Source organism: Streptomyces sp. NPDC002181 (assembly GCF_042890485.1).
Classification (GTDB): Bacteria; Actinomycetota; Actinomycetes; order Streptomycetales; family Streptomycetaceae; genus Streptomyces.
Genome location: NZ_JBIASC010000002.1, coordinates 566409 through 621961, shown reverse-complemented (window position 1 = coordinate 621961; position 55553 = coordinate 566409). Strand labels below are relative to the sequence as shown.

The following is a 55553-nucleotide window of genomic DNA, read 5'->3' as shown; positions in this document are numbered from 1 at the left end:
TCCCACATGGCGGAGGGCTACACCCGCACCAACCCGGGCAACATCGGCGTCTGCATCGGCACCTCCGGCCCCGCCGGCACCGACATGATCACCGGTCTGTACTCGGCCATCGCGGACTCCATCCCGATCCTGTGCATCACCGGTCAGGCTCCGGTCGCGAAGCTCCACAAGGAGGACTTCCAGGCCGTCGACATCGCCTCGATCGCCAAGCCGGTCACCAAGGCCGCGACCACCGTCCTGGAGGCCGCGCAGGTCCCCGGCGTCTTCCAGCAGGCCTTCCACCTCATGCGCTCCGGCCGCCCCGGCCCGGTCCTCATCGACCTGCCGATCGACGTCCAGCTGACCGAGATCGAGTTCGACCCGGAGACCTACGAGCCGCTGCCGGTCTACAAGCCGCGCGCGACCCGCGCCCAGGCCGAGAAGGCGATCCGGTTCCTGCTGGACTCCGAGCGCCCGCTGATCGTGGCCGGCGGCGGCATCATCAACGCCGACGCCTCCGACCTGCTGGTCGAGTTCGCCGAGCTGACCGGCGTCCCGGTCATCTCCACCCTCATGGGCTGGGGCGTCATCCCGGACGACCACGAGCTCGCCGCCGGCATGGTCGGCGTCCAGACCTCGCACCGCTACGGCAACGCGACGTTCCTGGAGTCGGACTTCGTCCTCGGCATCGGCAACCGCTGGGCCAACCGCCACACCGGTTACAACCTGGACGCCTACCTGGGCGACCGCAAGTTCGTCCACGTCGACATCGAGCCCACCCAGATCGGCAAGATCTTCGCCCCGGACTTCGGCATCGCCTCCGACGCCAAGGCCGCACTGGAGCTGTTCATCGAGGTCGCCAAGGAGCTCAAGGCCGAGGGCAAGCTGCCCGACTACAGCGCCTGGGTCGCCTCGCACCTGGAGCGCAAGGGCTCGCTGCAGCGCCGTACGCACTTCGACAACGTCCCGATGAAGCCGCAGCGGGTCTACGAGGAGATGAACAAGGCCTTCGGCCCGGAGACGCGCTACGTCACCACCATCGGCCTCTCCCAGATCGCCGGCGCGCAGATGCTGCACGTCTACAAGCCGCGCCACTGGATCAACTGCGGCCAGGCCGGCCCGCTCGGCTGGACCATCCCGGCCGCGCTGGGTGTCGCCACCGCCGACCCGCAGACCCCCGTCGTCGCCCTCTCCGGCGACTACGACTTCCAGTTCATGCTGGAGGAGCTGGCGGTCGGCGCGCAGCACAAGATCCCGTACGTCCACGTCCTCGTGAACAACGCCTACCTGGGCCTGATCCGCCAGGCGCAGGGCGGCCTCGGCATCAACTTCGAGGTCAACCTGGAGTTCGAGAACATCAACGCTCCGGAGCTGGGCGTCTACGGCGTCGACCACGTCAAGGTCGTCGAGGGCCTGGGCTGCAAGGCGATCCGCGTCACCGACCCGAACGAGCTGGGCGCCGCCTTCGAGGAGGCCAAGAAGCTGGCCGCCGAGTACAGCGTCCCGGTCGTCGTCGAGGCCATCCTGGAGCGCGTCACCAACATCTCGATGAGCAAGACGGTCGACATGAGCGACGTCACCGAGTTCGAGGAGCTGGCGACCGAGCCGGGCCACGCCCCGACCGCGATCCGCCCGCTGTCCGTCTGACATCGGTTCGCACTGCGCACTCCGCACTCCGCACCCCGTAGTCCGTAGTCCGTAGTTCGCAGCGCAAGAGCGGCCCCCGCCCCTCCGTGAGGAGGAACGGGGGCCGCTTCCGTGCGTCCTGCGCCTGCGCTTGCACCTGCGCCTGTCCCTGTACCGGCGCAGGACCCGCACCTGACGGGCGGCGGAAGCGGGTCGGCATACTGCTCCGATGGACAGAGCAACGGCCTCCTGGCGCAACACGACGCACGACTGGACACGATCCGTGGACGCCGAACACCTCGCCGGCATCCGCCGCGACCGGGCCGTGTTCGCTCCCGGCGGCCTGCGCCACCTGATCCTCGAAGTCCTCGCCTACGCGGCCGACGAGGCGGAGTGCTCCGGCGGCGAGGGGCGTTGCACGGTCACGCTCCACCCCGACGGCTCGGTGTCCGTGGCGGACGAGGGGCGGGGTACGGACACCCGCCTCGACGATCAGGGCCGGCCGGTGAGGAAGCCGGTCATGGCGACGAAGGACCTCCGGTTCTTCGACGACCCGGGCGCGCAGGTCCTTCCCGACGGCCACCCGCGCCGCGGCATGTCCGTCGTGGCGGCGCTGAGCGACTGGCTCGTCCACACCAACCGCAGGGCGGGCGGGGCCTGGGTCCAGCGCTACGAACACGGCGTACCCACCACCGACCTGACGCCGGTCGCCGATGACGGTACGACCGGTACGACGGTCCACTTCAGCCCTGGCGAGCCCGTACGCGCGGCGGGCGCGGGCGGCGCGGGCGGCGCACCCGCACCGGGACCGGCACTGGTGCTCGCCGATCCGGCCGCACTCGCGAGCGCGTGGCCGTACCTGTCGGTGGAGATCGACGACCGCCGGACATGACAAAGCGCCGAGTCACGGGACCGTCCGTGACTCGGCGCTTTGGGTGTGACCGCCCGACGGTGCGAGGCTGGCGCGACAGGACGTTCGCGCCGCCGGGCGGAGTAGGGAGACCTCCGTGCGGGGGGCTCTGTGCGTAGCCCCCGTACAGAGGGGATTGGCTGGGACCGCGACGGGCGGTGACGAGAGCTCCGGCGTCGTCTCCCTCAGGTCAAGAGACGGGCCTCGGCCCCCATTACCACCGCACTGGCTCACACGCCCGTCGCGGTCCTCGTCCTGCCCTCACCGCGTACCACCCCTCATCCGGGTCCGCGGCTCGGGCTCGGCACCCGGGACCTGACCTCCCGCCAGGTCCCCGGTGCAGCTCAGCGGCTCAGGCGTCGCGCAGGGCGCGGACGGCCTCCTCGACGCGCTTGCCGTAGTCGGCGTCGGCGGCGTGGAAGTGAGCCAGGTTCTTCTCGATGACGTCTTCGAGGGTGACCTGAGACAGGCCGCCGGCGATGTTCGCCACCAGACGCTGCTTCTCGGCCTCCGACATCAGGCGGTAGAGCTCACCGGCCTGGAAGAAGTCGTCGTCCTTGGTGTGGGCCGGAGCCTCGTGGGTGCCCGTGTAGCCGGAGACGGCCTTCGGGGCGCCGAGCGCCAGACCGGTCTCGGCCGGGCCCTGGTACGAGTTGGGCTCGTAGTTCTTGTCGTGGCGCGAGCCGTTGCGCAGCGCCATGACGCCGTCGCGGCCGTAGTTGTCGGCCTTCGTCGCCTTCGGGGCGTTGACCGGCAGCACGGTGTGGTTCACACCGAGGCGGTAGCGCTGGGCGTCGGCGTACGCGAACAGGCGGCCCTGGAGCATCTTGTCCGGCGAGGCGGTGATGCCCGGGACGAAGTTGTTCGGGGAGAAGGCGGACTGCTCGACCTCGGCGAAGACGTTGTCCGGGTTGCGGTCGAGGACCAGGCGGCCCACGCGCTGCAGCGGGTAGTCGCTGTGCGGCCACACCTTGGTGAGGTCGAACGGGTTGAAGCGGTAGTCCGCGGCCTCGGCGGCCGGCATGATCTGGACGTAGAGGGTCCAGCTCGGGTTCACGCCGCGCTCGATCGCCTGGAGCAGGTCGGTCTGGTGCGAGTTGGCGTCCTTGCCGACGAGCTCGGCCGCCTGCTCGCCCGACAGGCAGCGTATGCCCTGGTTCGTCTTGAAGTGGTACTTGACGAAGAAGGCCTCGCCCTGCGCGTTCGTCCACTGGTAGGTGTGCGAGCCGTAGCCGTTCATGTGACGGTACGAGGCCGGGATGCCGCGGTCACCCATGAGCCAGGTGATCTGGTGCGTCGCCTCGGGGGCGTGCGCCCAGAAGTCCCAGACGTTGTCCGGCTCCTGCTTGCCCGTGAAGGGGTCGCGCTTCTGGGAGTGGATGAAGTCGGGGAACTTGATCGGGTCCTTGATGAAGAACACCGGGGTGTTGTTGCCGACGAGGTCGTAGTTGCCCTCTTCGGTGTAGAACTTCAGAGCGAAGCCGCGCGGGTCGCGGACCGCGTCCGCGCCGCCGAGCGAGTCGGCGACGGTGGAGAAGCGCAGGAAGGTCTCGGTCTTCTTGCCGACCGTGTTCAGGAACGCGGCGCTGGTGTACGCGGTGACGTCGTCGGTCACCTCGAAGTGGCCGTAGGCGGCCGAGCCGCGGGCGTGCACCACGCGCTCCGGGATGCGCTCCCGGTTGAAGCGGGCCAGCTTCTCCAGGAGCTGCTGGTCCTGGATCAGGAGCGGGCCACCGACGCCGGCGGTGGCGGAGTTCTGGTTGTCGGCGACCGGGGCGCCGGACTCGGTCGTCAGCGTGCGCTTCGACATGGTGACCTTCCGTACGGGAAACCTGCTGACGGAAAGCGTCTTCCGTCATGCGGAACAGCCTAATTTCAGGCCGAACGCAGCGTCAACAGTTTGTTGAACAAAGATGGAGAGAGGAAATCCGGACGGTGCCGGCGCTTGGGCGCGACAGGACAGGTGTCAGCACCGGCACCATCCGGAAACTCAGGGCCCCTTCGAGAGGGGAGGCGCTCAGATCTGGGCGCCGGAGAGGCGCTCGACCGCGCGGAGCAGGGCGGAGTGGTCCAGGCCGCCGTCGCCCTGGGCGCGCAGCGAGGCGACCAGCTGGGCGACGACCGCGCCGACCGGGAGGGCCGCACCGACGTTGCGGGCGGCGTCCGTGACGATGCCCATGTCCTTGTGGTGCAGGTCGATCCGGAAGCCGGGCTTGAAGTCGCGGTTCAGGAAGTTGTCCTTCTTGCGGGTCAGGACCGTGGAGCCGGCCAGACCGCCGTTGAGGACGTCCAGGGCGGCGTTCAGGTCCACGCCGGACTTCTCCAGGAAGACCACGGCCTCGGCGCACGCCTGGATGTTGACGGCGACGATGAGCTGGTTGGCGGCCTTCACCGTCTGGCCGGAGCCGTGCGGACCGCAGAGCACGATGGTCTTGCCGAGGGCTTCGAGGATCGGCAGGGCCGCGTCGAAGTCGGCCTTCTCGCCACCCACCATGATCGACAGGACGGCCTCGATGGCGCCGGCCTCGCCGCCGGACACCGGGGCGTCGATGACGCGGATGCCCTTCTCGGCGGCGTTCTTGGCGAGGTCGATCGAGGTCTGCGGGGTGATCGACGACATGTCGATGATCAGCGCGCCGGACTTCGCGTTCTCCAGGATGCCGTTCTCGCCGTACGAGATGGCCTCGACCTGCGGGGAGGCGGGCACCATCGTGATGATGACGTCGGCGTCCTTGACGGCCTCGGCGATCGAGCCGGCGGCGCTGCCGCCGGCGGCGGCCAGGCGGTCCAGCTTGTCCTGCTCCAGCGTGAAGCCGGTGACCGGGTAGCCGGCCTTCAGGAGGTTCTCGGCCATGGGGGAGCCCATGATGCCGAGGCCGATCCAGGCGATGTTGGGGAGGGTGCTCATGATGAGGGTCCTTCTCTTAATGCTTCGTACGAAAAGTGCGAGGGGTGCCCGGCTGATCGCCCGGACTTTGTCCGCCTACTGGGCGGCGCGGGCCTCGTCCGGCAGCCACGCGAAGGAGGCGGCGGCGTCGGCGGCCTTGTACTCCAGGCCTACGTAGCCCGCGTATCCGGCCTTCTTCAGCTGGTCGAGCAGCTCCTCCAGGGGCAGCTCGCCGGTGCCGGGGGCACCGCGTCCGGGCTTGTCCGCGATCTGGACGTGGCCGGTCTTGGCGGCGTACTTTTCGATGACCTCGGAGAGGTCCTCATCGTTCATCGCCAGGTGGTACAGGTCGAGGAGGAACTTGGCGTTCCCGAGGCCGGTGGCCTCGTTCACCTTGTCCACCACCTCGATGCCGGCCGGGGCGCTCACCAGCGGGTAGAGCGGCGACTCGGGCTTGTTGAGGGTCTCGATCAGCAGGATCGCGCCGACGCGGTCGGCGGCCCGGGCCGCCGTGACCAGGTTCTCCAGGGCGAGCTCGTCCTGGACGGCCGGGTCCACGCCTTCGACGCGGTTGCCGTACAGGGCGTTCAGCGCCTTGCAGCCCACCGAGGCGGCGAAGTCCGCCGCCACGTTGATGTTGGCGTTGAAGCGGTCCGACTCCTCACCGGGTACCGAGACCGCGCCGCGGTCCGGGCCCGGCAGCCGGCCGGCGTAGAAGTTCAGGCCCACCAGCTGCGTGCCGGCGTCCTCGAGAGCCTTCTTGAGGGCGTCCAGCTCCGCCTGAGCGGGGGTGGGGGTCTCGATCCAGGGCCACCACAGCTCGACCGCGGTGAAGCCCGCCGCGGCGGCAGCCGCGGGACGCTCCAGGAGCGGGAGTTCCGTGAAGAGGATCGAAAGGTTCACATCGAAGCGCTGGTCCGTGTATCCCATGAGGGGTGTGCGCTCCTTCCGTATTGCGGAAGTTAGTTTCTGCTTGATGGAAGACTGCATGGGCGTCCGCGTGGATGTCAAGCCCGCACTGCCGAAAAATCGTGACCGGGAGGTAGCTTGACCAGCGTGCGATTGAGAGTGGAGTTCACGACCGAGCCCTTCGATCTCGAAGAGGCGCCCGCCCATGCCGTGGCCGCTCGCGAGGTCATCCAGAAGGCCCAGCTGGACGCCGTCGACGTGGGGCCGTTCGGCAATACCGCCGAGGGCGACGCCGACGCGGTGCTGACGGCGGTGGCCGCGCTGCTGCGCGATTCGCTGGAGTCCGGGGCCACCCGCGTCTCGCTCCAGGTCAACGTGATCGGGGAGGACACCCCATGACCGAGCCCCGCGACCACCCGTTCGTCACCGCGGTCAAGCCCCTGGTCGACGCGATGGGCGGCGAGCTGATGGATCCGGCCCTGGCTCAGCCCGACGACGTCGTGCTCACCTGGGAGGGCGAGGACCTGCTGGCCGTACGGCTGCCCCAGCTGTCCGACTCGCTGGAGCGGATCCTGGCGGCGCTGGAGCGCCGCCACGGCGTACCGTTGTCACAGCTGGACCGGAAGACCAAGCAGGACGTCGTACGGATACTGGAGGCGCGCGGCGCCTTCTCCGTGCGGCACGGTGTGGAAACGGTCGCGGGAGCCCTGGGCGTAAGCCGTTTCACGGTCTACAACTACTTGAACAGGGAAAACGCCAACAAAGACAACCAAGCGTGAAAGCCGCTTGACCCATGGTGACGAGCCGCCGCCCAATTCATCCGGGCGGCGGCTTTTGTGTACGGGAAGTTTCAACAAAGTGTTGACGCCGTGTTGTCGAGGGCGTTAGCTATGCGCAGCCCGTCAAGCAACAACAGGCCACGGAGGCCTACCGTGACTTCGAGTCCGACCCCGGGTCTCACCCGGTTCAACGCCTTGGACGACAGTGCGGCCGAGGCCGAGCTGCACGAGGTGTGCGCCAGTTCGGCATGGGGGAGCAAGCTGCTCGCCCAGCGCCCCTTCGCCGGCTCCGAAGCCCTGTTCTCGGCCAACGAGTCCGCCATGGCGGAGCTCACCGCCGAGGACCTGGCCGAGGCGATGGCAGGCCACGCGCCGATCGGCCGGCCGAAGCCGGGAGACCCGACCTCCGCCCGCGAGCAGCGCGGCATGGCCGGCGCCTCGGAGGAGCTCAAGACCGAGCTCCTCGAACTGAACCTGGCGTACCAGGAGAAGTTCGGCCACGTCTTCCTCATCTGTGCCACCGGTGCGACCGGTGAGTTCATGCGGGACGCGGTCAGGGTCCGGATCGAGAACTCGCCGGAGCAGGAGCGGGAAATCGCCCGCGGCGAGCTCGTCAAGATCAACAGGATCCGTCTGACCCGCCTCGTCGAACTCGCAGAAGAAGGAGCGTGAGCATGAGCACCGCGACCACCGCTTCGGTGTCCACGCACATCCTGGACACCAGCATCGGACGCCCCGCCGAGGGCGTCGCCATCTCCCTGTCCGCCCGTACGGGCCTGGACGGCGAGTGGGCGGCCCTGGGCGGCTCCGCCACCGATGCGGACGGGCGATGCAAGGACCTGCCGGCGCTGCCGGAGGGCACCACCCACGTGCGTCTCGACTTCGAGACCGAGACGTACTTCGAGAAGAAGCAAGCCGAGGCGCAGCAGGACGCCCCCCGCGTAAGGGACAGCGGTGCGTTCTTCCCCGAGGTCACCATCACCTTCGCGGTGAACCCGGGCGAGCACTACCACGTACCGCTGCTGCTCAACCCGTTCGGCTACTCCGTTTACCGAGGGAGCTAGCATGGCCACGATTCTGGGCCAGAACCAGTACGGCAAAGCAGAGAACCGCGTCGTCAAGATCACGCGGGACGGCGACACCCACCACATCAAGGACCTCAACGTCTCGGTCGCCCTCTCCGGCGACATGGACGACGTCCACTACTCCGGCTCGAACGCCAACGTCCTGCCGACGGACACCACCAAGAACACGGTGTACGCGTTCGCCAAGGAGTACGGCATCGAGTCCGCCGAGCAGTTCGGCATCCACCTGGCGCGCTGGTTCGTGAACAGCCAGGAGCCGATCCAGAAGGCGCGCATCCGGATCGAGGAGTACGCCTGGGACCGGATCGCCACCTCGGACGCCAACTCCAAGTTCATCGGCTCCGACGAGGTGAACCACTCCTTCGTCCGCAAGGGCATGGAGACCCGCGTCACCCAGATCACGTACGACGGCCAGAACTGGGAGGTCATCTCCGGCCTCAAGGACCTGATCGTCATGAACTCCACCAACTCGGAGTTCTGGGGTTACGTGAAGGACAAGTACACGACCCTGCAGGAGGCGTACGACCGCATCCTGGCCACCCAGGTGTCGGGTCGCTGGCGCTTCAACTGGACCGACGACGAGCAGCGGATGCCCAACTGGGAGAAGTCCTACGCCGAGACCAAGAAGCACATGCTTCAGGCCTTCGCCGAGACCTACTCCCTCTCGCTGCAGCAGACCCTGTACCAGATGGGCTCGCGCATCATCAACCACCGTTCGGAGATCGACGAGGTCCGCTTCTCGCTCCCGAACAAGCACCACTTCCTGGTCGACCTGGAGCCCTTCGGCCTCAAGAACGACAACGAGGTCTACTTCGCCGCGGACCGTCCCTACGGTCTGATCGAGGCCACGATCCTGCGGGACGGCGTGGACGCCCGCATCCCCGTGGACATGACCAACCTCTAAGCGCGGTACGCGTGGCGTCCCGGGGCTCCGCAGTGGCCCCGGGACGGCGCGCGACACGCCCCCCACTTCCTGAATCGGCACCCGGACGCAACCAACGGGGCGACAGTACTGTCAGCTGTCAGGCCCCCGGCTCCGGCACTCAAATCCCCTGGGTTTTGCCGTGCCCGCACCGCCACTGAAAGCACGAGGAAGTCCCATGGCAGCATCGGCAGCCCAGGACGGCGCAGTAGAGCGCATCGTCATCGAGAACTGTGCGATCGCAACCGTCGACGCGAACGACACCGAGTACGCCTCGGGTCACATCGTCATCGCCGGCAACAAGATCGAGTCCATCGGTGCGGGCAAGGCCCCCGAGAACCTCGACAACGTCGTCCGCCGCATCGACGGCACCGGGCACCTCGTGACTCCCGGTCTGGTCAACACGCACCACCACTTCTACCAGTGGATCACGCGTGGCCTGGCCACCGACCACAACCTCTTCAACTGGCTCGTCGCGCTGTACCCGACGTGGGCGCGCATCGACGAGCAGATGGCCTACTCGGCCGCCCAGGGCTCCCTCGCCGCGATGGCCCGCGGTGGTGTCACCACCGCGATGGACCACCACTACGTGTACCCCAAGGGTGCCGGCGACCTCTCCGGCGCGATCATCCGCGCCGCGTCCGAGATGGGCGTCCGCTTCACCCTCGCCCGCGGCTCCATGGACCGCAGCGAGAAGGACGGCGGCCTGCCGCCGGACCACGCGGTCGAGACCCTGGAAGGCGCGCTCGCCGACACCGAGGCGACCGTGAAGAAGTACCACGACGCCTCCTTCGACGCGATGACCCAGGTCGCCGTCGCCCCCTGCTCCCCCTTCTCGGTCTCCACCGAGCTGCTGAAGCAGGGAGCCGAGCTGGCCCGCCGCCTCGGTGTGCGCATGCACACGCACGGCAGCGAGACCGTCGAGGAAGAGAAGTTCTGCCACGAGCTCTTCGGCATGGGCCCGACCGACTACTTCGAGTCGACCGGCTGGCTCGGCGAGGACGTGTGGATGGCGCACAGCGTCCACATGAACGACTCCGACATCGCCGCGTTCGCCCGCACCAAGACCGGTGTCGCGCACTGCCCGTCCTCCAACGCCCGTCTGGCCGCCGGCATCGCCCGCGTCCCGGACATGCTGGCCGCCGGCGTACCGGTCGGCCTCGGCGTGGACGGCACCGCCTCCAACGAGTCCGGCGAACTGCACACCGAGCTGCGCAACGCGCTGCTGATCAACCGGCTGAACCCGGTCCACCGCGAGGCCGCGCTCAACGCCCGCCAGGCCCTGCGCCTCGGTACGTACGGCGGCGCCCAGGTCCTCGGCCGCGCCGGCAACATCGGCTCGCTGGAGGCCGGCAAGTGCGCCGACCTGGTGCTCTGGAACATCAGCACCTTCCTGCACTCCTCGATCGCCGACCCGGTGACCGCGCTGGTCTTCGGTGCGGCCGCCCCGGTGACGGCCTCGTTCGTCAACGGCAAGCAGATCGTCGAGAACAACCGGCTCCTCTTCGCCGACGAGGACGCCATCGCGGTGTCCACCCGCGAAGAGGCCCAGCGCCTGGCGCGCATCACCGCGCAGGGCTGATCCTCCCCCTGGCTCTGCCGGGGGGACCCCCAGAGTCCGGCCGGGGGGGACGGCCCCCGGCCGGTCGCCGCGGACCCGAGCGGGGTCCGCGGCAGCCGTTCCCGGGAAGCGCCCGAGGTTTTTCCTCGGGCGTTCCCGGGGCGGTGACTCGTGCCACTGCTTGGCCGGAACGGTTTGGGCGAATCGTTTCCGTGCCTCCTGAGCATGAAGTACCCCCCCCACACACACCACGCACCATCCACAACTCCATACCGGCTCGACTCGCACAGCGTTCGCACCACCTCCAAGACACCCACGTCCCTGCCGACGTGTTACCCGACCGGAGGAAGCCGTGGCCCACACGCCCAGGTTTCGCAAAGATGCAGTCGCAGTACCGGAGGAGAAGCACCCGGTCGACGAGACCCTGCCTCCTCTGAAGATGTTCACGAGCGGCCTCCAGCACGTGGCCGCCATGTACGCGGGTGTCGTGGCCCCGCCCATGATCGTCGGCCCCGCCGTCGGACTCTCCGCGACCGAGACGGCGTTCCTGATGGGCGCCTCGCTCTTCACCGCCGGCCTCGCCACCCTCCTCCAGACCCTCGGTTTCTGGAAGATCGGCGCCAAACTCCCCTTCGTCAACGGCGTTTCGTTCGCCGGAGTGACCCCGATGATCGCCATAGGCAAGGGTGAGGGCGCGGACGCCATCCCCGTCATCTTCGGCGCGATCATCGTTGCCGGGATCGTCGGCTTCCTCGCCGCCCCGTACTTCGGGAAGCTGGTCCGCTTCTTCCCGCCGGTCGTCACCGGTACGGTCATCACCCTGATCGGCGTGTCCCTGCTGCCGGTGGCCTTCAACTGGTCGCAGGGCGGCAACCGCACCGCCACCGACTACGGCTCGATGAAGAACATCGGCATGGCCGCCGTCACCCTCGTCATCGTCCTGCTGATGCGCAAGTTCCTGCGCGGCTTCCTCCAGCAGATCTCGATCCTGCTCGGCCTCGTGGCGGGAACGCTGATCGCGCTCCCGCTCGGGATGACCAACTTCGACGCCGTCAAGAACGCCTCGCTGGTGGGGTTCCCGACCCCGTTCCACTTCGGTGCCCCGCAGTTCCAGGTCGCCGCCATCATCTCGATGTGCATCGTGATGCTGGTGTGCATGACCGAGTCCACCGCCGACATCCTTGCGCTCGGCAAGATCGTCGGCCGTCCGGCGGACGCGAAGACCATCGAGGGCGGACTGCGCGCCGATACGCTCGGCAGCGCGCTCAGCCCGCTGTTCAACGGCTTCATGTGCAGCGCCTTCGCGCAGAACATCGGACTCGTGGCGATGACCAAGGTGCGCAGCCGGTTCGTCGTCGCCGCGGGCGGCGGCATCCTGATCCTGCTGGGGCTGTGCCCGGTGGCGGCCTCCGTCATCGGAGTGGTCCCGCTGCCGGTGCTCGGCGGCGCCGGCATCGTGCTCTTCGGCTCTGTCGCGGCGAGCGGAATCCAGACCCTGGCGGGCGCGGCCATGGAGAAGGGCGAGAACGCCCTGATCGTCGCCGCCTCGGTGGGCATCGGCCTGATCCCGATCGCGGCGCCGGAGTTCTACCACGCGTTCCCGAAGGACCTGCTGGTCGTCCTGGACTCGGGCATCAGCACGGGCTGCGTGGTGGCCATCGCGCTCAACCTGGCCTTCAACCACTTCGGCGCCCAGCGCGCCGGGGCCACCGCTCCGGAACCGGTCCCGGTGCACTGACCGGTGGCCCCCGGCCCGTACCGGGCCGACCGGCGACGGCCGACGGCCGGTGCGTACGCCACCCACTGCGGGTGTGGCGTACGCACCGGCCGTCTTCCCGTACCCGCCCGCGTCCGGGGTGTCAGCCGGCGCCGCCGGCGGCCGGAGGGGTCCAGCGCATCAGATTGCTCATCAGTTCCGCCTGCTCTACGGCGTCGTCGAGGGCGTGGTGGGTGTGGCGGGCTGGGCATCGGCCTCCGCGCCGACCTCGCGTACCCACGCGCGGAACTCGGCCGTGGCCACCGCCGGTTCGGCGCCCTCGCGGAGCAGCCGGTCGCGGTCGAGCCCGCTGACGGATTCCGGACGGGCGGCGGCCCTTGCGCGGCACCCCTGGCGCGGCGGCTCCCGCGCGGCGGTTCCTACGCGGGGGCCTCGGTGCGCGCGGGGGTCCGCGGTGAGGTCATCCGGCCCACGATCCGTACGACCGTGCGGCGGCTCGCGAACCGCCCGCTGTAGGCCATGATCCGGTTCATCGCCCCGGACACCACGCTCGGCGCCGGGTTGCGCCGGTCCAGCGCCTTCAGCGCGGTGCGCACGACCTCCTCGGAGGTCTGCATCCTGGTGCCGCCGGCGGCGTCCTGCGTGCCGACGACGTCGAAGAACTCCGTCTTCGTCGCGCCGGGGGACAGCGCCATCACGCGCAGCCCGGTGCCCCGGGACTCCTGCCAGAGGGCCTCGGTGAAGCTCAGCACGAAGGCCTTGCTCGCGCCGTAGACGGCCATGTTCGGAACGGGCTGGTAGGCGGCCGCGCTGGCGACGTTGACCAGGACGCCCTCGCCGCGGCTGCGCAGCGGGCCGATGAAGGCCCGGCTGATGTCGACGACGGCCGCCACGTCGAGGGCCACTTCCTGGCGCAGCCGCTGCGGGTCCTCCTCGTGGAAGAGCCCGTACGTGCCGAAGCCGGCGTTGTTGACGAGGCTGGAGACCGTGATCCCGCGCCGCTCGACCTCGGCGGCCAGCAGATCGCCGCACCCCTCGACGGACAGGTCCATGGCGACCGCCTCCACCTTGACGCCGTGCGCCGTCGACAGCTGCGCCGCGAGCGCCTTGAGGCGGTCCTCCCGGCGGGCCACGAGGACGAGGTCGGATCCTCGCGCGGCGAGCCGGCGCGCGAACTCGGCGCCCAGGCCCGAGCTCGCACCGGTGATCAGGGTGGTCCGGCCTCGGTAATCGACCGCGTTCACAGTGGCTCCTGCCCTTGGATGACAACGTCTGCTCATCACTGTATGCCCGCTTGGCAGTGACTGCCAAGCGGGCAGTAGGGGCAAGGTTGGCGGTTCGCCTATATGCTGGCCCGATGGGGACAACCGCAACGCAGCCGAGCCTGTGGGACCGCTCCCGGCAGGCCGTGGTGGCGAGCATCTTCGACACGGCCATGAGGCTCTTCGCCGAGCAGGGGTACGAGGCCACGACCATCGCGCAGATCGCCAAGGAGGCGGGGATCTCCCAGAGGTCGCTGTTCCGGTACTTCGGTACCAAGGAGGACATCGTCTGCGGGGAGCAGGAGGAGCTCGGGGAGCTGCTGCGCTCGACGGTGGAGGCCCAGCCCGCCGGAGCCACCGCGTGGGAGGCCCTGCGCGCCGGCTTCGAGGTGCTCATGGAGGCGCACGGCGACCCGGGGCAGCTGCTGGAGATCACGACGCTGATCTTCGACACCCCGCCGCTGCGCGCCCGCTACACGCAGAAGAGGCTGCGCTGGCAGGAGCTGGTCCAGCCCGCGGTCACGGCCAGGATGCCCGCCGGGGAGGGCCCGGTCCCGCAGGTGCGCGCCGCGGCCGTGACCGCCACCGTCTTCGCCTGCGTGGACGCCGCCACCGAGGCCTGGGTGCGCAGCGGCGGCAGCGCCGACCTGGCGACCCTGTACGACGAGGCGCTGGCCGCCGTACGCGGCTGACGACCCCCGGGGACGCCGCCGTACACAGCACGCCCCCCGGGGACGTGCTGTACGAGCGCCCCCCCGGGGCGGCCGTACGGGAAAGGGCGCCCGCGGAGGTCACCGCGGGCGCCCTGGATCCGGAGCGTACGGCTAGGGGGCGGAGGTCAGGAACATGCCCGATTGGTCCGCTCCGGCGGTGTTCTTGCAGCTGGAGGCGGAGTTCGCGGGCTGGGCGACGGCGAGGTTCAGGCAGCGCCCGGCCGCCAGCTGGCCGAAGTGGTTCGGGTGCATGGACTCCTGGACCAGCCCCTGCGTCTCGCTGCTGTCGATCCAGCGCGCCCACTCGCTCGTCTTCGCCGACGCGGGCGCCGAACTGCTCACGAGCTTGCTGGACTTCGCGCACACCTCGCGGCCCTGCATCATGTCCCGCAGGTCCAGGAACTGCACGCCCTTGGCTGCGGCGACCGCCTTGAGGCGCCCCGCGATCTGCGGCACGAGCGAATCGCGCGCCCAGTCCGAGTCCCGGTTCCAGAACGGGCAGCCGCCGGTGTTCAGCCGGCTCCAGTCGCTCTGGGTGTACCGGTTCTCGGCGCCGCGCGGGATCGGTGACGGGTAGGACTGGAGCACGATCCGGTACGAGGAGTCGCCGTACCCGGCGGTCCGCATCACGGCGCGGACCTCGTCCACGGACTTGCCGACGTTCGCCATCACCCCGTCCATCTTCTCGTCCACGCCGTACTGCTGGTCGTCGTAGCAGTACGAGCCCCACAGGACGAAGTCGAGGGCGCAGTCCTTGATGATGTCGGCGAAGCCGAGGTCGTTGCCGCCGATGGACAGGGCGATGACCTTGACGTTGTTGGCACGGGCCACGGCGGCGAGCTGATCGGCCTGCGGGGCCTCGCCCTTGAAGGCGACACCGCCGTTGGAGGCGCGGAAGACGTTCTCGGAAGTCGCCCCGGAGCAGGCCAGGTTCACGGCCACGTCGGCGATGGCCCCCGCGCTCTTGACCTCGGCGGAGTCGGAGCGGTGGCACCCCCCGGCGGTGCTGCCGTACACCTTGGAGGGGTCGTAGGTGTTCCCGGAGACCCATGCGCGGTCCGTGCCGGTCCGGTTCCCGCTGTTGGTCAGGCTGTTGCCCTTCCAGCGGCCGGCTTCGCCGGAGATGTAGCTGTCGCCCATGGACACCACGGCGGTGGGCCCGGTCCCGGGACTGGCCGCGGAGGTCCCGGCGGATCCGGCGACCAGAGCGCCGACGGCGAGCGGCAGAACCATCCCGGCCCCGGCGAGTCGTCGCGCTCGACTGCGGGCCCGGTCCTTGCTGGCGGTGCGGAATCCGATCACGGCGGAACTCCTGCGGTCGGCCATGGCAATGCCGAAGAGAACTCCGGTGCATGGCTGGGAAAGTGGGGGTACCGCCGGCCGGTGGCATCGGAAAGGTGACATGCAGCACGTTGTTACCGCTAGGTAGCCGCAGATTACGATGGGGTAACGACCGACCGGTCGTTCGGTGCCTCGGCATTCCGTTTCCGCGGCCGAGTTCGGCCGACGGCGCGTGCGCACGCTGCGCGAAGGCCCGCGGCCGTCCGTACGCGAAAACACCTCCGCCCCCGGGCCTGGGGCCTGGGGGCGGAGGTGGGAGGTCCGGCCGCTGTGCGGGCCGGTCGGACTCGGGTCAGCCGACGAGCTGTTCGTAGGCCGGGAGGGTGAGGAAGTCCGCGTAGTCCGCGTCCAGGGAGACCTGGAGGAGGAGGTCGTGGGCCTGCTGCCACTTTCCGGCTGCGAAGGCCTCCTCGCCGATCTCGGCGCGGATCGCGGCCAGTTCCCCGGCGGCGATCTCGCGGGTGAGGTCGGCGGTGGCCGTCACGGGTTCGCCGTCGTGCTCGAACACGACGCCGGCGTTGATCCACTGCCAGATCTGCGAGCGGGAGATCTCGGCCGTGGCCGCGTCCTCCATCAGGCCGAAGATGCCGACCGCGCCCAGGCCGCGCAGCCAGGCCTCGATGTAGCGGATGCCGACCTGGACGGCGTTGCGCAGCCCCTCGTACGTCGGCTTCGCGTCGAGCGAGTCGATCGCGATGAGCTCGCCGGGCGCCACCGAGACGTCCTCGCGCAGCCGGTCCTTCTGGTTCGGCTTCTCGCCGAGGACCGCGTCGAAGGAGGCCATCGCGATCGGGACCAGGTCGGGGTGGGCGACCCAGGAGCCGTCGAAGCCGTCGCCCGCCTCGCGGTCCTTGTCGGCCTTGACCTTCTCGAACGCGACCCGGTTGGCCTCGGCGTCCTTGCGGGACGGGATGAAGGCCGCCATGCCGCCGATGGCGTGCGCGCCGCGCTTGTGGCAGGTGCGGACCAGGAGTTCGGTGTACGCCCGCATGAACGGGGCCGTCATCGTCACCGCGTTGCGGTCCGGGAGGACGAACTTCTCGCCGCCGTCGCGGAAGTTCTTCACGATCGAGAACAGGTAGTCCCAGCGGCCCGCGTTCAGGCCGGCCGCGTGGTCGCGCAGCTCGTAGAGGATCTCCTCCATCTCGTACGCGGCCGTGATGGTCTCGATCAGGACGGTCGCGCGGACCGTGCCCTGCGGGATGCCGACGTAGTCCTGCGAGAAGACGAAGATCTCGTTCCAGAGGCGCGCCTCCAGGTGGGACTCCGTCTTCGGCAGGTAGAAGTACGGGCCCTTGCCGAGCTCGATGAGCCGCTTGGCGTTGTGGAAGAAGTACAGGCCGAAGTCGACCAGCGCGCCGGGGACCGGGCGGCCCTCGACCTGGAGGTGGCGCTCCTCCAGGTGCCAGCCGCGGGGGCGCATCACGACGGTCGCCAGCTGCTCGGCCGGCTTCAGGGCGTACGACTTGCCCGTGCGCGGGTCCGTGAAGTCGATGCGGCGCTCGTAGGCGTCGATGAGGTTGAGCTGGCCGAGGACGACGTTCTCCCAGGTGGGGGCGGAGGCGTCCTCGAAGTCGGCGAGCCAGACCCTGGCGCCCGAGTTCAGGGCGTTGACGGTCATCTTGCGGTCGGTCGGACCGGTGATCTCCACACGGCGGTCGTTCAGCGCGGCCGGCGCCGGCGCGACCTTCCAGTCGCCCTCGCGGACCTGTGCGGTGTCCGGGAGGAAGTCGAGGTGGGAGGTACGGGCGATTTCGGCGCGGCGCTCGCCGCGGCGCGCGAGCAGCTCGTCGCGGCGGGGCGTGAACCGCCGGTGGAGCTCGGCCACGAACGCGAGGGCCGCCTCGGTCAGGACTTCGTCCTGCCGGGGCAGGGGCTCGGCGTCGACGATGGCCAGCGATGACGGCGCTGGTGCGGACATATCTGTCACTCCTTCAGCGGCGGTGCCTGGCGGCCGCGGGGGAATGCTCGCGCAGGGCGGCACGCAGTGCCGCCGGGTGTGGAGAGTTCCGGGATACGGTCGCGGGCGCCGTCTGGGGGTTCAGGGCGCTTCTGACCAGTGGATAGTAATTTCCTTATGGTGGAAGTTCAATGGTTTGTTGATGTCGAGATTCTCTGAGTCGACAGAGTCCTGCGCCTGGTGGCCCTCAGTGCCACCTTCGTCACTGCCCGCTCAACTGCCCCGCGGCCGCCGCTCAAGCGAGTCGTGCCAGGTCGGGCGGGGTGTCGATGTCGAAGGCCTCGGCGATGTCCCCGCACTCCACCAGCGTGAGCTCGTCCGCGTGATCTGTCAGGTGCACCCGCGCGCCCTTGTCCCCCTTCGCCGTCGCCGCGATGTCGGCCCAGCGGTCCGCGCCGAAGAGCACCGGATGCCCGCGCTCCCCGCCGTACGCCGCCGCCACCAGGCTCGCGGGGGAGCGGTACGCCTCCCGGACCCGGGCCACGGCCGCCGGGCCGATGCCCGGCTGGTCCACCAGCGAGACGAGGGCCGCGTCCGCGCCCGTACCGGCGAGCGAGGCGAGGCCGACGCGCAGGGACGAGCCCATGCCCTCCGCCCAGTCGGGGTTGTCCACGACCGCGCAGCCGCTCAGGTCCGCCCGCTCGCGGACCTCGGCCGCGGAGGCGCCGAGCACCACGTGGACCGGCCCGCAGCCCGCCTCGCGCAGTACCCGTACGGCGTTCTCGACCAGCGGGCGGCCGCGGTACGGGAGCAGGGCCTTGGGGCGGCCCCCCAGACGGCGCCCGCCGCCGGCCGCGAGGAGGAGGCCCGCGATCACCGGGCTCGGGGCTGAATGTGTGGTGGGTGGCATGTCAGTGATTCTCGCCCCTGCCGTGCGGTGCGCGGGCGGCGCTCCAGAAGGCGTCGCACGGTGGCCAGGGCGGGCCCGAGCCGCAGCGGCCGGGAGATCCGGTTCTCGGCGGCCGCCGCCAGGGCGCGCTCGTCACGGTCGGTCAGCGGGGCGGACATGGTCGTCTCCTTGCCAATCGGGGGCCAATACCGCGAGTCTGGTCCTCGATTGGCCTGGCCGGCAGAGCCAATCAGGGGAGGTTGGCATGGCAAACGGGCGAGTCGTCCAAACGGCGGACAGGACCATCGGCAGTCGCCAGCTCGCCGCACTGCTGCCCTCCGCGGTGCTGGCCCGCCCCGGCTACCGCTCCCTCGCCGAGGCCGTGCGGACGCTGATCCTCGACGGCCGGATCGCCCTGCACGTACGGCTGCCCGCCGAGCGCGAGCTCGCCGAGGCGCTCGGCGCCAGCAGGGCCACCGTCACCGGGGCGTACGACCTGCTGCGCGAGAGCGGCTACGTCCGCAGCCGGCGCGGCTCCGGCACCTGGACGGAGCTCCCCGAGGGCCACGGCCCGGTCGGCGCGCACCTGCTGGCCGGCACCGGCGGGTACCTCACCGACGGCGATCCCGGGATCGACCTGGCCATCGCCGCCCTCGGCGCACCCGAGGACAGCCTCACCGAGGCCCTCGCCTGGGCCGCACCCCGGCTGCCCGGACTCGCCCGGAGCCCCGGCTACCGCCCCTTCGGCCTGCCCGACCTGCGCAGCGCCGTCGCCGAGCGGTTCACCCGGCGGGGCCTGGCGACCCGCCCCGAGCAGATCCTGGTCACCTCCGGGGCCCAGCAGGCGTTCTCCCTGGTCGTGAGCCTGCTGTGCGCGCCGGGGGACCGGGTGGTGACCGAGAGTCCCACCTACGCGAACGCCCTCGACGCCCTGCGGCACGCACGGCTGCGCACCGGCTCGATCGCGGTCTCCGACGCGGGCTGGGACATGGAGATCGCCGAGTCCACGCTGCGCCAGACGGTGCCCAGGCTGGCGTACGTGATCCCGGACTTCCACAATCCGACCGGCCTGCTGATGCCGCGGGAGCAGCGGCTGCGGCTGCTGGCCGCGACGCGGCGGACCGGGACGTGGCTGGTGGTCGACGAGACCATCGCCGACATCGCCCTGGACGTCCCCCCGCCGGCGCCGCTGGCCTCACTGGCGCCGCGGGGCGGGGCCGATCACGTGGTGACGATCGGCTCGCTCAGCAAGACGCACTGGGGCGGGCTGCGCGTGGGCTGGGTGCGGGCCACCGCGAAGATGATCACGGAGCTGGCGGCCGTGAAGGTGGCCGCGGACATGACCGGATCCGTGCTGGACCAGCTGGTGGCGCAGCCGCTGCTGGAAGGGCTGGAGCGGACGCTGCCGGCCCGGCTCGCGCAGTTGCGGGAGCAGCGGGAGGCACTGGTCGCCGCGCTGGAGCGGCACGTTCCGGAGTGGTCGTGGGTGCGGGGGCCGGGTGGGCTGTCGCTGTGGGTGGATCTGGGGGAACCGGTGAGCTCGGCGCTGGCGGAGCGGGCCGGGGCCTGCGGCGTGCACATCGGGCGCGGGGCGCGGTTCGGGGTCGACCCCGGGACGTTCGAGCACCGGCTGCGGATTCCGTACACGCTGTCCGCGGACCGCCTGGACGAGGCCGTACGCCGCCTCGCGGCCGCCCTCCACGACGGGGTCCCGCTGGCTCCGGCGGTGGACCGGCCGCACTGGGTGGCGTAGTGCACCGCCCGGCCGGCCGCGCGCGCGGGCCCGGGGGTGCCTACGGGGTGCGGATCAGACGGCGGGAGGTGGCCGCGGCCACCGCCGAGGTGCGGGAGTCGACGCCCAGCTTCGCGTAGACGTGCACCAGGTGGGATTTGACCGTGGCCTGGCTCAGGAAGAGCTTCTTCGAGATCTGCTGGTTCGACAGTCCGTCCGCGACCAGCTGGAGCACCTCCAGCTCCCGCTTCGTCAGCGCCTCCGCCGGTGTGCGCATGCGGTCCATGAGGCGCAGGGCGACGGCCGGGGCCAGTGCCGACTGGCCCGCCGCCGCCGTGCGGACCGCCGCCGCCAGTTCCTCCGGCGGGGCGTCCTTGAGCAGGTAGCCCGATGCGCCCGCCTCGACCGCCGCCAGGATGTCCGCGTCCGTGTCGTACGTGGTCAGGACCAGGACCCGGGGCGCCCCGGACCGGGCCGTGATCGCCGCCGTCGCCGCCGAGCCGTGCATGCCCGTACCGAACTGGAGGTCCATCAGGACCACGTCCACCGGCTCGGAGGCGGCCAGTTCCACCGCCCGCTCGGCGGTGGCGGCCTCCGCGACCACCGCGAAGTCCGGCTCGGTGTCCAGCACCGCGCGCAGTCCGGCGCGGACCACCGGGTGGTCGTCGGCCAGCAGCAGGCGGATCGTCATCAGGAGACCTCCAGGGGCAGGGGCAGGGTGACGGCCACGGCGGTGCCCTGGCCGGGGGAGGACTCGACCGTGAACAGGCCGCCGAGGGTCTCGGCCCGCGAGCGCATGGCGGGCAGCCCGAACCCGCCCTCGGCGGAAGGGGCCGAGGAGGGGTCGAAGCCGGTTCCGTCGTCCACCACGTCCAGCGTCACCGAGGCGTCCATGAAGGTCAGGGTGATCTCGGCGCGCCCCGCGCGGGCGTGGCGCACCACGTTGGCCAGCGCCGACTGCGCGATGCGCAGGAGGGCGACCTCGTACGGGGTGGGCAGGACCCGGGGTGCGCCGCTCAGACAGAACCGGACCCGCGGCCCGGGCGCGGCCGCGCACAGCCGCTCCAGCGCGGCGGCGAGGGATCCGTGCTCCAGGTCGGGCGGGGTGAGGGCCCGCACGAAGCGACGCGCCTCGGCGAGGTTCTCCTGCGCCGCCTCCCGGGCGCGCCCGATGTGGTCCAGGGCCGGAGCATCCTGCGGAAGTGATCGCTCCGCTGCGCGCAGCAGGAGCTGGATCGAGGAGAGCCCCTGGGCCAGGGTGTCGTGGATCTCGCGGGCGAGGCGTTCCCGTTCCGCCAGGACCCCGGCGTCGCGCTCGGCCGCGGCCAGCTCGGCGCGGGTGGCGATGAGCTCCTCGATCAGCTCCCGGCGGCGTTCGCTCTCGCGGTACAGCGCCTGGTAGCCCAGTACGGTCGCCACCGCCACGGCCCCGCCGAGCAGCGGCCCGAGGAACGCCCCCGGTGAGAGCGCGCCGCTCTGCGCGTGCGCCACGAAGCCGCCGATCGCCGCGCACGCGGTCACCGCGACAGCCGTGATCCCCCAGCGCAGCCGCAGCAGGTGGAGCTCCAGGAAGTACAGCGGGAACGCGATCCACAGCCCGTCGGGGGAGACCACCAGCAGCGCCGCCCAGGCCGCGCCCAGCCCGGCCAGCCACACCGCCGCGGCCCGCGGCGAGCGGTGCACCGCGGGGGTCAGCACCCCCGCCACGTACACGGCGGCCAGCACCGCGCAGGCGGCGACCACCCCGCCGGCGCGCGGCGCGGAATCGGTGACGGCCCGCCCGGCGGCCAGCGCGAGCAGCCCGAACAGCAGCGCGTGCAGGCACAGGCGCAGGACGCGCGTCACGGGAGTGAGGGGGCGCGGAGCAGGGGATTCCGGATCAGCCATGGCCCGACCAGCGTAAAGGCGGGGCGGCGGCCGCCCGTCAATCGAAAGTTTGATGTCCGGATGCGTCCTTCGATACCAGGATCGCCACCGTGGCGCGATGTGGTGTGCCCACGCCGAAGACCAGGGTGGGGTTCATGTTCGTCGCATGGAGAGATCTACGGTTCGCCAAGGGCCGCTTCGCCCTCATGGGCTCGGTCGTACTGCTGATCACGCTGCTGGTCGGCCTGTTGTCCGGGCTCACCGCCGGCCTGGCCCGGGAGAACGTCTCGGCCGTCACCGGACTGCCCGCCGACCACCTCGCCTTCGCCGCGCCCGCCGGGGACCAGGAGGTGTCCTTCACCAACTCCCAGGTGCCCCGGCAGGCCTGGCTGGCCTGGCGCGCCCAGCCCGGCGTGCAGTCGGCGGAGCCGCTCGGCATCCGTACCACCAACGCGTCGGCCGGCGCCCGCACCGCCGCGGTCTCCGTCTTCGGCGTCGACCCGGCGGGCCCCCTCCCGCCGCGCGGCACCGGCCTCGCCCAGGGGCGGGTGGTCCTCACCGAGAAGGCGGCGAAGGAGCTCGGCGGACAGGGCGCCGGCGCCCGGCTGAAGATCGGCCCGCTGGAGCTGACCGTGGCCGCCGTCTCCGGCACCGCCGCCTACAGCCACACCCCGGTCGTCTGGATGGACCTGAACGACTGGCAGCGCATCGGCAACCCCGGCACCTCCGCCGACACCCTCGCCACCGTGATCGCGCTCGACACCACCGCCTCCGCCGACCTCGCCGCCGGGGACGCGGCCGCCGCCACCCGGGCGCGGACCGTCGACGAGGCGCTCGGCGCCATAGGGTCCTACCAGGCCGAGAACGGCTCGCTCCAGCTCATGCGCGGCTTCCTCTTCGCCATCTCCGCCCTGGTCATAGGGGCCTTCTTCACCGTCTGGACGATCCAGCGCAGCGGCGACATCGCCGTGCTGAAGGCGCTCGGAGCTTCCACCCCGTACCTCCTCAAGGACGCCCTCGGGCAGGCCGTGGTCATGCTCGCCATCGGCACCGGGCTCGGTACGGCGATCGCCGCCGGGTTCGGCGCGCTGATCAGCGGGGGCGACGTGCCCTTCGTCCTCGGCACCGCGACCGTGCTGGCGCCCGCCGCGATCATGATCGCGCTCGGCGCGCTGGGCGCGGCCCTGTCCATCCGGCGGATCACCGCCGTCGACCCCCTGACCGCCCTCGGGAGCGCCCGATGACCCTGCTCGTGCACGATGTCACGCTCACCTACCCGGACGGCGAGAGCCGGCTCACCGCCCTCGACCGGGTCCGCCTGGAGGTGCCCGCGGGCACGCTGACCGCGGTCATCGGACCCTCCGGTTCCGGCAAGTCCAGCCTGCTGGCCGTCGCCGCCACCCTGGTCACCCCCGACTCCGGGCAGGTGGTGGTGGCCGGCCGGGACACCGCTCGGCTGAGCGCGGCCGAGAAGTCGGCCCTGCGCCGGGAGAAGATCGGCATCGTCTTCCAGCAGCCGAACCTGCTGGCCTCCCTCACCGCCGCCGAGCAGCTCCAGGTGATGGCCCACCTGTCGGGCCGCCCCTCGCGGACGCTGCGCCGCCGGGCGCTGGAGCTGCTGGACGCGGTCGGGCTCGCCGACAAGGCCGGCAAGCGGCCCCACCAGCTCTCGGGAGGCCAGCGCCAGCGCGTCAACATCGCCCGCGCCCTGATGAACGAGCCGGCCGTGCTCCTGGTCGACGAGCCCACGAGCGCCCTGGACCACGAGCGGGGGGCGGCCGTCCTCGACCTGCTGGTCACCCTGACCCGCGAGCGTTCCACGGCGACCGTGCTGGTCACGCACGACCACGCCCACCTGGAGCGGATGGACCGGACGGCCACGATGACCGACGGCCGCCTGACGGAGCGGGCCAGGGAGGAGTCCGGGTCCCCGGCGGTCCCGGCCGCCTGAGCGCCCGTACGCACGGCGAAGGCCCCGGTCCCGCGCGTCGGCGGGGGCCGGGGCCTTCGTACGTCCGGGCTCGCGGCCGGAACCCGCGCCCTACGCGGGGTTCTGGCTCTGCAGCGCCACCGACAGCTCGGCCGCGACGTTCTGGAGGATCGGCACGAAGGACTCGGCCACGGCCTCGGTCACCCGGCCCGCCGGTCCCGAGATGGAGATCGCGGCGGCGGTCGGCGAGTTCGGCACCGACACGGCCAGGCAGCGGACCCCTATCTCCTGCTCGTTGTCGTCTACCGCGTAACCCGCCTTGCGGACGTGCTCCAGGGCCTCCAGGAAGCCCTCCGGAGTGGTGATGGTCTTCTCGGTCGCGGCGGGCATCCCGGTGCGCGCCAGCAGCGCCCGTACCTCGTCGGCGGGCGTGTACGCGAGCAGCGCCTTGCCCACGCCGGTGGAGTGCGGCAGCACCCGGCGGCCGACCTCGGTGAACATGCGCATGGAGTGCTTGGAGGGCACCTGGGCGACGTAGACGATCTCGTCCCCGTCGAGCAGGGCCATGTTGGCCGTCTCGCCGGTCTCCTCGACCAGACGGGCGAGGTAGGGGCGCGCCCAGGTCCCCAGCAGGCGCGACGCGGACTCGCCGAGGCGGATCAGGCGGGGGCCGAGGGAGTACCGTCGGTTGGGCTGCTGCCGGACGTAGCCGCATGCCACGAGGGTGCGCATGAGGCGGTGGATGGTGGGCAGCGGCAGACCGCTGGCGGTGGAGAGCTCGCTGAGGCCGACCTCGCCCCCGGCATCGGCCATGCGTTCAAGCAGATCGAAGGCGCGCTCAAGGGACTGAACGCCACCGCTGGCGGCGGTGGGCTTCGCGGAAGCGTCGGTGGTGCTGGCGCTGGACGTCGGCACGGCGCGGTCCTTTCGGTGCTGGCAGGCAAGGAAGCAGCCTACCGGTCGGTCGGCGTCGGCCCTAGATGCGGGTCGAGGCCGTCCCCGCCGGTCAGATGGGGTTTGTCCGGGTCGCGGACCTCCTCGGGAAGTTACCCGTCCGCCCCCCGGTGGTGGTAGCTACATTCTGGATAGTGAAATCTTAATTCCATCCTGTGGAAACATCCAATTGCGGCACCGGTGAGTCGGTGCTCTGTCCGGCGGCTCTTGACTGGCCCCGGATCGGCGGCGAGACTCCGTCAACAGAACGTTGAATTTCGCTCTGTGGAAGTAGATGGGGAGGTTCCGGCGTGTCCGACGACGTGGAACTGGTACTGCGCTCGACTCGCGTCATCACCCCCGGGGGGACGCGCGCCGCTTCGGTCGCCGTCGCCGCCGGGAAGATCGTCGCCGTACTGCCGCACGACGCCGAGGTGCCGGCCGGCGCCCGGCTGGAGGACTTCGGCGACGACGTCCTGCTCCCCGGCCTGGTCGACACCCACGTGCACGTGAACGACCCGGGCCGCACCGAGTGGGAGGGCTTCTGGACGGCCACCCGCGCCGCCGCGGCCGGCGGTGTCACCACCATCCTCGACATGCCGCTGAACTCCCTGCCGCCGACCACCACGGTCGACAACCTGCGCGTCAAGCAGGAGGTCGCCCGCGCCAAGGCGCACGTGGACGTCGGCTTCTGGGGCGGCGCCCTGCCGGACAACGTCAAGGACCTGGCGCCGCTGCACGACGCCGGGGTCTACGGCTTCAAGTGCTTCCTGTCGCCCTCCGGCGTGGACGAGTTCCCCGAGCTCGACCAGGAGCAGCTGGCCACCTCCCTCGCGGAGATCAGCGGCTTCGGCGGCCTGATGATCGTGCACGCCGAGGACCCGCACCACCTGGACGCGGCCCCCGTCGTCCCGGGCCCCAAGTACGCCGACTTCCTCGCCTCGAGGCCGCGCGACGCCGAGAACACTGCGATCGGCAACCTGATCGCCCAGGCCAAGCGTCTGAACGCACGCGTGCACGTGCTGCACCTGTCGTCCTCCGACGCCCTTCCGCTGATCGCCGCGGCCAAGGCCGAGGGCGTCCGCATCACCGTCGAGTCCTGCCCGCACTACCTCACCCTCACGGCCGAGGAAGTACCGGACGGCGCGAGCGAGTTCAAGTGCTGCCCGCCCATCCGCGAGGCCGCCAACCAGGACCTCCTGTGGGACGCGCTCGCCGACGGCACGATCGACTGCATCGTCTCCGACCACTCGCCGTCCACGGCGGACCTGAAGACGAGCGACTTCTCCACCGCGTGGGGCGGCATCTCCTCCCTCCAGCTGGGCCTGCCGGCGATCTGGACCGAGGCGCGCCGCCGCGGCCGGACGCTGGAGGACGTGGTCCGCTGGATGTCGGCGGCCCCGGCGCAGCTCGCGGGCCTCGCCCGGAAGGGGGCCATCGAGGCCGGCCGCGACGCCGACTTCGCCGTCCTCGCCCCCGAAGAAACGTTCACCGTGGTCCCGGCCGAACTGCACCACCGCAACCAGGTGACGGCGTACGCGGGCAAGACCCTGCACGGCGTCGTGAAGTCCACCTGGCTGCGCGGCACGCAGATCGCCGACCACGGCACCCCGACCGAGCCCACGGGCCTCCTCCTCGAAAGGCAGAACTGACCAGTGGCGATTGAATCCTTCACCGGCAACGCGAACCCGTACGGAGGCGGCGACCCGTACGCGGACTACCGCACCGCGGAATTCCCGTTCACCCAGTACGCGAACCTCGCCGCCCGTGAGCTGGGCGCCGGTGTCATCGCCGCCAACGACGAGTTCTTCGCCCAGCGGGAGAACCTGCTGATCTCCGAGGCCGCGCACTTCGACCCGGAGGACTTCGGCCACAAGGGCAAGGTCATGGACGGCTGGGAGACCCGCCGCCGCCGCGGCGTCTCGGCCACCCAGCCCTGGCCGACGCCCGAGGACCACGACTGGGCGCTCGTACGCCTGGGTGCCCCCGGCGTCATCCGCGGCATCGTCGTCGACACCGCCCACTTCCGCGGCAACATGCCGCAGGCCGTCTCCGTCGAGGCCACCAACTGGGAGGGCGCCCTCGCGCCGACCCCGGAGGAGCTCCAGGGCGACGACGTGAAGTGGACGACGATCGTCGCCCGCACCCCGGTCGGCGGCCACGCGGCCAACGGCTTCGAGGTGGACGTGGAGCAGCGCTTCACGCACCTGCGCGTCAACCAGCACCCCGACGGCGGCATCGCCCGCCTGCGCGTCTACGGCGAGGTCCTGCCCGACCCGAAGTGGCTCGAAGCGCTGGGCTCCTTCGACGTGGTCGCGCTGGAGAACGGCGGCTCCGTCCAGGACGCCTCCAACCGCTTCTACTCCCCGCCGACCAACACCATCAACCCGGGCCGCTCCCGCAAGATGGACGACGGCTGGGAGACCGCCCGCCGCCGCGACAACGGCAACGACTGGATCCGCTACCAGCTGGTGGCCGACTCCGAGATCCGCGCCGTCGAGATCGACACCGCCTACCTCAAGGGCAACTCGGCCGGCTGGGCCTCGCTGTCCGTCAAGACGGGCGAGGACGGCGAGTGGACGGAGTTCCTGCCGCGCACCCGCCTGCAGCCCGACACCAACCACCGCTTCGTACTGGACGCCCCGGCGGTCGGCACCCACGTGCGGATCGACATCTTCCCGGACGGCGGCTTCTCCCGCCTGCGCCTGTACGGCTCGCTGACGGAGGCCGGCGCGGCCGCGCTGACCGCCCGCAACCAGGAGCTGGGCGGCTGACGCCGTCCGCGTGACTGCCCCGGGGGCCGACACCCCCGGGGCCCGCACGGCCCGACGGGGCGCACCGCAGCAGCGGTGCGCCCCGTCGGCGTGTCCGCGCGCCCGGGGTCCGGCGGCTATGCCGCGTGGCCGCCGTCCACCGCGAACTCGGCGCCCGTCACATAGGCGGCGTCCGGTCCGGCGAGGAAGGACACCAGGCCGGCCACCTCCTGCGCGGTGCCGAAGCGCCCGAGGGCCGTCAGCGTGCTCTGCGCGGCGGCGTACGGCCCGTCCGCCGGGTTCATGTCGGTGTCCACCGGGCCCGGGTGCACGAGGTTCGCGGTGATGCCCCGCTCGCCGAGCTCCCGCGCCAGTGCCTTGTTCAGGCCGGTCAGCGCGGCCTTGCTCATCGCGTACAGGGTTCCTCCGGGGCCCGGGACCCGCGCGGCCATGCAGCTGCCGATGGTGACGATCCGGCCGCCGGAGCCCATCCGGGCGGCCGCGGCCTGGGTGGTCAGGAACACCCCGCGCACGTTGACCGCCAGCACCCGGTCCACATCGGCCAGGGTCAGGGCGTCCAGGGGTCCGAGTACGCCGATCCCCGCGTTGTTCACCAGTGCGTCGATCCGCCCCAGGCCCCGTACGGTCTCCTCCACCGCGGCGACCGCCTGCGCCGGGTCGCCCACGTCGGCCCGTACGGCCAGGGCGCGCCGGCCGAGCGCCTCGATCCCGCCGACGACCTCGGCCGCGTCCCGCTCGCCGTTGACGTACGTGAGCGCCACATCGGCCCCGTCCCGCGCCAGCCGCAGGGCGGTGGCCGCCCCGATGCCCCGGCTGCCACCGGTCACCAGTGCCACCACCGCGCCATTGCCGCCCATGGTCTTCTCCCTCGTTCTCACTGCCCGAAAAGTCGTTGCGGGTTCAATGAAAGAGGGGGAGGGGTGCGGGCGCTGGCGGGAATCGGACCTCGCGTTCGTGCGCGCCGCGCCGATGAGTTCGCGGGCGGCCGGGAGTCTGAAGCCGTACAGGGGGAACCCGTATGGGCAAAGCCCCCTGCCGGCGGAACCCGTGCGGATGGCACCGGACGCAAGGAGCGCAGATCCATGGGCAAGCTGACCCTGACCACCTTCGTGACCCTCGACGGCGTGATGCAGGCCCCCGGCGGGCCGGAGGAGGACCCCGCCGGCGGGTTCGAGTACGGCGGCTGGCTGACCCCGTTCCACGACGAGGGCGTGGGCGCGTTCACCACCGAGCTGTTCGACCGGGCCGGGGCCTTCCTGCTCGGGCGCCGGACGTACGACATCTTCGCCGGCTACTGGCCGAAGCGGACCGAGCCCACCGACCCGATCGCGAGCCGGCTGAACGGCCTGCCGAAGTACGTGGCCTCGACCACGCTCACGAATCCGTCCTGGGCGGGGACCACCGTCATCGACGGGGAGCAGCTCCAGAGCGAGATCGTCCGGATCAAGGACGGGCTGGAGGGGCACCGGGAGCTCCAGGTGCACGGCAGCGGGCAGTTGGCCCAGTGGCTGCTCGTGCGGGACCTCGTGGACGAGCTGAACCTGGAGGTGTACCCCGTCTTCCTGGGCGCCGGGCGGCGGCTGTTCCCGACCGGCGGACTGCCGACGGCCTACGAGCTGGTCGCCTCGCGCACGACGCCGAACGGCGCCGCCATCCTCACGTACCGCCCGACGGGCCGCGCCACCTTCGCCACCTTCGGCTGACCCGACGGACAGGGCCCGGACACCGGCCGGGGCCCCGGGCCCGGCAGCCGATATGAACGCGTGACCGGAAATGGTGCTTCCACCATCGAGCGGCCACATTAGTGTGACCGCATGCCACAGCCGGACATCAGTACGAACGACGCTGACTTCCACACGGATCCCTACTCGTTCTACGCCAGACTGCGTGAGACGGGCCCGGTGCACCAGGTGGAGGTCACGGCCGCCGAATACGCGCCCGCGTTCCTGGTCGTCGGCTACGAAGAGGCCCGCCGGGCCCTCAACCACCCGGGTCTGCTGAAGAACTGGGCCGGCAGCCAGGTCCTGCCGGGCGTCGCGACCACCCCCGCCAACAGCAACATGCTGGAGGCCGACCCGCCGCACCACACCCGACTGCGACGCCTGGTCGCCCGCGAGTTCACGATGCGCCGCGTGCAGGCCATGCGCCCCCGCGTCCAGCAGATCACCGACGAACTGCTCGACGCGATGGCCGCCCGTCCCGGGCGCACGGCCGACCTGGTCAAGGCCCTCGCCTTCCCGCTGCCCATGACCGTCATCGGCGAACTCCTCGGAGTCCCCGACCAGGACCGCGAACGCTTCGGATACTGGTCCAAGGAGGTCCTCGCCCCCACGACCCTGCCCGACGGCGCCGCCGCGCAGCAGAAGCTCGGCGACTACCTCGCCGAGCTCGTCGAGGCCAAGGCCGAGGAACCCGGCGAGGACCTGCTCAGCGCCCTCATCCGGACCCGCGACGAGGACGGCGACGCGCTGTCGCCCGACGAGCTGATCGGCATGGCCTTCCTGCTGCTGATCGCAGGCCACGAGACCACCGTCAACCTCATCTCCAACGGAACGCGCGCCCTGCTGGCCCACCCGGACCAACTGGCCGCCCTGCGCGCCGACTGCGACGGCCTCCTCGACGGCGCCATCGAGGAGATGCTCCGCTACGACGGCCCGGTGCAGAACACCACCTACCGCTACGCCCGCGAGGACATGGAGCTCGGCGGCACCGCCATCCCGGCCGGGGCCACCGTCCTCGTCTCGCTGGGCGGCGCGGACCGCGACCCCGGGCGCTACGAGGCCGCCGACACCTTCGACATCCGGCGCGCCCCGGCCGGCCACCTCGCCTTCGGGCACGGACTGCACTTCTGCATCGGCGCCCCGCTCGCCCGCCTGGAGGGCCGCATCGCGTTCCGCGGGCTGCTGGAGCGCTTCCCGGACCTCACGGAGGACCCGTCCGAGGAGGCGCCGACGTACATCGGGGGCAGTCTGATCCGGGGCGTGACCCGGCTGCCGGTGCGCTGGTAGCCGCCGCCCGTGGCCTCCTCCTTACCGCTTCGGCCCCGGCCCGCGCCGCCGGTGCCGTCACAGATCCGGGAGCTCCGTCATGCGGACCGGGCGCCGCTCCCGCCGCGACACCTCGCACGCCTCCGCGATCCGCAGCGCGGCCAGCGCCTCCCGGCCGTCGCACGGGTTGGGTCCCTCCCCGCGCACCAGCTTCACGAAGGCCGCCAGCTCCGCCTCGTACGCGGGGCCGAACCGCTCCAGGAAACCGGTCCAGGGCTTGCTCGCCGGGGGAGGGCCGTGGGGTTCGGTCGAGGCGATCGGCGTTCGGTCGTCCAGCCCGGAGGAGACCTGGTCGAGCTCTCCGGCCAGCTCCATCCGCACGTCGTAGCCGGCGCCGTTGCACCGGGTGCCCGTACAGGTGGCCAGGGTCCCGTCGTCCAGGGTGAGCACGGCCACGGCGGTGTCCACGTCGCCGAGCTCCCGGAAGACGGCCGGACCCGCGTCGGAGCCGGTCGCGTACACCTCGGTCACCTCGTGCCCGGTCACCCAGCGGACCATGTCGAAATCGTGCACCAGGCAGTCCCGGTACAGGCCCCCGGACGTCGCCAGGTACGCGGCGGGCGGCGGGGCCGGATCGGCGGTCATCGTCCGTACGGTGTGCAGCCGGCCCAGGGCCCCGGAGCGCACCAGCTCCCGCGCGGTGCGGCAGCCCGCGTCGAAGCGGCGCATGAAGCCCAGCTGGAGCACTCCGCCGGCGGCGGACACCTCGCGCAGCACGGTCAGCGTCCGGGCCAGATCGGTGGCCAGCGGCTTCTCGCAGAAGACCGGCAGCCCGCCGCGGATCGCCCGCAGGACCAGCCCGGCGTGCCCGTCGGTGGCGCAGGCCACGACCACGGCGTCCACGCCCCAGGTGAAGACCTGTTCCACGGAGGGTGCCGCGGTCGCCCCCAGCCGGTCGGCGAGGCGCGCGGCCCGCGCGGGATCGGCGTCGGCGAGCAGCAGCGAGCCCGCGTCCCGGTGGCGGGCCAGTGCCGCCGCGTGGAAGGAGCCGATCCGGCCCGTTCCGATCACCCCGATGCGCATGCAATCAACGTGACCCTGTCACCGGAGGCTGTCAATCTGTCCGAAGAGGCCTTCGATGGCGCAGTTGGCCCGGATGGGCTCGAAGGCCCCGATGGCGGCACATGGTCCACTGTGGCGGATACTGAGCGGCTGGAACCGTAATGACCGCTTTGGCGGCAGCGGCCCGCAGACGGCGGCGGCAGACACAGGACGAGGGAAGGGCACGCAGACGTGGCTAGGGTTCGGACAGGGGTACGCGTCGTGGGCGCCGTGCTCGCGGCGGTACTGGGAGCCTCCCTCGTGGGCTGCAGCAGCACGGGCGGCAAGCGCGCCGAGGACCGGGCGAAGGCCGCGCAGGCGGGCCGGCCCGCCGTGTCCACCCCGCGCTGGACCTTCGCGATGGTCACGCACGCGGGCGACGGCGACACCTTCTGGGACATCGTCCAGAAGGGCGCCAAGGAGGCCGCGGCGAAGGACAACATCAACTTCGTCTACGCCCACGACGACCAGGCTCAGCAGCAGGCCCAGTTCGTGCAGAACGCCATCGACCAGAAGGTCGACGGGATCGTGGTGAGCCTGGCCAAGCCCGAGGCGCTCAAGGACGTCATCGGAAAGGCGGTCAAGGCCGGCATCCCCGTGATCACCGTCAACTCCGGATCCGCGCAGTCCGCCGAGTACGGCGCCCTCACCCACATCGGCCAGGACGAGCAGATCGCCGGCGAGGCGGTCGGCAGCGAGCTGACCAAGCGCGGGAAGAAGAAGGCCGTCTGCGTCCTGCACGAGCAGGGCAACGTGGGCCACGAGCAGCGCTGCGCCGGGGCGAAGAAGACGTTCGGCGGGACCATGGAGAACCTGTACGTCGAAGGCACCAACATGCCCTCCGTGCAGGCGGCCATCCAGGCGAAGCTGCAGGCCGACCCCTCCGTCGACGCGATCGTCACCCTCGGTGCCCCCTTCGCCCCGACGGCGGTCAAGGCGAAGGACGCGGCGGGCAGCAAGGCCGAGGTCGACACCTTCGACCTCAACGAGTCCGTCGCCCGCGACCTCAAGTCCGGCGCCCTCGGCTTCGCCGTCGACCAGCAGCCCTACCTCCAGGGTTACGAGGCCATCGACCTGCTCTGGCTGTACCGCTACAACGCGGACGTGCTCGGCGGCGGCCGCCCGGTGCTGACCGGCCCGCAGATCGTGACCGCCGACGAGGCGGCCAAGCTGGAGCAGTACATCAAGCGGGGCACCCGATGAGCACGGCAACGGCCGCCGACGAACGGCTCGCCCCCACCTCCCTGGTCCGCAGGCTGCTCGGCCGCCCCGAGCTGGGCGCGGTCGTCGGCGCGGCCGCCGTCTTCGTCTTCTTCTCCTTCGCCGCCCCGAGCTTCCTGCAGGCCTCCAGCCTCAGCACGATCCTGTACTCGGCCTCCACCATCGGGATCATGGCGTGCCCCGTGGCCCTGCTGATGATCGGCGGCGAGTTCGACCTCTCCGCCGGGGTCATGGTCACCACCTCGGCGCTGGTCAGCTCGATGTTCAGCTACCAGATGACCGCCAACGTGTGGGTGGGCGTCGGGGTGTCCCTGCTGGTCACCCTGGCCATCGGCTTCTTCAACGGGTTCATGCTGACCCGTACCAAGCTGCCGAGCTTCATCATCACGCTCGGCACCTTCCTGATGCTGACGGGCCTGAACCTCGGTTTCACCAAGCTGATCAGCGGCTCCGTCTCGACCAAGAGCATCGCCGACATGGAGGGCTTCTCCTCCGCCCGCGCGCTCTTCGCCTCGCAGTGGAACGTCGGCTCGGTCACGCTCAAGGTCACCATCCTGTGGTGGCTGGCCCTGGTCGCCGTCGCCACCTGGATCCTGCTCCGCACCCGCGCCGGCAACTGGATCTTCGCGGTCGGCGGCGGGGCGGACGCGGCCCGCGCGACCGGCGTCCCCGTCGTCAAGACCCGCATCGGCCTGTACATGGGCGTCGCCCTGTGCGCCTGGATCTCCGGGCAGCACATCCTCTTCTCGTTCGACGTGGTCCAGTCGGGCGAGGGCGTCGGCAACGAGTTCCTGTACATCATCGCGGCCGTCATCGGCGGCTGCCTGATGACCGGCGGCTACGGCTCCGCGATCGGCTCGGCCGTCGGCGCCTTCATCTTCGGCATGACCAGCAACGGCATCGTGTACGCCCAGTGGAACCCGGACTGGTTCAAGTTCTTCCTCGGCGCGATGCTCCTGCTGGCGACGCTGCTCAACGCATGGGTCCGCAAGCGGGCGGAGGCGAAGTGACCGTGACCACCGTGACCACGGCCGGGGCCCCGGCCCTCGTGAAGCTGACCGACGTCAGCAAGTTCTACGGCAACATCCGAGCGCTCCAGGGGGTCTCCCTGGAGGTCCACGCCGGCGAGATCACCTGTGTCCTCGGCGACAACGGCGCCGGCAAGTCCACCCTCATCAAGATCATCGCGGGCCTGCACCGGCACGACGCCGGCAGCTTCGAGATCGAGGGCGAGGAGACCGTGCTCGCCAACCCGCGCGCCGCCCTCGACCACGGCATCGCCACCGTCTACCAGGACCTGGCCGTCGTCCCGCTCATGCCCGTCTGGCGGAACTTCTTCCTCGGCTCCGAGCCCACCAAGGGGCGCGGCCCCTTCCGCCGCCTCGACGTGGAGCTCATGCGGGAGACCACCCGCGCCGAGCTGCTGCGCATGGGCATCGACCTGCGCGACGTCGACCAGCCGATCGGCACCCTGTCGGGCGGTGAGCGGCAGTGCGTGGCCATCGCCCGCGCCGTCCACTTCGGGGCCAAGGTCCTCGTCCTCGACGAGCCGACCGCCGCCCTCGGCGTCAAGCAGTCCGGCGTGGTCCTCAAGTACGTCGCAGCGGCCCGTGACGCGGGCCTCGGCGTGGTCCTGATCACCCACAACCCGCACCACGCCCACCTGGTCGGCGACCGTTTCGTGCTGCTCAAGCGCGGCACCATGGCCGGCAGCCACACCCGTGACTCGATCACCCTGGACGAGCTCACCCGGCAGATGGCGGGCGGCTCCGAGCTGGACGAGCTGAGCCACGAACTGGAGCGGGTGGCAGAATCGGGACCGGACCACCCGTCCGGAGCAGCAGACACCGCATCCGGCACCACCGCACCCTGAGGGACGACACGACTCGATGAGCACGTACCGGGACTTTGCGCTCACCCACCGGGGGTCGGCGCGAGGCACCGTCCTGCGGACCATCGGGACCCGTGAGCGCCGGTCGCACCTGACCGCCCCGCGCGTCCCGACCGTCGGCATCGACATCGGCGGGACCAAGGTGATGGCCGGCGTCGTCGACGCCGACGGGGTCATCCTGGAGAAGATCCGCACCGAGACCCCCGACAAGTCCAAGAGCCCCAAGGTCGTCGAGGACACCATCGTCGAGCTGGTGCTCGACCTGTCCGACCGGCACGACGTCCACGCCGTGGGCATCGGCGCGGCCGGCTGGGTCGACGCCGACCGCTCCCGGGTGCTCTTCGCGCCCCACCTGGCCTGGCGCGACGAGCCGCTGCGCGACGCGCTCCAGTCCCGGCTCGCGGTCCCGGTCATGGTGGACAACGATGCCAACACCGCAGCCTGGGCGGAGTGGCGCTTCGGCGCCGGACGCGGCGAGGACCACCTCGTCATGATCACGCTCGGCACCGGCATCGGCGGGGCGATCCTCGAAGGCGGCCAGGTCAAGCGCGGCCGCTTCGGGGTCGCCGGCGAGTTCGGCCACATGCAGGTCGTGCCCGGCGGACACCGCTGCCCGTGCGGCAACCGCGGCTGCTGGGAGCAGTACAGCTCCGGCAACGCCCTGGTGCGCGAGGCCCGCGAGCTCGCCGCCGCCGACTCGCCGGTCGCGTACAACATCATCGCCAAGGTCGGCGGCAACGTCGCGGAGATCACCGGGCCGCTCATCACCGAGCTGGCCCGTGAGGGCGACGCCATGTGCGTCGAGCTCCTCCAGGACATCGGCCAGTGGCTCGGCGTCGGCATCGCCAACCTCGCCGCCGCCCTCGACCCCTCCTGCTTCGTCATCGGCGGCGGCGTCAGCGCCGCCGACGACCTGCTGATCGGGCCCGCGCGGGACGCCTTCCGGCGCCACCTCACCGGCCGCGGCTACCGCCCCGAGGCCCGGATCGCCAAGGCCCAGCTGGGCCCCGAGGCCGGCATGGTCGGCGCCGCCGACCTGGCCCGGCTCGTCGCCCGCCGCTTCCGCCGCGCCACGCGCCGGCGCGTCGAGCGGTACGAGCGCTACGCGCAGTGGGGTCTGATCGACTCCCCGGCCACCGCGGAGCGCAAGGCAGCGGAGGCGAAGGCCGCCGAGCTCAAGGCCGCCGAGCTCAAGGCCGCGGAGACCGAGGCCGCGGAGACCGGGGCCGCCGGGGCCGCGGACCCGAAACCCGCCGAGCCCAAGGACGGGGACCCGCAGTGACCCCGCCCTCCGTACCCCGCCAGGCGTCCGCCCCCGACGAGGGCGGCGCCCCGCTCCCGCCGGAGGACCGCAAGCACGTCGTCCGGCGCCGCTGGATCACCGCGATCATCATCCTGCTGCTGGTCGGCGTGCCCGCGGGCTATCTCGCCGTCTCCGCCCAGCAGAGCCGCGAGAGCGGCCGTGACAAGGCCGCCAAGGTCGGCGCGGCCAAGGTGCGCCCCGGCTGGCCCTCCAAGGTGCAGCGCAGCATCTACGAGGTGCCGATCCCGCCGAAGGCCTGGCGGGTCGGGTTCCTGGAGACCAACAACTGGCGCACCAGCCGGCTGTACGTGCAGTTCGCGGTCACCCCCGCCGACCTGGACTCCTTCCTCGCCGACATCGGCACCAGCCGGGCCGAGCTGACCCGGGAGGTCTCCATCAGCCCGCACGACTCCGCCATCGCGGGCTGGAGCTGGGGCCCGAACAACGCCTGGTACGGCACCACCCTGGAGCAGCCGAACCCGCGCCCCACCCGGGACGTCACGGTCGACCTCACCGACCCGGCCAAGCCGAGGGTCTACGTGGTGTCAACGGCGACCCCGTGAATGGCTAGCCTGCTGCCATGAAGCTCACCAAGCGGCTGCACTCCTGTGTCCAACTGGAGAAGGACGGGCGCGTGCTCGTCATCGACCCGGGCGCCTTCAGCGAACCCGACGCGGGGCTCGGGGCGGACGCCCTGCTCGTCACGCACGAGCACCCCGACCACTTCGACGAGGGCCGGCTGCGCGCCGCGCTCGACGCCAACCCGGGGGCCGCGCTCTGGACGCTGCGCAGCGTCGCCGAGCGGCTGGCCCCCGCCTATCCGGGCCGGGTGCACACCGTCGGTCACGGGGACGCCTTCAGCGCGGCCGGCTTCGAGGTCCAGGTCCACGGCGAGCTGCACGCGGTGATCCACCCGGACATCCCGAGGGTCACCAATGTCGGCTACCTCGTGGAGGGTTCGCTCTTCCACCCCGGAGACGCGCTGACGGTGCCCGAGGTGCCCGTGGACACCCTGATGCTGCCGGTGCACGCGCCCTGGAACAAGGTCGCCGAGGTGATCGACTACCTGCGCGAGGTCAAGCCGCGCCGGGCCATCGACATCCACGACGCCTACCTCTCGGACATCGCGCGGCCGATCTACGACGGCGCCCTCGCGGCCCTGGGCGGCACCGACCACGGGCGCCTCGCCGCCGGAGAAGCCGCTCAGCTGTGACTGTCGGTGCCGGGCGGTAGGTTGGACGGCATGCGTATCGCCACGTTCAACGTCAACTCGATCACCGCCCGGCTGCCCCGTCTGCTGGCCTGGCTGGAGAGCTCCGGCACCGATGTCGTGTGCATCCAGGAGACCAAGTGCTCCGAGGCGCAGTTCCCGCACGAGCAGCTGCGCGAGCTGGGCTACGAGTCGGCCGTCAACGCCACCGGCAGGTGGAACGGGGTGGCCCTGATCTCCAAGGTCGGCCTGGAGGACGTGGTCAAGGGCCTGCCCGGCGGGCCCGCCTACGAGGGGGTCGAGGAGCCCCGGGCGATCTCCGCCACCTGCGGCGGGGTCCGCCTGTGGTCGGTGTACGTGCCGAACGGCCGGGAGGTCGAGCACGACCACTACGGCTACAAGCTGGAGTGGTTCCGCGCGCTGACCGCCGCCGTCGCCGAAGACGCGGCCGGCCCGCGCCCGTTCGCGGTGCTCGGCGACTTCAACGTGGCCCCGACCGACGAGGACGTGTACGACCCGGCGGTGTTCGCGGGCCTGACCCACGTCACGCCGGCCGAGCGCGCCGCCCTGGAGACGCTGCGGGCCGCCGGGCTCTCCGACGTGCTGCCGCGCCCCCTCAAGTACGACCGGCCGTACACGTACTGGGACTACCGCCAGCTCGCCTTCCCCAAGAACCGGGGCATGCGCATCGACCTGGTCTACGGGAACGAGCCCTTCGCCAAGGCGGTCACCGACGCCTACGTCGACCGCGAGGAGCGCAAGGGCAAGGGCGCCTCGGACCACGCCCCGGTGGTCGTCGACCTGGCGCCCGAAGCGTAGCCCGGCCCTCCCGGACGGATCCCGCGCGCCCTGTGGCCAGCGCGGGATCCTGGTGCCAGGCTGGTCGGTATGAACATCCCCTTCCTGGCCAACTGGCTGAACCGGCACGAAACGGAACGGGGTGCGGGGCTCGCCGCCGCCCTCGCGGACGACCCCGAGGGCGTCAACGAGTTGTTCTCGGAATGCGAGATGCTGCGCGTCCACGCGCGTGCGGCCGGGCTGGAACTCGACGAGAGCCCGGCCTCGTTGGAGGCGCTCGACCAGCTGATGCCCCGCTGGCGCCGGGACCCCGAGGTGGTGCCCTGGCTCGGCAACGACGCGGGCTTCTACCTCGGCACGGTGATCATCCGGACCAAGCCGGGCTCCGCCTGGCAGGTCTGGCCCAACGGCCAGCCGGTGATCCGCCTGGCCTCGGGCCGCGAACTGAACGTGGTGGAGTCGGGGGTCTCCTGGGCGGTGACCGGCTCCCCGGAGCTCTCCCAGGCGTACGCCGAAGCCTCCGAAGGCTGACCCGTTTGAGCTTTATGTCACCTTTAGGCGTGTCGAGGGGAAGTGCCCTTCCGTCGCTGGATAGTTTGCGCTGACCTCGACACTCCGACAGGTGGGCAGGGCAGCGTATGGCCGTCGATCCGTTGATCGAGCTGCGGGACGTCAACAAGCACTACGGGGCGTTGCACGTCCTCCAGGACATCAACCTCACCGTCGGCCGCGGGGAGGTGGTGGTGGTCATCGGCCCGTCCGGTTCCGGGAAGTCGACCCTGTGCCGGACCATCAACCGCCTGGAGACCATCGAGTCGGGCACGATCCGGCTCGACGGCAAGCCGCTCCCCGACGAGGGCAAGGAGCTGGCGGCCCTGCGGGCCGACGTGGGCATGGTCTTCCAGTCCTTCAACCTCTTCGCGCACAAGACCGTCCTCGCCAACGTCTCGCTCGCGCAGGTGAAGGTCAGGAAGCGCAAGAAGGACGAGGCCGACAAGCGCTCCCGGGAACTGCTCGACCGCGTCGGCCTCGCCGACCAGGCCCCGAAGTATCCGGCCCAGCTCTCCGGCGGCCAGCAGCAGCGCGTCGCCATCGCCCGAGCCCTGGCGATGAACCCCAAGGCGCTGCTCTTCGACGAGCCCACCTCCGCCCTCGACCCCGAGATGATCAACGAGGTGCTGGAGGTCATGCGCCAGCTCGCCGCCGACGGCATGACCATGGTCGTGGTCACCCACGAGATGGGCTTCGCGCGCTCCGCCGCCAACCGCGTCGTGTTCATGGCCGACGGCAGGATCGTCGAGGACCGCACGCCGGAGGAGTTCTTCACCGCCCCGGAGAGCGAGCGGGCCAGGGACTTCCTCTCCAAGATCCTCAAGCACTGAGGGGCGGGCCGATGAAGCGCACTCACGGCGCGCGCCCGCGCGCCCGCCTCCGTCTCCTGCCGCTCCTCCTCCTCGCCCTGCTGGCCCTCCTCGCCGGCTGCGGCAAGGAGGGCAGCCCTCCGGTCAAGGGTCCCCAGCCCGATGACCTTCCGGTGTACAAGGTCGCGAGCGGCTTCGAGCTGCCGCAGTCCCCTACCTGGGAGCGTGCCAGGAAACGCGGCCACCTGGTGGTCGGGGTCAAGGAGGACCAGCCGTACCTGGGCGAGAAGGACCCCGCCGCCGGCCGCTACTCCGGTTTCGACATCGAGATCGCCAAGATGATGGCGGCCTCGCTCGGCTTCGACCCCAAGACGACCGAGTTCAAGACGATCGCCTCCGCCAACCGTGAGACCGCCCTCCAGAACGGCCAGATCGACTACTACGTCGGCACCTACACGATCAACGACAACCGCAAGAAGCAGGTCGGCTTCGCCGGCCCGTACTACATGGCCGGCCAGTCCCTGCTCGTGCGCAAGGACGAGAAGGACATCAAGGGGCCGGACGACCTCGCCGGAAAGAAGGTCTGCTCCGCCGCCGGCTCCACCCCCTACCAGCGGCTGAAGCGGGAATACCCGAAGGCGGTCCTCGTCGCGTACGACACCTACTCGGTCTGCGTGGACAACCTGCTGACCTACCAGGTCGACGCCGTCTCCACCGACGACTCCATCCTCCTCGGCTACGCGGCCAAGGTCCCCGAGGACCTGAAGGTCGTCGGCACGCCGTTCTCCAAGGAGCCCTACGGAATCGGCGTCCCGCGCGGCGACAACGCCCTGCGCTTCGCCCTCGACGACGCCCTGGCGGAGCAGGAGAAGAACGGGAACTGGAAGAAGGCGTACGAGGCCACGCTCGGCCTGTCCGGCGTCCCCGCCCCGCAACCGCCCGCCATCGACCGCTACCCGGCGAGCTGAGGGGAGAGCCCACCACCATGTACGTACTCACGCAGAACTTCTCGCTCTACTGGCAGGGCTTCCTCGGCACCGTCCAGCTCACGGTCTACGCCTCGGTCCTCGCCCTGGTCCTCGGCTTCGTGATGGCCTCCTTCCGCGTCGCGCCCGTCGGCTCCTTCCGGGTCTTCGGCACGGTCTGGGTCACCGTGCTGCGCAACACCCCGCTCACCCTGCTCTTCTTCGCCGTGCTGCTGGGCCTGCCGCGCTTCGGGCTGGTCCTGCCCTTCCAGGTGTTCGCGGTCCTCGCGCTCGGCTGCTACACCTCCGCCTTCATCTGCGAGGCCCTGCGCTCGGGCATCAACACGGTGCCCAAGGGGCAGGGCGAGGCCTCCCGCAGCCTGGGCATGAGCTTCACCCAGACCCTGGGCTCGGTGGTCCTGCCGCAAGCCTTCCGCAGCGTCATCCCGCCGATCGGCTCCACGCTGATCGCCCTCGCCAAGAACTCGGCGATCGCCGGCGCGTTCAGCGTCACCGAGCTGCTGGGCACGTACAAGACCCTCAGCGAGCTGGGCTACAACATCGTCTGGACCTTCGTCTGGATCGCCGTCGGCTACCTGATCATCACCTTGTCCATCAGCGCGCTCTTCAACGTGCTGGAGAAGCGCTGGGGGATCACCCGATGACCGCGCACGCGCTCCGCGGGGACATGGAGTCCACCGCCCTCTACGACCTGCCCGGCCCGCGCACCCGGCGCCGGCACTTCCTCTACGGGATCGTCTCGACGGTGGTGATCCTGGCCCTGCTCGCCTGGATCCTCTACCTCCTCTTCGACACCGAGCAGTTCACCGCCGCCAAGTGGAGCCCCTTCACGTACAAGGGAATCCAGGAGCTGCTGCTCAAGGGGCTCGGCAACACCCTCAAGGCCTTCCTGTACGCCTCGGTGTTCTCGCTGGTCCTCGGCGCGGTGCTCGCGGCCGGGCGGCTGTCGGTGCACCGGCCGGTGCACTGGGCGGCCACGGTGTGCGTGGAGTTCTTCCGGGCCATGCCGGTGCTGGTGATGATCTTCTTCATCTTCGTCGCCCTGAAGGTCCAGCCGCTGCCGGCGCTGGTGGCGGGCCTGACCCTGTACAACGGCTCGGTCCTCGCCGAGGTCTTCCGTACGGGCATCAACTCGGTCGACCGGGGCCAGCGCGAGGCGGCGTACGCGCTCGGCATGCGCAAGACCCAGGTGATGACGTTCGTGCTCGCCCCGCAGGCGGTGCGGGCGATGCTGCCCACGATCATCAGCCAGCTGGTGGTGGCCCTGAAGGACACCTCGCTCGGCTACCTGATCACGTACGAGGAGTTCCTGCACGCGGGCAAGCTGATCGCCTCGAACCTCGACTACGACCTGCCGTTCATCCCCGTCGTCATGATCATCTCCCCGATCTACATCGGGATGTGCATGCTGCTCTCCTGGTTCGCCGGCTGGGTGGCGAGGTTCGAGCGGCGCAGCGTGAAGACCGAGGCGGTCGATGTCGTCGCCCCGGCCGAACCCGGAACGGTGCTGCCGGGCGGTCCACGGTAGCTCCGAAGAGCCGCCCCGCCCGGCAGCAGCCGCAGATCACTCCTCGCGCAGTGGTACCGAGACGTACGAGGGATCGGTGCGCGGCGAGGAGAAGGTCAGCTGCGCGCCGGTGGGGTTGTGCTCGATGTAGAGGGGATCGACGGTGTCGATCACGAGGGCGAGCCGGTGGCCCTCGGGCACGTCGTAGGCGGTGGAGAACAGCTCCAGGTCCACGCCGAAGGCCTGGCCCCGGGGCTTGTCGTGGAAGGTGTACGGGGCGTTGCTGACGAGCTTGCCGATGCCGAGCGGGCCGACGTCGTAGAGGTAGGCGACGAACGTCCCGTCCGCGGCGGTGGGGGTGACCGTGGTGTGCAGCTTCACCGTGCCGCGGATGCGGCGCTCGGCTTCCTGGCGCGGGGACTGCCACACGGCGGCGAAGGCGCGGGGGAGGAGCGGGATGGAGGCGGTCGGGGGCGCCTTGACCAGCTGGTCGAGGAGGCTGGAGAGGAAGACGACGCCGCCGTCGGCGCCCGAGTCGACGCCTGCGAACAGGTGCTCGCTGTCGTTGAGCGGGAGCTTCTCGGTGCCGCCGGAGCCGACCGACTTCCAGTCCGCGTAGCCCTCGTAGCCCTCGTTGCTGCGCGACTTGATCTGCACCGGGGCCTCGGTGTCCACGCCGTTGCGCTCGCCCTTGAGGTAGCGGTCGAACCACCGGTGGGCGTTGGTCCAGGTGTCGTTGGGCAGTCCGAGCAGGCCGGTGCCCTCGGCGGTGGCGTGGTCGCCGGGCCGGAACTCCAGGCGCTTGGGGCCGGTCAGCTTCTCGTAGAAGGCCGCGTACTGGTTGGGCGGGAAGATGGTGTCGCCCCAGGCGTTGCCCAGCATGATGGCTGCGCCGTTGGCGTTGATCTCGTCGATCCGTTCCGCGGCCGAGCGCTTCTTGCCCCACTCGATCATCTGCGGTTCCCGGTCCAGCCGGGAACCGAGGAAGTCGCCGAGGATCTGCCGGAGTTCGGGGCCCGGCCGGCCGGTGAGGTATCCGGCGCCGCCGAGCAGGGCCGCGGCCTGGAGGTGCTGGGTGCGGCCCGAGTAGATCGACTCGATGATGTCGGCCCAGCCGCTGAGCGCGACCACGGCCTTGATCCGGGGATCGTGCGCGGCGGCCAGCAGGCTGATGCCCGCGCCGTACGAGACCCCGCCCAGCCCGATGTGCTGCGCGTCGGCGGGGGTGTTGGCCAGAGCCCAGTCGATGACGGCGGACACGTCGGCGGTGTCGGGCGGGCCGGCCACCTCGATCTCGCCGCCGGAGAGCCAGAAGCCGCGGGAGGTGTAGCTGACGACGACGTAGCCGTCGTCGGCGAGCTGCTTGGCCTGGGCGACGTACTCGATCTGCGGCACGCCCCAGCTGGTGGGCAGGACGATGAGCGGGTACGTCCGGCCGGACTGCGCGCCGGCCGGGGTGAAGACGTTGCCCTTGAGGGTGATGCCGCCGGAGCCGGGGATGTCGTGGAAGCGGAGGTCGGAGGGGGCCGACGAAGCCGCCGCCGCGGGGGCGCCGGGGGCGGCGGCGGGCGCCGCCTGGGCCTGGTGGGGGGCCAGGCCCAGGGCGGTTGCCGCGAATACGGCCGCCACGGCGGCCGCGGTGCTGCTGGTGGTGGTGCGGGCGGTGCGGACCATCGATCGCTCCTCGCGTGCGCCGGTGTCAAAGTGACCCGACGGTAACGGGAGGGGCTTACCGTAGGTAACCCGCCGGTAAGTTACGCGGCGGTAACGATTGCGCACATGTCAAGTGCGCGGATCAGCCGTTCTGGGGAGTGCCGCTCGCGCCGCCCTGGGCGCCGCCGGCCAGGGCGCTCTTGGCCTTCCAGTCGTCCCAGGACAGGTTCCACTCGCCGTAGCCGTTGCCGATGTCGGCCTTGCCCTTGGAGCCGTCCCCGGTGACCTCGACCAGGTCGCCCACCTGGGCCTCGGCGAACAGGTCCTTCGCGTTGGCGTCGCTCATGCCCACGCAGCCGGAACTGGTGTTGGCGCGGCCGAAGTTGCCGCTGTTCCACGGGGCGGCGTGGATGTACATGCCCGACCAGGTCACCCGCATCGAGTAGTCGACCATCTTGTCGTAGGAGTCGCCCAGGCCCACCGTCTGGGAGTCCATCCGGATGGTGCCCTCCTTGGACATCAGCACCATCTTCCCCAGCCAGGAGGCCTTCTGGCCGCCGGGCGTGCCCGCCGAGATCGGGATGGTCTTCACGGCCTGACCGTCCTCGGTCACCGTCATCTTGTGGGTGTCGAGGTTCACCTGGAGCCGGCGGTCCTTGCCGATCTTGAACTCGGTGTTGTAGTCCTTGACGAACATCCCGCCGCCCTGGCCCGAGTCCACCCCGTTGAGGTTCATCTCGACCTTCACGTCGGTGCCGGACTTCCAGTACTCCTTCGGCCGCCAGTCCACCCGGTCGTTGCCGGTGTAGTCCTTGAACCAGCCCCAGGAGCCCTCGGTGTTGTTCGAGGTGGTGACCTTCAGGTGCTTCTCCACCTCGGCCTTGTTCTTCACCGGGTTGTCGAAGACGATCGAGACCGGCTGGGCGATGCCCACCACCGGGTTGGCCTTGCCCGGGTTGATCGTGACCTTGTTCACCTTGTCCGCGGCGACCGTCTTGAACTGGGCGCTCGCGCTCTGGCTCTCGCTGTTCTGCGCCTCGACCTTGTATTCCGTGCCCGGCGAGGCGTTGCGCTCGGAGGTCCACGTCTTGCCGTCGTCGGCTATCTTGCCGGGCAGCTCGCCGCCCTTGCCGTCGGACACCTTGACCAGGGCCAGCTTCCCGTCGGCGAGGGTGACCTTCACCGGCTCGCCGGGCTTGGCCTGATCGCCCGTGAGGTTCACGGATATCGCCATGTCCGGCTTCTTCTTGGCGTCCGCCGTGCCGGAGCCCTTCGCGTCACCGCCCGAGCCGCCCCCGCAGGCGGTCAGCGCGGCGGCCATGAGTGCGGTCCCGGCCATCATGGCGTGGCGACGACTGCGTGCGGTACGGCGTGTGCGGCTCAACGAAACCCCTCCAAGTAATGATCGTTCGCAAATGGAGATGCGGACGGCACGACTGTAGGTTGCACAATCCGGCGAAAAGTTCCGTCTTTCTTTTGTGACGTGGACCGCAGCGAAACGGTCATCGTCCGGTCACAAACGCCGCGCACACCGGTCACGGACTCCTGTGAGAGTCCTGTGTGTCCCCCATTCCCCGGACGTACAGGAAGGCCGAATCGCCGTGTGTGCACTGCTCGTGACCCCCGCCCAGCGACACCAGTCCCCGGAGCGGGAGCTGAGAGTGCGTTCGATGTCCGTACCGGAATACCGGGCCTTCCTTTCGAGTAACCGGAACGCGAGCTTTCTGCAGTACCCGTCCTGGGCCGAGGTAAAGGACCTCTGGCGCTCGGAAACGGTCGGATGGCACTACCCCGACGGCGAAATGGCCGGCGCCGGGCTGGTCCTCTACCGCCAATTCCCCGGCACCCGGAAATACTTCGCCTACCTCCCCGAGGGGCCCGTCGCCGACTGGTCCGACCCGCACATCGACCGGTGGCTGGACCCCCTCAAGCGCCACCTGCGCGCGGCCGGCGCCTTCGCCGTCCGGATCGGGCCCACGCCCGCCTACCGCCGCTGGGACGCCGCCGCCGTCAAGGCCGCCACCGGAGCGGGCCGGCAGATATCCGACGTACTCGCCACCGAGGTCGACCCGGTCGGCGCCGCCCTCGCCGACCGGCTGCGCACCCGCGGCTGGAAGCGCTGCGGCGGCGAGGACGACGGCGACGCCCAGCCCCGCCACGTCTTCCGCGTCCCGCTCGCCGGCCGCTCCGTGGAGGAGCTGTGGTCGGGCCTGAACCAGGAGTGGCGGCGCAACGTCCGCAAGGCCGAGAAGGCCGGGGTGCAGACCCTCATCGGCTCCGCCGCCGACCTGCCCGAGTTCTACCGGCTGCTGCGCATCACCGAGGAGCGCGACGGGTTCCGCCTCGGCCGCTCCCTCGCCTACTACCAGCAGCAGTACGAAGTCCTCAACGCCGAGTCGCCCGGCCGCATGCGCCTCTACCTGGGCGTCCACGAGGGCGAGATCCTCGCCGCGCACACCATGATCACGGCCGGGAACCGGGTCTGGTACCAGACCGGCGCCTCCGCCGACCACCGCCGCGAGGTCCGCCCCAGCAACGCGCTCCAGTGGCACATGATGTGCGACGCCCACGACCTCGGAGCCCATGAGTACGACATGCGCGGGGTACCCTCCACTCTTGACCCCGACGAACGTTCTTTCGGGCTGCTGCGCTGGAAGCTCGGCACCGGCGGGCAGGTAGTCGAAACGCTCGGCGAGTGGGAGACCCCCATGGACGGATACGCCAACACGGCCCTCTACAAAGCCTTCCAGGCGTACATGGCCCGCCGGTGACCACCACCGACACCAGACCGGCCGCCGGCCCGTCAGCCGACGACGCCGCGGCGGCACCGGCGAAGAGCTCCGTGCTGCGCAGCGGCGCGCTCATGGCGGCCGGCTCGATCGTCTCCCGCGCCACCGGGTTCGTCCGCTCCGCCGTCGTCGTCGCCGCGCTCGGCACCGGGCTGCTCGGTGACGGCTACGCCGTCGCCAACACCGTCCCGAACATCCTGTACATGCTGCTCATCGGCGGCGCGCTCAACGCCGTCTTCGTCCCCGAGCTGGTCCGGGCCGCGAAGGAGCACCAGGACGGCGGGGCCGCCTACACCGACCGGCTGCTGACCGCCTGCACCGCGGCGCTCGTCGTCCTGACCTCCGTCGCCGTGCTGGCCGCGCCGCTGATCGTCGCCGCCTACACCCCGTACACCGGCAGCCAGGCGAGCACGACCGTGGCCCTGGCCCGGTACTGCCTGCCGCAGATCCTCTTCTACGGGCTGTTCACCCTGCTCGGCCAAGTGCTGAACGCCCGCGGCCGGTTCGGCGCGATGATGTGGACCCCGGTCCTCAACAACTTCGTGATCATCGGCGTCTTCGGGCTCTTCCTCCACCTCTCCCACGGCGCGGCGGACGGTCTGACGGCCGCCGACACCCGCCTGCTGGGCCTCGGCACCACCGCCGGCATCGTCATCCAGGCCCTCGCCCTCATCCCCTCGCTGCGCGCCGCCCGCTTCCGCTGGCGCCCCCGCTTCGACTGGCGCGGCCAGGGCCTCGCCCGCCCCCTGCGCAACGCGGGCTGGCTGGTGATGCTCGTCTTCACCAACCAGATCGGCTACTGGGTCGTCACCCGCCTCTCGACCGCCACCGGACACCGCGCCGTCGAGGCGGGGCTCGCCGGCGGCGCCGGATACACCGCCTACAGCAACGCCTACCAGCTGTGGATCGTCCCCCAGGGCATCATCACCGTCTCCCTCGTGACCGCCCTGATGCCCCGGATGAGCGCGGCCGCCGCCGACGGCGAGCTCGGCACGCTCCGCCGCGACGTGTCCTACGCGCTGCGCTCCAGCGCCGCCCTCGTCGTCCCCGCCGCCGCGCTGTTCGCCGCCCTCGCCCCCTGGATCATGGGCAGCGTCTTCGGGTACGGGCGCACCGGCGGCGCCGACGTCGAGGTCATGGCCGGCATGCTCACGGCCTTCGCCCCCGGCCTGATCGCCTTCTCCGGCCAGTACGTCCTCTCGCGCGCCTTCTACGCGCTCTCCGACACCCGGACCCCGTTCTTCCTGAACCTGGTCATCGCCGCCCTGAACGCCGGACTGTCGGCCGCCGCCTACCTGCTGCTGCCCCCGCGCTGGGCGGTCACCGGCATGGCCGGCGCCTACTCCGTCGCCCTGTTCGCGGGCCTCGCGGTCACCGCGTACACCCTCGCCCGCCGGCTCGGCCCGCGCACCGGAACCCGTACGCAGCGACGCGCCACCGCGCTCCGCACCCACCTGCGGCTGCTGACCGCCTGCCTGCCCGGGGCCGCCGCCGGGTACGCGGCCGCCCGCGCCGCCGACGGGCTCGGCGACTTCGCCGCCATCGGTGCGGGAACCGCGGCGCTCGCGCTCGTCGTCGTCCTCCTCGCCAGACCGCTCGGCCTCACGGAGATCACCGACCTGCTGGACCCGCTGCTGCGCAAGATCGGCCGATCGCCCGAGCAGAAACGTTCGAATCACCCTGGATAATGACCGGATGCCGCGCGTACTGCTGATCGAGGACGACCCTTCCATCCGCGAAGGGGTGGGCCTCGGCCTGCGCAGACGCGGCCACGAGGTCAGCGCCGCCGAAACCGGCGAGGCGGGCCTCGCACTGATGGGCACCTTCATGCCGGAGCTGGTCCTGCTCGACCTCATGCTGCCCGGGATGAACGGCGTCCAGGTCTGCCGCCGCATCCGCGAGACCAGCCAGCTGCCGATCATCATGCTGACGGCCCGCGGCGACGACTTCGACATAGTCGTCGGCCTCGAAGCCGGCGCCGACGACTACATCGTCAAGCCCGCCCGCACCGAGGTCATCGAGGCCCGCATCAAGGCCGTGCTGCGCCGCCTCGGCGCCCCGGCGGGCAGCCGCCCCGAGGTCGAGTTCCACGGCGAGCTCGCCATTGACCGGGCCGGGCTGACCGTCGCCAAGAACGGCGAACGCGTCCCCCTCGCCCCCAGCGAGATCAAGCTCCTGCTGCACCTGTCCGCCTCGCCCGAGCAGGTCTTCTCCCGCCAGCAGCTCCTGGAGTACGTGTGGGACCACAGCTACCACGCCGACGCCCGGCTCGTGGACGCCTGCGTACGCCGCCTGCGCACCAAGGTCGAGGACCCGGCGGGCAACCCCCGCTACATCCAGACCGTCCGCGGCTTCGGCTACCGCTTCGGCCCGCTGTGAAACGCATCGCACCGCTCGGCCTGCGCACCCGGCTGATCGCGGCCTTCCTGCTGGTCGCCGCCATCAGCGCGGTGACCACCGCCACGCTCACCTATCAGCAGGCCCGCACGGCCGTCCTCAAGCAGAGCCAGGACACCGCCGTCAGCACCCTGCGCGACCAGATAGAGACCCAGCCCCTCGACCTGCCGCTGGACCAGGCGCAGCTGCAGCGGATCGTCACCGAGCTGGGGAAGAGGGGCAAGCCGAACCCCTGGAACGTCTTCGGCGAGTACGGCACCCTGCGGGCCTCCAGCACCAGCGCCCCCACCTCCACCGTCGTCACCGAGGAGCTGCGCCGCAAGGTGGCGGCCCACCCGCACGGCGCCTTCCAGCGCGTGACCGACTCCGCCGGCCGCCCGTACCTGGCCGTCGGCATGCCGGCCATATGGCTCCACAACGAGGCCCGCGAACCCACCGGCCTGGTCCTCTACGCCACGATGCCCCTGGCCACCGAGGGCAAGACCGTCGAGGCCATGGTCGAAGCCGCCAAACGCGGCGCCGTCCCCGGCCTGGCCATCGCCGTCGTCCCCGCCCTGCTCGCCGCGCGCAGCGTGCTGCGCCCCGTACGCGACATGCGCCTCGCCGCGCAGCGCATGGGCCGGGGCCGCCTCGACACGCGGATCGAGGTCCGCGGCTCCGACGAGCTCGCCGGACTCGCCCGCACCTTCAACGAGACCGCCGGCGCCCTCGAACAGTCGGTGGACGAACTGAGGGAGGCCGAGGCCCGGGCCCGCCGCTTCGCCTCCGACGTCTCCCACGAACTGCGCACACCGCTCGCCGGGATGCTCGCCGTCACCGAGGTCCTGGACGAGGACGCCGAGCGCTTCGACCCCGACACGGCCGCCGCCCTGCGGCTGGTCAGCGCCGAGACCGGCAAGCTCGCCGTCCTCGTCGAGGACCTCATGGAGATCTCCCGCTTCGACGCCCGCGCGGCCGAGCTCAACCTGGACGACGTGGACATCGCCGAGGCCGTGCGCAAGACCCTCGAACGCCGGCACTGGGACGACGACCGCGTGCTCACCGATCTGCCCTCGCAGGTCCGCGCCCGGCTCGACCCCCGCCGCTTCGACGTGGTCCTGGCCAACCTCGTCGGCAACGCGCTGCGGCACGGAGGCGCCCCGGTCCGCGTCTCGGTGCGCACGCGGCCGCGCCCCGACGGCACCCGGCTGCGGATCGAAGTCGCCGACAGCGGGCCCGGCATCGCCCCCGAGGTGCTGCCGCACATCTTCGACCGGTTCTTCAAGGCCGACGCCGCCCGTACCCGCTCCGCGGGCAGCGGCCTCGGCCTCGCCATCACCCTGGAGAACGTCCGGCTGCACGGCGGAACCCTGGACGCCGCGAACGGCCCCGCCGGGGGAGCGCTGTTCACGCTCGACATGCCGCTGGAGGCCCGAGCATGACCCGGACACGGACGACGACCGCGGCCGCCACCGCCGCCCTGCTGCTGGGCGCGGCGGTGCTCACGGGCTGCGGGATCAAGCCCACCGGGGTCATCGAGAGCGGAGCCGCCGCGAAGGTGGTCGTGCCCGGACCCGGGACCAAGGGGACGGTGTACTTCGTGACCGCCGACGGGCGGCTGTTCCCCGTACCCGACCGGGACCAGCCCTCGCAGTCGCCGACCGTGATCCTCATCAAGCTGCTCGTCGGCCCCAATGAAGCGGCGCGGGCCGCGGGGCTGGAGACCCGGCTGCCCCCGCTCGACATCAAGAAGCAGGGCGCCAGCGCCGGAACGAGCATGCTCTCCGACGACACCATCGGCGTCGGCCTGCCGTTCAAGGTGGGAACCCTCTCCGAGGTGGGCCGCCAGCAGCTGGTGTGCACGATCGCCTCCGTCGAACCGGACTACAAGGTGGTGCTCCTCGGCCCGGACGCCGACGTCGGCCCCGCCCGCTGCGAGCTCGACCGGTAGGCGGTGCCGGCGGTGCCCCTTGCGGCGGGACGGCTCCCCCCGCCACCGTGGCCCCATGGACACCGCCGCGTACGTGCCCGACGTGTTCGACCCCCGGATCTACGGCGCCGGGATCCCGTACGAGAGCTACCGGCTGCTGCGCGACCACCACCCGGTGGCGTGGCAGGCGGAGCCCGAGATCGCCGGCTGGCCCGCCGGGCCGGGATTCCTGGCCGTCACCCGGCACGCCGACGTGGTCCGGGTCCTGCGCGACCACGCCACGTACTCCTCCTGGCTCGGCGCCACCCAGATCCGCGATCCGGACCCCGCCGACCTGCCGTTCCTGCGGCGCACCATGCTCAACCAGGACCCGCGCCGCGCGGCGGGCGACCACGGGCGGCTGCGCCGGCTGGTCTCCCGCGCCTTCACCCCCGCCCGCGTCGACGCCTTCACGGGCCGGGTCCGCGAGCGGGCCCGTACGCTGCTGGCCGGCGCCCGGGACCGGGCCGAGGACGGCGCCGCCGACGTGGTCGCCGCGGTCACCGACGAGTACGCGCTGCTGAACCTGACCGACCTGCTCGGCGTCCCGGCCGCCGACCGCGGCCTGCTGCTGGAGTGGACCGTACGGGTCATCGGCTACCAGGACCCCGAGGACGCGCCCGCGCCCCTGCTCGGCCCCGACGGCAAACCCCTCAACCCGCGCTCCCCGGCCCTGCTCGGCGAGATGTTCGCCTACGCCCGCGAACTGGCCGCCCACAAGCGCGCGCACCCCGGCGACGACGTGATGACCGCGCTCGCGGGAGCCGGACTGGACCCGGCCGAGCTGGAGATGTTCTTCTTCCTGCTCACCGTCGCGGGCAACGACACCGTACGCGGCGCCGCCCCCGGCGGCCTGCTCGCGCTGGCCCGCGAACCCGACGCGTACCGGCAGCTCGCCGACGGCCGGGTGCCGATGCGGGGCGCCGTCGACGAACTGCTGCGCGTCCACCCGCCGGTGCTCAGCTTCCGGCGCACCGCGGCCGTCGACACCGAGCTCGCCGGACGGCCGGTCCGGGCCGGGGACAAGGTGGTCGTCTTCCACGCCTCCGCCAACCACGACGAGCGCGTCTTCACCGACCCCGGGCGCCTCGACCTCGGCCGCACCCCCAACCCGCACGTGTCCTTCGGCGACGGGCCGCACGTATGCCTGGGCGCCCACTTCGCCAGGCTCCAGTTGCGCGTGCTCTACGAGGAGTGGCGCGCCGCCATGCCCGCACCGGAACTCGTGGGCCCGCCGCGCCGGTTGGTGTCGAACTTCATCAACGGGATCACACGGCTGCCGCTGCGGGTGTCCGGGCCTGCCGGGTGACGTCCGCCAACAGGTCGACCACGTCGGGACCGTAGGCATCGGAATTGTTGACCTTCAGCACCACGCAGAAGGAGTCCCCGCGGTAGCGGCGCGCCAAGTCCTGGTGGTGGCGCGCCAGATAGCGCGCGCCCGCCTGATTGCTGATCGCGGTCTGCCCGGAGATCAGGAACACCGGCCGGCTCCCCGGCCCCGCCGTCAGCCGGGCCAGCAGCACGTGGTCGATCTGGCCCTTCTCCCAGCGGTAGATCTCCTCGCCGACGTGGATCGCCCCGCGGTCCGGACCGGGATCCCTGGACAGGTCGACCCGGACCCCGGGCAGCATCGAGGCCAGGTGCGCCGCCGTCCGCGCGTTGGATACCGGCCCGCCCACGCAGAACTCGGCACGTTCGCCGAAGCCTTGGCGGACGGAGTCGTGGGAGACGATCTGGAGATTGGCCCCGCAGTCCTTGATCAGGGCGGATATCTCCAGCAGCGCGAAGGCGTCGTTGCGGTGCACCGACCCCTCCGTGCCGCCCATCTGCCGGTTGACCACGAACAGGCAGTCGGAGCCGGTGGGCAGGCCGAAGAAGGCCTGCTTGCGGCGCAGCGTACGGCGCCACAGATAGGTCCGGGAGAACCAGCCGAACCCGCCGCTGATCGCGGTGGCCACCACCCCGAGCACGATGTTGCGCACGTCGTCGTTCATGCGCCGGATGCTAGCCCGCACCATGTCTTCCTGACGCGGGGGGTGCGGTGAAGTTACAGTGCCGAGTTCAGGGTTCAGGCCCGTCCGGTGGGGTGTGACGGGCCGTCGACTGGAGGTTCGGATGCGTCGCTCCGCCACACGTCAGTTAGCGCTCGTCGCCCTCGCCGGAGCGCTGGTGTCCACCGGCGCGGCGGCACCGCCGTCGGACTCCGCGGGCGGTGCTCCCGCCAAGGTCCCCGTCGCCGCCGGGTACGGCGGGGCCGTCGCCAGTGTCGACGCCGACGCCTCGGCCGCCGGCATCGCGGTCCTGCGCTCCGGCGGCAACGCCGTGGACGCGGCCGTCGCCACGGCCGCCGCGCTCGGGGTCACCGAGCCGTACTCTGCCGGTATCGGCGGAGGCGGCTACTTCGTCTACTACGACGCCAAGTCCCGCCGGGTGCAGACCATCGACGGCCGCGAGACCGCGCCCGCCACGGCGACGGAGACCCTGTTCCAGGAGAACGGGGTGCCCATCCCGTTCGAGCAGGGGCAGACCAGCGGCCGCGGCGTCGGCGTCCCCGGCACCCCGGCCACCTGGAAGAGCGCCCTGGACGCCTGGGGCACCCGCTCGCTCTCCCAGATGCTGAAGCCCGCCGAGAAACTGGCGCGCGACGGGTTCACCGTCGATACGACGTTCCGCGCCCAGACCGAGCTCAACCAGGACCGGTTCAAGGACTTCCCGGACACCGCGAAGCTGTTCCTGCCGGGCGGGGCCCTGCCGGTGGTCGGCTCCACCTTCAAGAACCCCGACCTGGCGGCCACGTACGCCGAGCTGGGGCGCAAGGGCACCGGGGCGCTCTACCGGGGGCCGATCGGCGAGGACATCGTCCGGGCCGTCCGCAAGCCCCCCGTGGACCCGGCCGCCACCCGGGTCGTCCGCTCCGGCGACCTGACCGCCGGCGACCTGCGCGCGTACGCGACCAAGCGGCAGGCCCCCACCCAGGTGGGCTACCGCGGCCTCGACGTGTACAGCATGGCCCCGTCCTCCTCGGGCGGCACCACCGTCGGCGAGGCGCTCAACATCCTGGAGCGCACGGACCTGTCGAAGCTGTCCGAGACCCAGTACCTGCACCGGTTCATCGAGGCCTCGCGGATCTCCTTCGCCGACCGCGGCCGCTGGGTCGGCGACCCGGCCGCCCAGGACGTGCCCACCCGGGAACTGCTCTCGCAGCGGTTCGCCGACTCGCGCGGCTGCCTGATCGCCCCGGACCGTACGCTGACGAGCCCGCTGGCCCCCGGCGACCCGCGCCACCCGGCGGCCTGCGGCGGCTCCGGGCAGGCGGCCCCGACCACGTACGAGGGGGAGAACACCACGCACCTGACGGTGGCCGACCGCTGGGGCAACGTCGTCTCGTACACCCTGACCATCGAGTCCACCGGCGGCAGCGCGATCACCGTCCCGGGCCGCGGGTTCCTCCTCAACAACGAGCTGACCGACTTCTCCTTCGCCCCGGCGGCCCCCGGGGTCCCGGACCCGAACCTGCCCGGCCCGGGCAAGCGGCCGCGCTCGTCCATGTCCCCGACCATCGTGCTGGAGCACGGGCGTCCGGTGCTGGCGGTGGGCTCCCCGGGCGGGGCCACCATCATCACCACCGTCCTGCAGACCCTGATCGGACACCTGGACCGGGGGCTGCCGCTGGTCGACGCCATCGCGGCGCCGCGGGCCAGCCAGCGCAACCAGACGACCACCGAGCTGGAGCCGGGGCTGTGGAACAGCCCGCTGCGGGGCCAACTGGAGGCGCTGGGGCAGGGCTTCCGGCAGAACCCGGAGATCGGCGCGGCGACCGGGGTCCAGCGGCTCCCGGACGGGCGCTGGCTCGCCGCCGCCGAGACGACCCGCCGGGGCGGGGGCTCGGCGATGGTGGTCCACCCACACGGAAAGCCGTAGGGCTCCTCAGGGGGCGGTGAGGATCCGCGGGCCGTCGGCGGTGATCGCGACCGTGTGCTCCGCGTGCGCGGCGCGGCTGCCGTCGAGGGTGCGCAGGGTCCAGCCGTCCCCGTCGCACCGGTAGTCGTCGGTGCCGCCCGCGATCAGCATCGGCTCGATCGCGAGGACCATGCCGGGGCGCAGCTGCATGCCGCGCCCCGGCCGGCCCTCGTTGGGCACGCCCGGGTCCTCGTGCATGGTGCGGCCCACGCCGTGGCCGCCGAAGTCCTCCATGATCCCGTACCCGGCGGAGCGGCAGACCGTGCCGATGGCGTGGGCGATGTCGCCGATCCGGTTGCCGGGGCGGGCGGCGGCGATGCCGGCCGCGAGGGCCGCCTCGGCGGTCTCGATCAGCCGTACGTCGGCGGGGCGGGGGCGGCCCACGGTGAAGCTGACCGCCGCGTCCCCGACCCAGCCGCCGAGCTTCGCCCCGCAGTCGATGCTGACCAGGTCCCCGTCACGGAGCCGGTAGCCGTCGGGGAGGCCGTGCACGATCGCGTCGTTGACCGAGGCGCAGATGACCCCGGGGAAGGGCACCGGCGCGAAGTGCGGCCGGTAGCCGAGGAACGGCGAGCTCGCGCCGGCCTCGGCCAGTACCCCGCGGGCCGCCGCGTCCAGCTCCAGCAGGGACACCCCGACGCGCGCGGCCTGCCGGACGGCGGCCAGGGCCCGGGCGACGACCCGGCCCGGGGCGCGCATCTCGTTGATCGATTCTTCCGTCTTCAG

Annotated in this window: 51 protein-coding genes and 2 pseudogenes (2 of these 53 cut by a window edge); 36 read left to right on the top strand and 17 right to left on the bottom strand. The window is 71.3% G+C overall.

Annotated elements, in window-relative coordinates:
- Both gcl and ACFYXV_RS09000 read left to right on the top strand, forming a co-directional pair.
- A protein-coding gene (gene gcl, locus ACFYXV_RS09005; RefSeq protein WP_383343722.1) for a glyoxylate carboligase crosses the window boundary here: on the top strand, positions 1-1626 show its 3' portion. 162 nt of this gene lie to the left of the window's left edge; the window shows 1626 of its 1788 coding nt (coding positions 163-1788); its start codon lies beyond the left edge, outside the window; its stop codon occupies positions 1624-1626.
- A 208-nt stretch (positions 1627-1834) separates the two neighbouring features.
- Positions 1835-2497, top strand: a complete 663-nt coding sequence (locus tag ACFYXV_RS09000) for an ATP-binding protein (protein WP_389382415.1) — start codon at positions 1835-1837, stop codon at positions 2495-2497.
- A 370-nt stretch (positions 2498-2867) separates the two neighbouring features.
- Here ACFYXV_RS09000 and ACFYXV_RS08995 read toward each other — a convergent pair whose 3' ends face one another.
- The 3 genes from ACFYXV_RS08995 to ACFYXV_RS08985 form a co-directional block, all read right to left on the bottom strand.
- Positions 2868-4325, bottom strand: a complete 1458-nt coding sequence (locus ACFYXV_RS08995) for a catalase (RefSeq protein WP_385467039.1) — start codon at positions 4323-4325, stop codon at positions 2868-2870.
- Positions 4326-4532: 207 nt separating this feature from the next.
- The gene (locus ACFYXV_RS08990; RefSeq protein WP_385467042.1) at positions 4533-5423 is read right to left on the bottom strand and encodes a 2-hydroxy-3-oxopropionate reductase; all 891 of its coding nucleotides are present in this window, start codon (positions 5421-5423) and stop codon (positions 4533-4535) included.
- 75 nt (positions 5424-5498) lie between these two features.
- A complete protein-coding gene (locus tag ACFYXV_RS08985) occupies positions 5499-6332 on the bottom strand; it encodes a TIM barrel protein (protein ID WP_385467045.1) in 834 nt (277 codons plus the stop codon).
- Positions 6333-6458: 126 nt separating this feature from the next.
- Between ACFYXV_RS08985 and ACFYXV_RS08980 the strand changes: the two genes are divergently transcribed.
- The 7 genes from ACFYXV_RS08980 (at position 6459) to ACFYXV_RS08950 (ending at position 12396) form a co-directional block, all read left to right on the top strand.
- The gene (locus ACFYXV_RS08980; protein WP_078621981.1) at positions 6459-6710 is read left to right on the top strand and encodes a thiamine-binding protein; all 252 of its coding nucleotides are present in this window, start codon (positions 6459-6461) and stop codon (positions 6708-6710) included.
- On the top strand, positions 6707-7090 hold the full coding sequence (locus tag ACFYXV_RS08975; RefSeq protein WP_383343704.1) for a helix-turn-helix domain-containing protein: 384 nt from the start codon (positions 6707-6709) through the stop codon (positions 7088-7090). Before ACFYXV_RS08980 ends, ACFYXV_RS08975 begins: the two co-directional genes overlap by 4 nt.
- A 153-nt stretch (positions 7091-7243) precedes the next feature.
- The gene (gene uraD, locus ACFYXV_RS08970; protein ID WP_385467048.1) at positions 7244-7762 is read left to right on the top strand and encodes a 2-oxo-4-hydroxy-4-carboxy-5-ureidoimidazoline decarboxylase; all 519 of its coding nucleotides are present in this window, start codon (positions 7244-7246) and stop codon (positions 7760-7762) included.
- 2 nt (positions 7763-7764) lie between these two features.
- Positions 7765-8154 (top strand): hydroxyisourate hydrolase, encoded by a 390-nt coding sequence (uraH, locus tag ACFYXV_RS08965; protein ID WP_383343698.1) that lies wholly within the window; start codon positions 7765-7767, stop codon positions 8152-8154.
- Between the two features lies 1 nt (position 8155).
- On the top strand, positions 8156-9079 hold the full coding sequence (pucL, locus tag ACFYXV_RS08960) for a factor-independent urate hydroxylase (protein WP_048478357.1): 924 nt from the start codon (positions 8156-8158) through the stop codon (positions 9077-9079).
- Positions 9080-9275: 196 nt separating this feature from the next.
- The gene (locus ACFYXV_RS08955; RefSeq protein WP_383343694.1) at positions 9276-10679 is read left to right on the top strand and encodes an 8-oxoguanine deaminase; all 1404 of its coding nucleotides are present in this window, start codon (positions 9276-9278) and stop codon (positions 10677-10679) included.
- 331 nt (positions 10680-11010) lie between these two features.
- Positions 11011-12396 carry a nucleobase:cation symporter-2 family protein gene (locus ACFYXV_RS08950; protein ID WP_389382414.1) on the top strand — a complete coding sequence of 462 codons (1386 nt, stop codon included), beginning with the start codon at positions 11011-11013 and terminating at the stop codon, positions 12394-12396.
- A gap of 398 nt (positions 12397-12794) precedes the next feature.
- Here ACFYXV_RS08950 and ACFYXV_RS08945 read toward each other — a convergent pair whose 3' ends face one another.
- Complete coding sequence (locus ACFYXV_RS08945; protein ID WP_389382413.1) at positions 12795-13619, bottom strand: SDR family NAD(P)-dependent oxidoreductase; 825 nt, start codon at positions 13617-13619, stop codon at positions 12795-12797.
- 113 nt (positions 13620-13732) lie between these two features.
- Here ACFYXV_RS08945 and ACFYXV_RS08940 point away from each other — a divergent pair, with 113 nt between their 5' ends.
- On the top strand, positions 13733-14329 hold the full coding sequence (locus tag ACFYXV_RS08940; protein ID WP_383343682.1) for a TetR/AcrR family transcriptional regulator: 597 nt from the start codon (positions 13733-13735) through the stop codon (positions 14327-14329).
- 132 nt (positions 14330-14461) lie between these two features.
- On the opposite strand, the gene ACFYXV_RS08935 is transcribed toward ACFYXV_RS08940, so the two are convergent.
- From ACFYXV_RS08935 to ACFYXV_RS08925, 3 genes are all read right to left on the bottom strand, one after another.
- Positions 14462-15652 (bottom strand): GDSL-type esterase/lipase family protein, encoded by a 1191-nt coding sequence (locus ACFYXV_RS08935; RefSeq protein WP_389382412.1) that lies wholly within the window; start codon positions 15650-15652, stop codon positions 14462-14464.
- A gap of 331 nt (positions 15653-15983) precedes the next feature.
- Positions 15984-17612, bottom strand: a complete 1629-nt coding sequence (gene aceB / locus ACFYXV_RS08930) for a malate synthase A (protein ID WP_383343676.1) — start codon at positions 17610-17612, stop codon at positions 15984-15986.
- Between the two features lie 274 nt (positions 17613-17886).
- Positions 17887-18501, bottom strand: coding sequence for an NTP transferase domain-containing protein (locus tag ACFYXV_RS08925; protein ID WP_385464773.1), 615 nt, complete (start codon positions 18499-18501; stop codon positions 17887-17889).
- Between the two features lie 244 nt (positions 18502-18745).
- Here ACFYXV_RS08925 and ACFYXV_RS08920 point away from each other — a divergent pair, with 244 nt between their 5' ends.
- On the top strand, positions 18746-20233 hold the full coding sequence (locus ACFYXV_RS08920) for a PLP-dependent aminotransferase family protein (RefSeq protein WP_389382410.1): 1488 nt from the start codon (positions 18746-18748) through the stop codon (positions 20231-20233).
- Positions 20234-20273: 40 nt separating this feature from the next.
- Here ACFYXV_RS08920 and ACFYXV_RS08915 read toward each other — a convergent pair whose 3' ends face one another.
- Together ACFYXV_RS08915 and ACFYXV_RS08910 are read right to left on the bottom strand one after the other, a co-directional pair.
- Positions 20274-20903 carry a response regulator gene (locus tag ACFYXV_RS08915; RefSeq protein ID WP_389382409.1) on the bottom strand — a complete coding sequence of 210 codons (630 nt, stop codon included), beginning with the start codon at positions 20901-20903 and terminating at the stop codon, positions 20274-20276.
- The gene (locus ACFYXV_RS08910) at positions 20903-22099 is read right to left on the bottom strand and encodes a sensor histidine kinase (protein WP_385464783.1); all 1197 of its coding nucleotides are present in this window, start codon (positions 22097-22099) and stop codon (positions 20903-20905) included. Before ACFYXV_RS08910 ends, ACFYXV_RS08915 begins: the two co-directional genes overlap by 1 nt.
- A gap of 134 nt (positions 22100-22233) precedes the next feature.
- Between ACFYXV_RS08910 and ACFYXV_RS08905 the strand changes: the two genes are divergently transcribed.
- A complete protein-coding gene (locus tag ACFYXV_RS08905) occupies positions 22234-23322 on the top strand; it encodes an ABC transporter permease (protein WP_389382408.1) in 1089 nt (362 codons plus the stop codon).
- Positions 23319-24029 carry an ABC transporter ATP-binding protein gene (locus ACFYXV_RS08900; RefSeq protein ID WP_389382407.1) on the top strand — a complete coding sequence of 237 codons (711 nt, stop codon included), beginning with the start codon at positions 23319-23321 and terminating at the stop codon, positions 24027-24029. Before ACFYXV_RS08905 ends, ACFYXV_RS08900 begins: the two co-directional genes overlap by 4 nt.
- Before the next feature lie 90 nt (positions 24030-24119).
- On the opposite strand, the gene ACFYXV_RS08895 is transcribed toward ACFYXV_RS08900, so the two are convergent.
- Positions 24120-24923: an IclR family transcriptional regulator gene (locus tag ACFYXV_RS08895; protein ID WP_366104904.1), complete on the bottom strand. Its 804-nt coding sequence runs from the start codon at positions 24921-24923 to the stop codon at positions 24120-24122.
- A gap of 329 nt (positions 24924-25252) precedes the next feature.
- On the opposite strand from ACFYXV_RS08895, the gene allB reads away from it, so the two are divergent.
- Positions 25253-26593, top strand: a complete 1341-nt coding sequence (allB, locus tag ACFYXV_RS08890) for an allantoinase AllB (protein WP_385464792.1) — start codon at positions 25253-25255, stop codon at positions 26591-26593.
- 3 nt (positions 26594-26596) lie between these two features.
- Positions 26597-27715: an allantoicase gene (alc, locus tag ACFYXV_RS08885; protein WP_383495275.1), complete on the top strand. Its 1119-nt coding sequence runs from the start codon at positions 26597-26599 to the stop codon at positions 27713-27715.
- A gap of 116 nt (positions 27716-27831) precedes the next feature.
- On the opposite strand, the gene ACFYXV_RS08880 is transcribed toward alc, so the two are convergent.
- The gene (locus ACFYXV_RS08880) at positions 27832-28572 is read right to left on the bottom strand and encodes a 3-oxoacyl-ACP reductase family protein (RefSeq protein ID WP_389382406.1); all 741 of its coding nucleotides are present in this window, start codon (positions 28570-28572) and stop codon (positions 27832-27834) included.
- A 225-nt stretch (positions 28573-28797) separates the two neighbouring features.
- On the opposite strand from ACFYXV_RS08880, the gene ACFYXV_RS08875 reads away from it, so the two are divergent.
- Together ACFYXV_RS08875 and ACFYXV_RS08870 are read left to right on the top strand one after the other, a co-directional pair.
- The gene (locus ACFYXV_RS08875) at positions 28798-29418 is read left to right on the top strand and encodes a dihydrofolate reductase family protein (protein ID WP_385464799.1); all 621 of its coding nucleotides are present in this window, start codon (positions 28798-28800) and stop codon (positions 29416-29418) included.
- Between the two features lie 111 nt (positions 29419-29529).
- Positions 29530-30723 carry a cytochrome P450 gene (locus tag ACFYXV_RS08870; protein ID WP_385464802.1) on the top strand — a complete coding sequence of 398 codons (1194 nt, stop codon included), beginning with the start codon at positions 29530-29532 and terminating at the stop codon, positions 30721-30723.
- 57 nt (positions 30724-30780) lie between these two features.
- Here ACFYXV_RS08870 and ACFYXV_RS08865 read toward each other — a convergent pair whose 3' ends face one another.
- Both ACFYXV_RS08865 and ACFYXV_RS08860 read right to left on the bottom strand, forming a co-directional pair.
- Positions 30781-31467, bottom strand: a complete 687-nt coding sequence (locus tag ACFYXV_RS08865; protein WP_389382477.1) for a Gfo/Idh/MocA family oxidoreductase — start codon at positions 31465-31467, stop codon at positions 30781-30783.
- Positions 31444-31785: pseudogene (locus ACFYXV_RS08860) on the bottom strand (Gfo/Idh/MocA family oxidoreductase); the annotation flags it as partial. The gene ACFYXV_RS08865 and the pseudogene ACFYXV_RS08860, both read right to left, overlap by 24 nt.
- 240 nt (positions 31786-32025) lie before the next feature.
- Between ACFYXV_RS08860 and ACFYXV_RS08855 the strand changes: the two are divergent.
- The 12 genes and pseudogenes from ACFYXV_RS08855 to ACFYXV_RS08800 all read left to right on the top strand — a co-directional run bounded on the left by ACFYXV_RS08855 (position 32026) and on the right by ACFYXV_RS08800 (position 42101).
- Positions 32026-33006, top strand: coding sequence for a sugar ABC transporter substrate-binding protein (locus ACFYXV_RS08855; protein ID WP_385464805.1), 981 nt, complete (start codon positions 32026-32028; stop codon positions 33004-33006).
- Positions 33003-34034, top strand: coding sequence for an ABC transporter permease (locus tag ACFYXV_RS08850; RefSeq protein WP_383343638.1), 1032 nt, complete (start codon positions 33003-33005; stop codon positions 34032-34034). The genes ACFYXV_RS08855 and ACFYXV_RS08850 overlap by 4 nt, the downstream gene beginning before the upstream one ends.
- On the top strand, positions 34004-34897 hold the full coding sequence (locus ACFYXV_RS08845) for an ATP-binding cassette domain-containing protein (RefSeq protein WP_383343636.1): 894 nt from the start codon (positions 34004-34006) through the stop codon (positions 34895-34897). The genes ACFYXV_RS08850 and ACFYXV_RS08845 overlap by 31 nt, the downstream gene beginning before the upstream one ends.
- A gap of 16 nt (positions 34898-34913) precedes the next feature.
- Positions 34914-36089 (top strand): annotated as a pseudogene (locus ACFYXV_RS08840) (ROK family glucokinase); the annotation flags it as partial.
- Between the two features lie 104 nt (positions 36090-36193).
- On the top strand, positions 36194-36781 hold the full coding sequence (locus ACFYXV_RS08835; RefSeq protein ID WP_385464812.1) for a hypothetical protein: 588 nt from the start codon (positions 36194-36196) through the stop codon (positions 36779-36781).
- A 17-nt stretch (positions 36782-36798) separates the two neighbouring features.
- Positions 36799-37431, top strand: coding sequence for an MBL fold metallo-hydrolase (locus ACFYXV_RS08830; RefSeq protein ID WP_389382404.1), 633 nt, complete (start codon positions 36799-36801; stop codon positions 37429-37431).
- 30 nt (positions 37432-37461) lie between these two features.
- Positions 37462-38247 carry an exodeoxyribonuclease III gene (locus ACFYXV_RS08825; RefSeq protein ID WP_385464818.1) on the top strand — a complete coding sequence of 262 codons (786 nt, stop codon included), beginning with the start codon at positions 37462-37464 and terminating at the stop codon, positions 38245-38247.
- 69 nt (positions 38248-38316) lie between these two features.
- Positions 38317-38757, top strand: a complete 441-nt coding sequence (locus ACFYXV_RS08820) for a DUF6278 family protein (protein ID WP_385464821.1) — start codon at positions 38317-38319, stop codon at positions 38755-38757.
- 107 nt (positions 38758-38864) lie between these two features.
- The gene (locus tag ACFYXV_RS08815) at positions 38865-39608 is read left to right on the top strand and encodes an amino acid ABC transporter ATP-binding protein (protein WP_385464824.1); all 744 of its coding nucleotides are present in this window, start codon (positions 38865-38867) and stop codon (positions 39606-39608) included.
- A gap of 11 nt (positions 39609-39619) precedes the next feature.
- Positions 39620-40555 carry a glutamate ABC transporter substrate-binding protein gene (locus ACFYXV_RS08810; protein ID WP_385464827.1) on the top strand — a complete coding sequence of 312 codons (936 nt, stop codon included), beginning with the start codon at positions 39620-39622 and terminating at the stop codon, positions 40553-40555.
- A 17-nt stretch (positions 40556-40572) separates the two neighbouring features.
- On the top strand, positions 40573-41217 hold the full coding sequence (locus ACFYXV_RS08805; protein ID WP_385464830.1) for an amino acid ABC transporter permease: 645 nt from the start codon (positions 40573-40575) through the stop codon (positions 41215-41217).
- On the top strand, positions 41214-42101 hold the full coding sequence (locus ACFYXV_RS08800; protein ID WP_385464833.1) for an amino acid ABC transporter permease: 888 nt from the start codon (positions 41214-41216) through the stop codon (positions 42099-42101). Before ACFYXV_RS08805 ends, ACFYXV_RS08800 begins: the two co-directional genes overlap by 4 nt.
- A gap of 36 nt (positions 42102-42137) precedes the next feature.
- Here the strand turns inward: ACFYXV_RS08800 and ACFYXV_RS08795 are convergent, their stop codons facing one another.
- Entirely contained in the window at positions 42138-43754 is a 1617-nt protein-coding gene (locus ACFYXV_RS08795; protein ID WP_389382402.1) for a CocE/NonD family hydrolase, read from the bottom strand.
- A 121-nt stretch (positions 43755-43875) separates the two neighbouring features.
- Positions 43876-45072 carry an Ig-like domain-containing protein gene (locus ACFYXV_RS08790; protein WP_385465002.1) on the bottom strand — a complete coding sequence of 399 codons (1197 nt, stop codon included), beginning with the start codon at positions 45070-45072 and terminating at the stop codon, positions 43876-43878.
- 262 nt (positions 45073-45334) lie between these two features.
- Here ACFYXV_RS08790 and ACFYXV_RS08785 point away from each other — a divergent pair, with 262 nt between their 5' ends.
- The 6 genes from ACFYXV_RS08785 to ACFYXV_RS08760 are packed head-to-tail and all read left to right on the top strand — an operon-like array spanning position 45335 to position 52176.
- On the top strand, positions 45335-46504 hold the full coding sequence (locus ACFYXV_RS08785) for a lipid II:glycine glycyltransferase FemX (protein WP_385464840.1): 1170 nt from the start codon (positions 45335-45337) through the stop codon (positions 46502-46504).
- Positions 46501-48210 (top strand): murein biosynthesis integral membrane protein MurJ, encoded by a 1710-nt coding sequence (murJ, locus tag ACFYXV_RS08780; RefSeq protein ID WP_389382401.1) that lies wholly within the window; start codon positions 46501-46503, stop codon positions 48208-48210. Before ACFYXV_RS08785 ends, murJ begins: the two co-directional genes overlap by 4 nt.
- 7 nt (positions 48211-48217) lie before the next feature.
- Entirely contained in the window at positions 48218-48901 is a 684-nt protein-coding gene (locus ACFYXV_RS08775) for a response regulator (RefSeq protein WP_385464846.1), read from the top strand.
- A complete protein-coding gene (locus ACFYXV_RS08770) occupies positions 48898-50340 on the top strand; it encodes an ATP-binding protein (RefSeq protein WP_385464849.1) in 1443 nt (480 codons plus the stop codon). The genes ACFYXV_RS08775 and ACFYXV_RS08770 overlap by 4 nt, the downstream gene beginning before the upstream one ends.
- Positions 50337-50849 (top strand): hypothetical protein, encoded by a 513-nt coding sequence (locus tag ACFYXV_RS08765; protein ID WP_385464852.1) that lies wholly within the window; start codon positions 50337-50339, stop codon positions 50847-50849. The genes ACFYXV_RS08770 and ACFYXV_RS08765 overlap by 4 nt, the downstream gene beginning before the upstream one ends.
- Positions 50850-50904: 55 nt before the next feature.
- Positions 50905-52176 carry a cytochrome P450 gene (locus ACFYXV_RS08760; RefSeq protein ID WP_389382400.1) on the top strand — a complete coding sequence of 424 codons (1272 nt, stop codon included), beginning with the start codon at positions 50905-50907 and terminating at the stop codon, positions 52174-52176.
- Here the strand turns inward: ACFYXV_RS08760 and ACFYXV_RS08755 are convergent.
- Positions 52136-52861 (bottom strand): hypothetical protein, encoded by a 726-nt coding sequence (locus tag ACFYXV_RS08755; protein ID WP_385464858.1) that lies wholly within the window; start codon positions 52859-52861, stop codon positions 52136-52138. The genes ACFYXV_RS08760 and ACFYXV_RS08755 overlap by 41 nt on opposite strands.
- A gap of 121 nt (positions 52862-52982) precedes the next feature.
- Between ACFYXV_RS08755 and ggt the strand changes: the two genes are divergently transcribed.
- Positions 52983-54788, top strand: coding sequence for a gamma-glutamyltransferase (ggt, locus tag ACFYXV_RS08750; RefSeq protein WP_389382399.1), 1806 nt, complete (start codon positions 52983-52985; stop codon positions 54786-54788).
- A gap of 6 nt (positions 54789-54794) precedes the next feature.
- Here the strand turns inward: ggt and map are convergent, their stop codons facing one another.
- Positions 54795-55553, bottom strand: partial view of a type I methionyl aminopeptidase gene (gene map / locus ACFYXV_RS08745; RefSeq protein ID WP_389382398.1) — the 3' portion only. It continues 9 nt past the right edge of the window; the window shows 759 of its 768 coding nt (coding positions 10-768); the start codon falls outside the window, past its right edge; the stop codon is at positions 54795-54797.

What these genes read in the sequence shown, in the direction of transcription:
- ACFYXV_RS08820 (WP_385464821.1), top strand. Translation starts at nt 38,317, where the DNA reads ATGAACATCCCCTTCCTGGCCAACTGGCTGAACCGGCACGAAACGGAA.
- ACFYXV_RS08775 (WP_385464846.1), top strand. Translation starts at nt 48,218, where the DNA reads ATGCCGCGCGTACTGCTGATCGAGGACGACCCTTCCATCCGCGAAGGG.
- ACFYXV_RS08990 (WP_385467042.1), bottom strand. Translation starts at nt 5,423, where the DNA reads ATGAGCACCCTCCCCAACATCGCCTGGATCGGCCTCGGCATCATGGGC.
- ACFYXV_RS08920 (WP_389382410.1), top strand. Translation starts at nt 18,746, where the DNA reads ATGGCAAACGGGCGAGTCGTCCAAACGGCGGACAGGACCATCGGCAGT.
- ACFYXV_RS08805 (WP_385464830.1), top strand. Translation starts at nt 40,573, where the DNA reads ATGTACGTACTCACGCAGAACTTCTCGCTCTACTGGCAGGGCTTCCTC.
- aceB (WP_383343676.1), bottom strand. Translation starts at nt 17,612, where the DNA reads ATGTCCGCACCAGCGCCGTCATCGCTGGCCATCGTCGACGCCGAGCCC.
- ACFYXV_RS08995 (WP_385467039.1), bottom strand. Translation starts at nt 4,325, where the DNA reads ATGTCGAAGCGCACGCTGACGACCGAGTCCGGCGCCCCGGTCGCCGAC.
- ACFYXV_RS08850 (WP_383343638.1), top strand. Translation starts at nt 33,003, where the DNA reads ATGAGCACGGCAACGGCCGCCGACGAACGGCTCGCCCCCACCTCCCTG.
- ACFYXV_RS09000 (WP_389382415.1), top strand. Translation starts at nt 1,835, where the DNA reads ATGGACAGAGCAACGGCCTCCTGGCGCAACACGACGCACGACTGGACA.
- ACFYXV_RS08975 (WP_383343704.1), top strand. Translation starts at nt 6,707, where the DNA reads ATGACCGAGCCCCGCGACCACCCGTTCGTCACCGCGGTCAAGCCCCTG.
- ACFYXV_RS08845 (WP_383343636.1), top strand. Translation starts at nt 34,004, where the DNA reads ATGGGTCCGCAAGCGGGCGGAGGCGAAGTGACCGTGACCACCGTGACC.
- ACFYXV_RS08940 (WP_383343682.1), top strand. Translation starts at nt 13,733, where the DNA reads ATGGGGACAACCGCAACGCAGCCGAGCCTGTGGGACCGCTCCCGGCAG.
- ACFYXV_RS08955 (WP_383343694.1), top strand. Translation starts at nt 9,276, where the DNA reads ATGGCAGCATCGGCAGCCCAGGACGGCGCAGTAGAGCGCATCGTCATC.
- ACFYXV_RS08915 (WP_389382409.1), bottom strand. Translation starts at nt 20,903, where the DNA reads ATGACGATCCGCCTGCTGCTGGCCGACGACCACCCGGTGGTCCGCGCC.
- pucL (WP_048478357.1), top strand. Translation starts at nt 8,156, where the DNA reads ATGGCCACGATTCTGGGCCAGAACCAGTACGGCAAAGCAGAGAACCGC.
- ACFYXV_RS08810 (WP_385464827.1), top strand. Translation starts at nt 39,620, where the DNA reads ATGAAGCGCACTCACGGCGCGCGCCCGCGCGCCCGCCTCCGTCTCCTG.
- ACFYXV_RS08795 (WP_389382402.1), bottom strand. Translation starts at nt 43,754, where the DNA reads ATGGTCCGCACCGCCCGCACCACCACCAGCAGCACCGCGGCCGCCGTG.
- ACFYXV_RS08755 (WP_385464858.1), bottom strand. Translation starts at nt 52,861, where the DNA reads ATGAACGACGACGTGCGCAACATCGTGCTCGGGGTGGTGGCCACCGCG.
- ACFYXV_RS08925 (WP_385464773.1), bottom strand. Translation starts at nt 18,501, where the DNA reads ATGCCACCCACCACACATTCAGCCCCGAGCCCGGTGATCGCGGGCCTC.
- ACFYXV_RS08910 (WP_385464783.1), bottom strand. Translation starts at nt 22,099, where the DNA reads ATGGCTGATCCGGAATCCCCTGCTCCGCGCCCCCTCACTCCCGTGACG.
- ACFYXV_RS08870 (WP_385464802.1), top strand. Translation starts at nt 29,530, where the DNA reads ATGCCACAGCCGGACATCAGTACGAACGACGCTGACTTCCACACGGAT.
- ACFYXV_RS08800 (WP_385464833.1), top strand. Translation starts at nt 41,214, where the DNA reads ATGACCGCGCACGCGCTCCGCGGGGACATGGAGTCCACCGCCCTCTAC.
- ACFYXV_RS08825 (WP_385464818.1), top strand. Translation starts at nt 37,462, where the DNA reads ATGCGTATCGCCACGTTCAACGTCAACTCGATCACCGCCCGGCTGCCC.
- ACFYXV_RS08760 (WP_389382400.1), top strand. Translation starts at nt 50,905, where the DNA reads ATGGACACCGCCGCGTACGTGCCCGACGTGTTCGACCCCCGGATCTAC.
- uraH (WP_383343698.1), top strand. Translation starts at nt 7,765, where the DNA reads ATGAGCACCGCGACCACCGCTTCGGTGTCCACGCACATCCTGGACACC.
- ACFYXV_RS08815 (WP_385464824.1), top strand. Translation starts at nt 38,865, where the DNA reads ATGGCCGTCGATCCGTTGATCGAGCTGCGGGACGTCAACAAGCACTAC.
- ggt (WP_389382399.1), top strand. Translation starts at nt 52,983, where the DNA reads ATGCGTCGCTCCGCCACACGTCAGTTAGCGCTCGTCGCCCTCGCCGGA.
- ACFYXV_RS08880 (WP_389382406.1), bottom strand. Translation starts at nt 28,572, where the DNA reads ATGGGCGGCAATGGCGCGGTGGTGGCACTGGTGACCGGTGGCAGCCGG.
- ACFYXV_RS08830 (WP_389382404.1), top strand. Translation starts at nt 36,799, where the DNA reads ATGAAGCTCACCAAGCGGCTGCACTCCTGTGTCCAACTGGAGAAGGAC.
- ACFYXV_RS08765 (WP_385464852.1), top strand. Translation starts at nt 50,337, where the DNA reads ATGACCCGGACACGGACGACGACCGCGGCCGCCACCGCCGCCCTGCTG.
- ACFYXV_RS08905 (WP_389382408.1), top strand. Translation starts at nt 22,234, where the DNA reads ATGTTCGTCGCATGGAGAGATCTACGGTTCGCCAAGGGCCGCTTCGCC.
- ACFYXV_RS08790 (WP_385465002.1), bottom strand. Translation starts at nt 45,072, where the DNA reads ATGGCCGGGACCGCACTCATGGCCGCCGCGCTGACCGCCTGCGGGGGC.
- ACFYXV_RS08900 (WP_389382407.1), top strand. Translation starts at nt 23,319, where the DNA reads ATGACCCTGCTCGTGCACGATGTCACGCTCACCTACCCGGACGGCGAG.
- ACFYXV_RS08985 (WP_385467045.1), bottom strand. Translation starts at nt 6,332, where the DNA reads ATGGGATACACGGACCAGCGCTTCGATGTGAACCTTTCGATCCTCTTC.
- ACFYXV_RS08875 (WP_385464799.1), top strand. Translation starts at nt 28,798, where the DNA reads ATGGGCAAGCTGACCCTGACCACCTTCGTGACCCTCGACGGCGTGATG.